Genomic DNA, 56,840 nt, shown 5'->3' with positions numbered 1-56,840 from the left:
GGACCACAGCCACCGCACTGTGGGGGCCTAGCGCAGGCGCTCGGCGAAGAAGTCGAGCACCGCGTCCACGGCCACCTGCGAGCGCTGCTCGGTGACGGTGGAGTGGCCCGAGCCCTCGAGCTCGACGCGGATGAAGGCGTCGCCGATCAGCGAGGTGAGGGAGTCGAAGCGGGTGCCGACGAGCGGGTCGGGGGCGTAGCGGATGCCGAGGACGGAGCAGCCAGCGGCCGCGCGACGGCGTACGACGTCAGCGTCGGCGGGGGAGAGGTTGAGGTCGGCGGCCCGGCCGGGGAGGCCGATGAACGGTGCGCTCGGCTGGCACAGCACGGGGGCGACGGTGCTGTCGTCGACCATCATGGCGAGCGCGAAGCCGCCGGTGAAGCACATGCCGAGCGCTCCGACGCCCGGCCCGCCGAGCTCGGCGTGCAGCTCGCGCGCCAGCGATCGCAGCCAGCCGGCCACGGGGGTCGTCACGCCCCGGGCGAGCTTGGTGAACTCGCGGCTGATGCACACCCGGGGGAGGACGCGTAGCACGTCGACGTTGCTGAACTCGCGTCCCGCCGGACCGAAGAGGTGCGGCAGCAGCACCGTGTGGCCGGCGGCCACCAGCTCCTCGCCGAACCTGATCACCCCGGCCGTGAGCCCCGGCAGCTCGTGGACGACCACCACCCCGGGACCGGTGCCCTTGCGCCACACGGGATGGGTGGTCGGCTCGCCGGCCACGTCGGCGGTGTGCTCGCTGCGGGTCCAGCCGTCGAGTGCGTCCACGGGAGGAAATGTCGCAGCCCGGAGGCCGTGGCGGAAGGGGTCCGCTGGCCAGCGCCTCAGAACGTGTAGCCGAAGGCGTCGAGGTCTGCTGCGTAGACCTCGGCGACCTTCGCTCGCGTCGCGTCGGAGTAGTAGTCGCGGTAGCTGCCGTGCGGCGACTTGTTGCGGTGGGGCACGTGGACCGGCTCGCCGCCCAGGCGCCGCTCGACCTCGGCGAGGTCGTCGGCGAAGCTCTCGGTGCGCCCGACGAAGTCGACCTCGCGGTCCGGCGCGCGCAGGTAGTCCACCTGGGGCCGGCCGACCCGCGGCAGCTCCTCGGTGCCACGCAGCACGAACTCCTCGAAACCTGAGTACGCCGCTGCGGCGCGCCACATGTCGTTGCCGCGCATCCGCGTCGCCTCGGCACCCTGCGGGCGTCCGCTCGACGGACCCCACTCACGGTCCCAGTCCTGGATCATCGACCACCACGACACCATCCGTGCCCACGGGTTGCGCACGAACGCGAAGGACCAGTAGTCGGCCGTCTGCGGCTCCGCGCGCAGGATCCGGGCGTACGGCGCGTGCCGGCCGAGCGGGGGCTTCACCCCGGGTGCCTTGCTCCGCGCGTCGGGGCAGCAGCGCTCGAACGCGACCCCGACCGAGACCCCGCCGGTCTTGGGCACGTGCACGAAGAGTGCGCGCTTGGCGTCGGAGATCAGCACGGGCGCGAGGCTAGCCCAGCCGGGGGCATGCGGGATGATCGGGCGGTGATGACCTTCCTCGAGCTCGGGCCCGGGCGGGACTTCGTGCTCCTCGCCCTGCCGAAGACGGCGAGCACCGCGCTCGAGCGGACGCTGGCGCCGTACGCCACCGAGTCGGTCAGCGCACCACCCGGGCGCAAGCACCTGCCGGCGCGCGGCTTCGTGCACACCAAGGCGCGCGAGCTCGCCGAGCAGGGGCACCCGCGCGAGTCCTACGAGCTGGTCACCATGTTCCGCGAGCCCATCGCCTGGCTCGAGTCGTGGTGGCGCTACCGCGCACGCGAGGACAGCCGGCAGTCGACCGCCGAGATGACCTTCGAGGAGTTCGCCCTGCACTACCTCGCCGGCCACGACGACGCACCGGTCCCCAAGGGCCGTCCGGCGAAGTTCATCCAGGCCCAGGGCGGTGTCGCCGTGGACCGGGTCCTCGCCGTCGAGCGCCCCGAGGTGTGGTCGGCGTGGTTCTCCGAGCGGCTCGGCCGTCCGCTCGTCTTCGAGCGCCGCAACGCCTCCACCGCGGAGCACGGCGAGCTGGCCTTCGCCACGCGTGAGGCGCTGGTGGCGCACTTCGCCCCGGAGTACGCCGTGTGGGACCGACTCGAGGCCACCGGCGAGTGGGCGGGCGCGCGGGGGACCCGGCTGCCGGACCTGGTGGGCCCGGCTCGGTCGTAGCGGTCAGTCGTAGGTGTAGCCGAAGAGCTCGATGTCCTCGGCGTAGACCTTAGCGACGCGCTGGCGGGTCTCGTCGGTGTAGTAGTCGTGGTAGGTGCCGTGCTTGGACTTGTTCTTGTGCACCGGCGTGGACGGCTCGAGGCCGAGCTGCGCCTGCACCCGCTGGAGGTCCTCGACGAAGTTCTCCGTGCGGCCGATGAAGTCGACCTCACGCTGGTGCTTGGGAGCGCGCAGGTACTTGATCTGCGGCGTGCCGACGCGCGGCAGCTCCTCGGTGCCGCGCATCACGAACTCGTCGAAGCCGGAGTAGGCCGCCGCGGCGCGCCACATCTCGTTGCCGTCGCGCATCGAGTTGTGCTTGACGTCCTGCGGCTTGCCGCTGCTCGGGCCGTGGCGGCGGTCCCAGGCCGAGATCATCGAGTACCACGAGACCATCCGGGCCCACGGGTTCCGCACGAAGCCGAAGGTCCAGTAGTCGATGACCTGCGGCTCGTGCTTGATGATCTTGCCGAGCGTCGCGTGGCGGCCGATGGGGACGCGCGCCTTGCGAGCGTCGGGGCACGCCTCCTTGACGGTCTCCTCGACCGACACGCCGCCCGTCTTGGGCACGTGGACGAAGAGCACCTTGCGCGAGTCGCTGATCAGCACGCGGCGAGGTTATCCCACGCTCCACCTGACTACTGTGGGCCCGTGACCGGCACCCTCGTCGCGAAGGACCTGGCCGGTGGCCACGGCCCGCGCACCCTCTTCGAGTCCCTGGACCTCACCGTCTCACCGGGCGACGTCGTCGGGGTCGTCGGAGCCAACGGGGCCGGGAAGTCCACGCTGCTGCGACTGCTGGCGGGGGAGTCCGCGCCGATCTCGGGGCGGGTGTCCACCGCACCGTCCGACGCGTTCGTGGGCTGGCTCCCGCAGGAGCACGAGCGCATCCCCGGCGAGACGATCGCGGGCTACCTCGGCCGCCGTACGGGCGCGACCCCCGCGACCCTGGTGATGGAGGACGCCGCCGCGGCTCTGGAGTCGGAGGCCCCCGACGCCGCCGACACGTACGCCGTCGCGCTGGACCACTGGCTGGCGACCGGCGCGCCCGACCTCGAGGACCGTGCTCCCGCGGTCCTGGCCGAGCTCGGTCTCGACCTCGGCCTCGACGCGCTGATGACCAGCCTGTCGGGAGGCCAGGCCGCGCGGGTCGCCCTCGCCGCGCTGCTGCTGAGCCGCTTCGACGTCGTCCTGCTCGACGAGCCGACCAACGACCTCGACCTCGCCGGGCTGGAACGGCTGGAGTCGTTCGTGCGCGGCCTGCGCGCGGGCATCGTGCTCGTGTCGCACGACCGCGAGTTCCTGGCGCGGTGCGTCACCCGGGTTGTCGAGCTCGACCTGGCCCAGCGGCAGGTCTCGGTGTACGACGGCGGCTACGACGCCTACCTCGAGGAGCGGGCGGTCGCCCGGCGGCACGCCCGCGAGGCCTACGAGGAGTTCGCGGACAAGAAGGCCGACCTCGTCTCCCGGGCCCGCACCCAGCGGGAGTGGAGCTCGCAGGGCGTCCGCAACGCGATGCGGAAGGCGCCCGACAACGACAAGATCCGCCGGCGCGCGCAGAGCGAGTCGTCGGAGAAGCAGGCCCAGAAGGTGCGGCAGATGGAGTCGCGCATCGCGCGCCTCGAGGAGGTCGAGGAGCCCCGCAAGGAGTGGGTGCTGCAGTTCGACATCGCCTCAGCACCCCGCTCGTCCAGCGTCGTCGCCGTCCTCGACGAGGCGGTCGTCCGGCTCGGCGGCTTCCAGCTCGGGCCGGTCTCGCTCCAGGTCTCGGCCGGGGACCGGATCGCCATCACCGGCCCCAACGGCGCCGGCAAGACGACCCTGCTGCGGCTGCTGCTCGGTCACGTGGCACCGGACGAGGGCCGTGCGTCCCTCGGCGCGAGCGTCGCGGTCGGCGAGATCGACCAGGCGCGTACGTCGCTGGCGGAGACGCTGCCGCTCGGCGACGCCTTCGAGGCGGCCGTGCCGGCCATGACCTCCGCGGAGGTGCGCACCCTGCTGGCCAAGTTCGGGCTCAAGGCCGACCAGGTCGCCAGCCTCGTCCACCGGCTCTCGCCCGGCGAGCGCACCCGGGCCGCGATGGCGCTCCTGCAGGCCCGCGGCGTCAACCTGCTCGTGCTCGACGAGCCCACCAACCACCTCGACCTGCCCGCGATCGAGCAGCTCGAGCAGGCCCTGGCGACGTACGACGGCACGCTGCTTCTCGTCTCCCACGACCGCCGGATGCTCGCCAACGTCACGCTCGACCAGCGCTGGGACCTCGACGGCGGCCGGGTCACCGCTCGCTAGCATCCCCGGGCGTGACGACCGGGGAGGTGCCGGGTGGGTCAGGCCTCGAGGGGCCAGCCCCGCTGGGCCCAGCCGCCGGTGCCGCCCGCGACGTTGATGGCCGCGATGCCCTGCTGGCGCAGGTGGTCCACGACGTGGCGGCTGCGGCCGCCCGCCTGGCAGATCACGAAGACCGGCTGGTCCTGCGGCAGCTCGGCGACCCGGCCGGGGACGTCGTTCATCGGGATGTGCACGGCGCCGGGAACCCGACCGCCGGCCACCTCGTCGGCCTCGCGCACGTCGACGACGTAGGCGCCCTGGCTGTGGGCGGCCGCGAACTCGTCGAGGCCGACCTCGTCCTGCGGACCGTTGGCGGCGGCCTCCTGTGCGGCGGCCACCTCCTGGCGTACGGCGTCCATGTCGAGGCCGCGGGCCTGCTCGATCACACCGGAGAGGGCCTGCGGCGGCAGCGCGCCGGCCTGGTTGAAGAGCAGGATCCCGTCGCGGAAGAGCATCAGCGTCGGGATCGAGGTGATCGCCGCCATCTGGGCCAGCTGCTGCTCGGCCTCGGTGTCCACCTTGCCGAAGACGATGTCGGGGTTGTCCTCCGACGCCTTCTCGTAGACGGGGGCGAACTGGCGGCAGGGGCCGCACCAGGCAGCCCAGAAGTCGACGAGGACGATGCCCTCGCCACTGACGGTCTGCTCGAAGTCGGCCAGGGTCAGCTCACGCGTGCTCATGCCTCCAGACTGCCACGGCGACCCCGCCGACCCACATCACCGGGGGACTCACCAGCCGCGCTCGCGCCACTCCGCGAGGTGGGGGCGCTCGTCACCGAGCCGGCCGTCGACGCCGTGCCCGGGGTAGAACCAGGTCTCGTCGGGGAGCCGGTCGAAGATCTTGGTCTCCACCTCGCTGACGAGCTGGGCGAACGCGTCGGCGTCGCCGAAGGTCGCCCCCACGCCGCCGGGGAAGAGCGAGTCGCCGGTGAAGAGGTGCGGGGTCGGGGCGACGGCGGGGTCGTCGAGGAGGAGGCAGATCGAGCCGGGCGTGTGTCCCGCGACGGGGACGACGACCAGGTCGCAGGGGCCGACGGCCACCTTGTCGCCCGCGCCGACCCGGCGCTCGACCCGCACCCCGGTCTGCTCCTCGATGGCGTCGGCGTCGGGGGCGCCGGCGACGACGAGCGCGGACGGGTGGGCGGCCTTGACCGCGGCCAGCGCCCGGTGGTGGTCCCAGTGCTGGTGGGTCGTGACGATCGACGTCAGCGAGCGGTCGCCGATCAGCTCGAGCAGCCGCTCCGGCTCCGCGGCGGCGTCGATGAGCACGACCTCGTCGGTGACGGAGCAGAGCAGCAGGTAGCAGTTGTTGGACATCTCCGGGTCCACGGCGACCTTGGTCACGGTGAAGTCGCCCAACGTGCGGACGTCGGGGTCGCCGCCGGGCGTCACGTCACCGGTGTAGTCGCCCACCCTGTCGTCGTTCACCATGTCTCCACCTCCGGGAGGTCGTTCGAGTCGGACGTGAGGCCCTCGCCGGCGCCGCGGCCGGTGAGCCACCAGCCCAGCGCCGCCGACGTACCGGTGACGACGGGGCCGCTGCCGTCCTCGTGAGCGGGGCCGTAGTGCCAGGTGTGGTCGAGGTCGGTGGGTCGTACGTCGAAGGGCGCCGGGTAGGGACGCTTGGTCATCGACTCCAGCAGGATCGCGCGGAAGTCGGCGGGCCAGTCGTCAGCGGTGTAGCCGGTGCCGAGGTCCGCGTGGTGGATCTCCACCTCGCGCAGCCGCATCAGCACGACGTTGCGCAGGGAGAAGTCCGGTCCGCCGGGGGTGCGCTCGAAGCGGCCCTCCCAGTCGGCCTCGTGCATCGCGGCGAGCGCCTCGCCGAAGTGGGCGGTGCCGGCCAGGAAGCGCTCGCGCAGGTCGGCCGGCGCGGCGGCGGCGAGCTCCTCGATGTCGGCGTCGCGCGCCTCGGGCGAGGCGTACATCGGCGCCGGCCGGCCGACGTGCGCCCCGTGCAGGACGCCGGCGAGGCCATCGCCGTTGAGCGCGAGGTGGGCCACCACGTGCGCCCGCGTCCAGCCGGGGAGTTGGGACGGCTCGGCATACTGGGACTCGGAGAGCGCGTCGACCGTGCGGACGAGCGCTCGATCGGCTCGGGCGATGGTGTCCGGGTCGGGTCTCGGGACGTCGATCACCCGCCCATCGTGCCACTTCGGGCGACACCTCATCCTCCACCCTGCCGGGTGGACGATGGGCCCGCTGTCGGTGCTGCGTGAGAGGGTGGATCGGTGCGTCGGCTTGCGCGCGACGCCGCTCCGGGACGAACATGTGTTCGACTCCGTCCCCATCAGATCGTCACCGCCAAGACGAGGACCCAGAACGAGGACCACTGTGGCCGACCAGCTCATCATCCGGGGCGCCCGGGAGCACAACCTCAAGGACGTCTCCCTCGACCTCCCGCGTGACTCGCTCATCGTCTTCACGGGCCTGTCGGGGTCCGGCAAGTCGAGCCTGGCCTTCGACACGATCTTCGCCGAGGGCCAGCGTCGCTACGTCGAGTCGCTCTCGGCCTACGCCCGCCAGTTCCTCGGCCAGATGGACAAGCCCGACGTCGACTTCATCGAGGGCCTGAGCCCGGCGGTCAGCATCGACCAGAAGTCCACGTCGAAGAACCCGCGCTCGACGGTCGGCACGATCACCGAGGTCTACGACTACCTGCGCCTGCTCTATGCGCGTGCGGGCCGCGCCCACTGCCCGACCTGCGGTGCGCCGATCGAGCGCCAGACGCCGCAGCAGATCGTCGACCGCATCCTCGCGCTCGAGGAGGGCCGCCGCTTCCAGGTGCTGGCGCCGGTGATCCGGGGCCGCAAGGGCGAGTACGTCGAGCTCTTCCGCCAGCTCCAGCAGCAGGGCTTCAGCCGCGCGCGCGTCGACGGCCAGACCCACACCCTCGACGACCCGCCGACGCTCGACAAGAAGCTCAAGCACACCATCGAGGTCGTCATCGACCGGCTCGCGGTGAAGGAGTCGTCCAAGCGCCGCCTGACCGACTCGGTCGAGACCGCGCTCGGCCTCGCCGGCGGACTCGTGGTCTTCGACTTCGTCGACCTGGACGCCAAGGACCCCGGGCGCGAGATGAAGTTCTCGGAGAAGATGGCGTGCCCCAACGACCACACCATCGACACCGACGACCTCGAGCCGCGCTCGTTCTCCTTCAACTCGCCCTTCGGCGCGTGCACGGTCTGCTCGGGCCTCGGCACCAAGATGGAGGTCGACCCCGAGCTCGTGGTCCCCGACACCGGTGCCACGCTCGGCGAGGGCGCCATCGCCCCGTGGAGCGGCGCCCACGTCGCCGACTACTTCCTCCGCCTCGTCAACGCGCTCGGCGAGGAGCTCGGCTTCGACCTCAACACCCCCTGGGACCAGCTGACCCCCAAGCAGCGCACGTCGCTGCTGGAGGGTCACTCGACCAAGGTCCACGTCGTCACCAAGAACCGCTACGGCCGCCAGCGGGCCTACTACGCCGCCTTCGAAGGCGTGCGCCCCTACGTCGAGCGCCGGCACCGCGAGGCCGAGTCCGACACCAGCCGTGAGCGCTTCGAGGGCTTCATGCGCGAGGTGCCGTGCCCGGCCTGCCAGGGCTCGCGCCTCAAGCCGGTCTCGGTCTCGGTCACCCTGGGTGCCCGCGACGATGGTGGCAAGAACATCGCCGAGGTGTGTGCGCTGCCGATCAACGAGGCCGCCCACTACCTCCGCACCGTCGACCTCTCCGTGCGCGAGCGGCAGATCGGTGAGCGGGTGCTGAAGGAGATCCAGGAGCGGCTGCAGTTCCTGCTCGACGTCGGCCTCGACTACCTCTCCCTCGACCGGCCCAGCGGCTCGCTGTCGGGCGGTGAGGCCCAGCGCATCCGCCTCGCCACCCAGATCGGTGCCGGCCTCGTCGGCGTGCTCTACGTCCTCGACGAGCCCTCGATCGGCCTCCACCAGCGCGACAACAAGCGACTCATCGAGACGCTGCTGCGGCTCAAGGAGCTCGGCAACACCCTGATCGTGGTCGAGCACGACGAGGACACGGTCCGCGTCGCCGACTGGGTCGTCGACATCGGTCCGGGTGCGGGCGAGCACGGCGGCCAGGTCGTCCACTCCGGCACGGTCGAGGACCTGCTCACCCACCCCGACTCGATGACCGGCCAGTACCTCAGCGGCCGCCGCGAGATCCCCGTCCCGCCCGTGCGCCGTCCGCGCACCAAGGGCCGTGAGCTCACCGTCCACGGCGCCCGCGAGCACAACCTGCAGGACGTCGACGTCAGCTTCCCGCTCGGTGTCTTCACCGCCGTCACCGGCGTCTCGGGGTCCGGCAAGTCGACGCTGGTCAACGACATCCTCTACACCTCGCTGGCCAAGCAGATCTACAACGCCCGCACCGTCCCCGGGCGCCACACCAAGATCACCGGGCTCGAGCACGTCGACAAGGTCATCCACGTCGACCAGTCGCCGATCGGCCGCACCCCGCGGTCCAACCCGGCGACCTACACCGGGGTCTTCGACCACGTCCGCAAGCTCTTCGCCTCCACCCCGGAGGCGAAGATGCGCGGCTACCTCCAGGGCCGCTTCTCCTTCAACGTCAAGGGCGGGCGCTGCGAGGCCTGCTCCGGCGACGGCACGATCAAGATCGAGATGAACTTCCTCCCGGACGTCTACGTCCCGTGCGAGGTCTGCCACGGCGCCCGCTACAACCGCGAGACGCTCGAGGTCCACTACAAGGGCAAGACCATCGCCGAGGTCCTCGACATGCCGATCGAGGAGGCCGCGGAGTTCTTCGCCGCGGTGCCCGCGATCGCGCGCCACATGAAGACGCTGGAGGAGGTCGGCCTCGGCTACGTCCGCCTCGGGCAGCCGGCGACGACGCTCTCCGGCGGCGAGGCGCAGCGCGTCAAGCTCGCCAGCGAGCTGCAGAAGCGCTCCACCGGCCGCACCGTCTACGTCCTCGACGAGCCGACGACCGGCCTCCACTTCGAGGACATCCGCAAGCTGCTGGGTGTCCTGTCGAGCCTGGTCGACAAGGGCAACTCGGTGTTGGTGATCGAGCACAACCTCGACGTCATCAAGACCGCCGACTGGATCATCGACATGGGTCCCGAGGGCGGGTCGCGGGGCGGCATGGTCGTCGCCGAGGGCACGCCCGAGGAGGTCGCGGCGGTGGCCGAGAGCCACACCGGCTCGTTCCTGGCACCCATCCTCGAGGGTCGTGGCGCCCAGCAGCCGGGTGCGCCCCGGCGGCAGGCGGCGGTAGCCGCGAAGTCGGCCCCGGCGAGGAAGACCGCGACCAAGAAGGCGCCCGCCAAGAAGACCGCCGCGAAGAAGGCGCCCGCCAGGAAGGCTGCCGCGAAGAAGTCCTCCTGAACAGCCACCAGGTTCTTCACAGGTCGGCTGGCTAGGGTCTCCACATGACCGCCATCAACAGACGCCGCGCCCTCACCGGATCGGCGGCGATCGCCGTCGGCGTGCCCGTCCTCGCCGCGTGCAGCTCCGACGACGCGTCGACGGCCGCGGACCCCACCGACTCGAGCTCCCCGTCGCCGAGCGACGCCTCGCCGTCGCAGCCCAGCGCCGACGGGACGCAGACGCCCAGCGAGAGCGGCGCCGCCGCCCTGGCGAGCACGGGCGACGTACCGGTCGGCGGGTGCTTCGTCGCGACCGGCGCGAAGGTCGTGGTGACGCAGCCGACCGAGGGCGACTTCAAGGCGTTCTCCGCCGTGTGCACCCACCAGGGCTGCCTCGTCGAGTCCAGCAGCGAGGGCGAGATCCCGTGCCCGTGCCACCTCAGCCGCTTCTCGCTCGAGGACGGCTCGCCGGTCTCCGGCCCGGCGACCGCCGCCCTGGCGCCGGTCGAGATCAGCGTCGACGGCGACTCGATCACCCAGGCCTGAGGTCTCCCGCGGCCCTGTCGGGGGCCGCCCGTAGGGTTGCCGGGTGGCCAGCCCGAGCTCCTATCGACCTGCTGCGGGGTCGATCCCGACCAAGCCGGGTGTCTACCGTTTCCGCGACGCCAAGGGCCGCGTCATCTACGTCGGCAAGGCCAAGAGCCTGCGCCCGCGGCTCTCGTCCTACTTCCAGGACATCGGCAACCTGCACCCGCGCACGGCCACCATGGTCACCACCGGCGCGAGCGTGGAGTGGACGGTCGTCGACACCGAGGTCGAGGCCCTCCAGCTGGAGTACAGCTGGATCAAGGAGTTCGACCCGCGCTTCAACGTGAAGTACCGCGACGACAAGTCCTACCCCTGGCTCGCGGTCACGGTCGGCGACGAGTTCCCGCGCGTGATGGTCGGTCGCGGCGCCAAGCGCAAGGGCACCCGCTACTTCGGTCCCTACAGCCATGCCTGGGCGATCCGGGAGACCGTCGACCAGCTGTTGCGGGTCTTCCCGATGCGCTCGTGCAGCAACGGCGTCTTCAAGCGCTCGGCCCAGATCGGGCGTCCCTGCCTGCTGGGCTACATCGACAAGTGCGCGGCCCCGTGCGTCGGCAACGTCTCGCCCGAGGAGCACCGCGAGATCGTCGACGACTTCTGCGACTTCATGGCCGGCAACACCAGTGCCTTCACCCGGCGCATCGAGCGGGAGATGTACGCCGCCTCCGAGGCGCTCGACTTCGAGAAGGCCGCCCGGCTGCGGGACGACCTCGGCGCGCTGACCAAGGCGCTGGAGAAGCAGGCCGTGGTGCTCGGCGACGGCACCGACGCCGACGTCATCGCTCTCGCCGAGGACCCGCTCGAGGTCGCCGTCCAGATCTTCTACGTCCGCGGCGGGCGAATCCGCGGCCAGCGGGGCTGGGTGGCCGACCGCTCGGACGACAGCGACACCGCCGGGCTGGTCCAGGAGTTCCTGCTCCAGCTCTACGGCGGCGAGGACGACTCGATCCCGCGCGAGGTGCTGGTGCCGGCCCTGCCGCCGGACAGCGACGTGATGGAGCAGCTGCTCACCGAGCGCCGCGGGAGCAAGGTCGCGATCCGGGTGCCGCAGCGCGGCGACAAGCGCGACCTGCAGCAGACCGTCGCCACCAACGCCGCCCAGGCGCTGGCGCTCCACAAGACCAAGCGGGCCAGCGACCTCACCACCCGCAACCGCGCCCTCGAGGAGATCCAGAAGTCGCTCGGGCTCGACGAGGTGCCGCTGCGCATCGAGTGCTACGACGTCTCCAACCTCCAGGGCACCGAGGTCGTCGCCTCGATGGTCGTCTTCGAGGACGGCCTGGCCCGCAAGTCGGAGTACCGCCGCTTCGTCATCCGCGGCGTCGACGGCCAGAACGACGTCGCGTCGATGCACGAGGTGATCACCCGCCGCTTCAAGCGCCTGCTCGACGAGCAGGCCAGGAGCGAGACGGTGAGCACCGACTCCGGTCCGATGCTCGTGGATCCGGAAACAGGTCGCCCCCGCAAGTTCGCCTACGCCCCGTCGCTGGTCGTCGTCGACGGTGGGCCGCCCCAGGTGGCAGCGGCCCAGCAGGCGCTCGCCGAGCTCGGCGTCAACGACGTACCGGTGTGCGGACTGGCCAAGCGGCTCGAGGAGGTGTGGCTGCCGGGGGAGGAGGACCCGGTGATCATGGCCCGCACCAGCGAGGGCCTCTACCTCCTCCAGCGCATCCGCGACGAGGCGCACCGCTTCGCCATCACCCACCACCGCGGTCGGCGGTCCAAGTCGATGGTCGAGAGCGCCCTCGACGACGTCCCCGGCCTCGGCGAGGTGCGCCGCAAGACGCTGCTCAAGCACTTCGGGTCGCTCAAGAAGCTCCGCGAGGCCGACGTCGACCAGATCGCGCTCGTCCCCGGCATCGGGCCGCGCACCGCCTCGGCCATCAAGGACGCCGTCGCGCAGGCCGACGCGACCCGCAAGACTGCTCCCAAGGAGCCGACGATCAACACCGCCACCGGCGAGATCATCTCTGATGATGAGTAGACACAGCATGGAGGACTAGGACATGTCCAGCAACGAGCCGACCCGCGGAGAGCTCGTCATCGTCACCGGCATGACGGGTGCGGGGCGCAGCACGGCGGCCAAGGAGCTCGAGGACCTCGGCTACTTCGTCGTCGACAACCTCCCCCCGACGCTGGTGCGCGACGTCGTACGCCTCGTCGACGACAGCCGCGGCATCCACCAGCCGATCGCCGTGGTCGTGGACGTCCGGTCCGGCTCGTTCTTCGACTCCCTGCAGGCCAACCGGCACCAGCCGGTGACCGGGCGTCCGACGACGCTGCTGTTCCTCGAGGCCACCGACGACGTGCTGGTGCGCCGCCAGGAGGCCGCGCGGCGGCCGCACCCGCTCCAGGGCAGCGGCCGGCTCCTCCACGGGCTGCAGCGCGAGCGCGGCGTGATGGCCGACATCCGCGGCGACGCCGACGTGCTGCTCGACACCTCCAACTTCAACGTCCACCAGCTGCAGGACCGCATCGCCGAGCTCTTCGGCACAGCCGCCTCCACCCGGCTAAAGGTCACGGTCATCAGCTTCGGCTTCAAGTACGGCATCCCGGTCGACGCCGACTGGGTCGCCGACATGCGCTTCCTGCCCAACCCGCACTGGGTCCCCGAGCTGCGCCCGCAGAACGGCCGCGACCCCGACGTGTCGGCCTACGTCCTCTCCCAGCCGGGGGCCGGGCGGTTCCTCGAGCAGTACCTCCCGGTGCTGAGGACGGTCGCCGAGGGCTACCTCACCGAGGGCAAGCGGTTCATGCAGGTCGCCGTCGGCTGCACCGGCGGCAAGCACCGCAGCGTCGCGATGACCGAGGCGATCGCCGGGCTGCTCCGCGAGTCGGGCTACGACGTCAGCACCGCCCACCGCGACCTCGGCAGGGAGTGACGTGGCCCGCGACACCGCACAGGCTGCGGTGGCCCTCGGCGGCGGCCACGGCCTGTTCGCGACCCTGTCGGCGCTGCGCCGGCTCCACGACGACCTCACCATCGACGACCTGACGGCTGTCGTGACCGTCGCCGACAACGGCGGCTCCTCCGGACGCCTGCGCGGGGAGTTCGGCGTCCTGCCGCCCGGCGACCTGCGGATGGCGCTCGCCGCCCTGTGCGGCGACGACGAGTGGGGCCGCACCTGGGCCGAGGTCCTGCAGCACCGGTTCGCCGGCCAGGGGGAGATGAACGGCCACGTGGTCGGCAACCTGCTGATCGTCGGGCTCTGGGAGCTCATGGGTGAGCCGGTGCGGGCGCTCGACTGGGTCGGGCGGCTGCTGGGCGCCCATGGACGCGTGCTGCCGATGGCGACCACGCCGATGGACATCACGGCGCGGGTGCGGGGCGCCGAGGAGACCGAGCCGGAGGCCGTGACCGTCGTACGCGGTCAGGTCGAGGTCGCCACGACCGCCGGACGCATCGAGTCCGTCGCCCTCGTGCCGGAGGACCCGCAGGCCTGCGCCGAGGCGGTCGACGCCGTCCTGGCCGCCGAGTGGGTCGTGCTCGGGCCGGGGTCGTGGTTCAGCTCGGTGATCCCGCACCTCATGGTGCCCGGCCTCCGCCGAGCGCTCGCCGACACCGCCGGCCGGCTGGTCGTCGTGCTCAACCTGGAGGCGCAGGCGGGGGAGACCACCGGCTTCGGTCCCGCCGACCACCTCGCCGCGCTGTTCGAGCACGCACCCGACCTCACCGTCCACGCGGTGCTCGTGGACACCTCTGCCCTGGCCGACGACCACGAGCGCCTGGCGAAGGACGTGGCGGGTCGGGGCGCTCGCCTGGTGGTGGCCGACATCGCCGTCCCGGGGGAGCCGCGCCACGACCCCGACCGGCTGGCGGAGGCCTTCCGGCAGATCGTGGACGAGGCCTGAGTCACGCCCACGGGTGAGGCCTGCCCGTTCGCGTCGAGGGTCGTTGACCCACGTGGCAGGATGCGCCCCATGGCTATGACAGCACAGGTGAAGGCAGAGCTCGCCTCCACCCAGATCACCAAGACCTGCTGTCGCAAGGCCGAGGTGGCCTCGATGCTCCGCTTCGCCGGCGGCCTGCACATCGTCAGCGGCCGCATCGTCGTGGAGGCCGAGCTCGACACCGGCGCCGCAGCGCGCCGGCTGCGCACGGACATCGCCGAGGTCTACGGGCACCCGTCCGACGTCGTGATGGTCCAGGGCAACGGCATCCGCAAGGGGAGCCGCTACATCGTCCGCGTGACCAAGGACGGCGAGGCCCTGGCCCGCCAGACCGGCCTGCTCGACCAGCGTGGCCGCCCGGTGCGCGGCCTGCCGCCCGCCGTGGTCAGTGGCGGTGGGTGCGACGCCGTGGCGGCGTGGCGCGGCGCCTTCCTCGCCCACGGCTCGCTCACCGAGCCCGGCCGCTCGTCCTCGCTGGAGATCACCTGCCCCGGCCCCGAGGCCGCCCTGGCGATCGTCGGCGTCGCCCGCCGCCTCGGCATCTCGGCCAAGGCGCGCGAGGTGCGCGGCGTGGACCGTGTGGTGATCCGCGACGGCGACGCCATCGGCGCCCTGCTCACCCGGCTCGGCGCCCACGAGTCGCTGATGGCCTGGGAGGAGCGTCGGATGCGCCGCGAGGTGCGCGCCACCGCCAACCGGCTCGCCAACTTCGACGACGCCAACCTGCGCCGCTCGGCCCGCGCAGCCGTGGCTGCCGGTGCGCGCGTGGAGCGTGCCCTGGAGATCCTCGGCGAGGAGATCCCCGACCACCTGCGCCAGGCCGGCCACCTGCGCCTGGAGCACAAGCAGGCTTCGCTCGAGGAGCTCGGCCAGCTGCACGAGCCGGTGCTCACCAAGGACGCCATCGCCGGCCGGATCCGCCGGCTGCTGGCGATGGCCGACAAGCGCGCCGAGGAGCTGGGCATCCCCGACACCGAGTCGTCCCTGACCCCGGAGATGCTGGCCGAGGACGCCTGACGCGCCCGCCTCGTCCTAGCGGGCCTTCTCCCGCAGCGACGCGCCGCGGGCACGTCGTACGGTCACCCAGGCGCTGAGCAGCGCCACCGTGCCGAGCAGGACGGCCACGACGAGCGCGGTCACGCTCAGCAGTGCGGGATCGACCCGGGCCACGACCCGTGGCCACGAGGCCTCCTCGACCTGGCCCAGGGTGATCCGACCCAGCACGATCAGCTGGGCGGCCGCACCGGCGAGCAGGCCCGCGACGGCGGCGGCGCCGAGCACCACGACCTGCTCCACGCCCACCGCCAGCAGCACCGAGCGACGTCGTACGCCGACGACGCTCAGCGCCGCGGCGTCCATCCGGCGCCCCGGCAGCTGGATCGCCGTGGTGACCACGAGCCCGGCCACCGCCATCAGCAGCACGAGGACCGCGGCGACGAGGTAGAGGCGCAGGGCGAGGGCGTACGCCGTCGAGTCGAGGCGCTCGCGCTCCTGGGCGAAGAGTCGCTCGACCGTCAGCCCCTGGCGCGCGAGCTCCGTCGAGACCCGCTCGGGGGTGTCCGCGGCGGCCAGCACCCGGACCTCGAACTCCTCCTCGTAGACCGTGCGGTTGGTCGTCAGGACGGCGTAGTCGATCAGCACCCCCTCGGGACCGAGGAAGGGGACGCTCTCGGCGACCAGCGCCGCCTCGGACGGCGGCGGACCGCCGACCGTCGAGGTCGCGGCACCGGCGGCGACCCGACCGAGCCGGTCGACGGCCTCGCGCCCGGCCACCACGGGACGCAGCCCTCCGGCGCCGGACGTGAGGCCGGCCTTGCCGGTCCCCGCTGCGGTGACGACGAGTCCCGGCCCCTCGACCCGGACGTCCTGCGCAGCCTGGGTGATGCCCTCGCCGACGAGGTGCCAGTCGCCTCCGGTGAGCACCTCGGAGGCGTCCCGGCCGTCGACCTCGAGGGGGCCGACGACGTAGTCCCCGGTGAGCGCGGTCGGCAGGCCGGCCGGCCCGGCGAGGGCCAGGCCCTCGATCGTGCAGCCGTCCTCGCACGGGACGCGCTCGGTCGAGGTGGTCTCGCCGGGCGGGAAGGGGCCGACGTAGGCGTTGAAGGTGTCCCCGCCGGCGGTGCGCATCCGCATCTCGACGGTGACCTCCTCCGCGGCCCGCGGCACGGTGAGTCCCAGCCGGAGGCGGGTGCCCGTCAGCGCGGGCGGGGACGGGCGGGTGATGAGGCCGACGACGTCGTCGACGCCGTGGCCGGGCGTCCAGGACGGGTCCCAGACCGAGGCAGCGGACAGCCGGGGCGCGTCGGCGACGACGTAGACGCCGTCCTGGGCGTTCCACGTGCCGGTGGCCATCAGCCACCGACCGTCGGGGTCGAGGCGGTGGGTGAGCGCCACGGCCTCGCGCATCGGCAGCTCGCTCGACCAGACCGTGCTGGCGGGCGCCTGGGTCGCGGCCACGCTGGCCCGCCATGCCCCGGCCGCGTCGAAGGTGCCGGCACCGAAGGTGACGACGGCGATGGCGATGGTCAGCGGGAGCACGACGAGGGTGCCGACGGACCGCCGCGCGACGGCCCGGACCGCCAGGAAGCCGGCGACCCCGCGCGCAGGCCGACGGGCGAGCGCCCGTGCCGCGGCTCGGGCGCCACCGGCCGCGCCGAGGCCCAGCACGGCGGCGATCAGCAGCGGCAGCGCGAGGTCGGCCGCGTCGGTGGCACCGCCGGCGGGACGGGTGAGGGCGGCGCCGACGAGGACCGCGGTCAGCGCCACGAGCGCCAGGGCACCGAGCACGGCGAGACGCCCCGCCGGCCGGGGTCGCGACTGCCCGCTCAGCTGGTCGGCGAGGCTGCGGGCCAGGACGGCGCGCGTCGAGACGACGCACACCGCGACGGCACAGGCGACGACCGCGACGCACGCCAGCACGACGTACGACGGCAGCGGGACCGGCACGCCCGCCGGCAGCCAGGCGCGCACGAGCGCCCAGGTGAGCGCGGCGCCGCCCGCCACGCCGAAGGGCACGGCCACGGCGACGAGGAGCAGCGGCTCGCTCAGCGCGAGCAGCCACGTCCGGCGTCGGTCGGCGCCACGCAGCGACGCCAGGGCGAGGTCGGGGACTCGCAGCTCCCCGGCTGCCGAGGTGAGGCGGCTGAGCAGGGCGAGGGCGACCAGCACGAGCGACACCACGGCCGGGGCCACGGCGAGCAGTGCGGCGCGACGCTCGCGGTCGACGTCGGCGACGATGCCGTCGAGGTCGTTGTTGGAGATCTCGGCGGCGGTGCCGACCTCGAGCTGCTGCGGGGCCGGGTCCGCGGCGGCGCGCTCGGCCAGTGCCGGCAGGTCGGCGGCGTCGAGGTCGGCCGGCACCTCGATGCGGCTGTCGACCCGGACGAGGATCAGCTGCGGGGGCAGCCCGGCCAGCTGGTCCGGCGCGACGAGGTAGGGGGCCGGCTGCCGGGGGATCTCGGTGCCCTGCTGTCCATCGGGACGCACGGTGGCGGGCACCGACGCCAGCCGGCCGGGCTCGAACCAGAAGTCCTCGAGCGCCTCGCGCCGCTCGGCCGGGACCGTGGGGCCGGACGGGTAGGCATAGGTGCCGACGAGGGTGAGCGTGCCGAACGGCCTACCCAGGTCGATGCGGTCGCCGAGCTCGTGGCCGTCCTCCTCGGCGTCACCGGCGAGCACCGCCACCTCGCCCGGCGCGGTCGGGCAGCGGCCCTCGAGGTCGAGATGGGTGCACGCGTCCGGCTTCGCCATCAGCATCACCTCGCCCAGCGCGCCCGGGGCGAGCACCCGAGCGGTCTCGAGCTGTGCCGACGGGGCGTGCTGGTCCTCGGGCAGGACGAGCTGCGCGAGGGTGTCGTCGAGCAGGGCACCGGGGTCCTCGGTGGTGGTGCTGGGCCGGACCTCCCACGTGCGCCCCGTCAGCACGTTGCGCTCCTCGGAGAGGCGGGTGACGGCGTACGCGTTGCCCACGGCCGCGGCGAAGGCCGGGCCCAGGACGGCGGAGCCCAGCGCCACGACCAGCAGGAGCAGCGTGCCGACCGAGAGCAGGGTGCGTGACCTCAGACCGTCGAGCGCGACGCGGATCACGGCGTGACCTCCTCGCGCAGCCGGGCCGGGAGGCTGGCCCGGTCGGTGACGCGGTCGGTCCACCACGTGGTGGCAGCGGCCAGGACCGTCGCGACGGCGCCCGCAAGGATGATCGCCGGCACACGGGCGCCGGTGTCGAGGGGGAGCTGCCCGGGACCGGCTGCCAGCACGGGCAGCGCGTCGGAGAGGGCCGTGACGACCAGCAACGTCGCGACGACGGTCGCCAGTCCTGCCGCGAGGGCCACCACGACGATCCCCAGGCGGCCCGCGGCGCGCTGGTCGGACCGTCGTACGCCGACGAGGCGGAGGACCGCGCGCTCGTGGGTGCGCTCGCGGCGCAGCCGCGCGGCCGGCAGGGCGAGGGCGAGGAGGCCGAGCAGTGCGCCCCCTGCCGCCAGCAGGGCGTACCGGGTGGCCACGCCGTCGTCGGCGGCCTCGACGAGGTCGTCCGAGAGCTCGGTCCCCGCGCGGGCGGTGCCGACCCGGGCCAGCACGTCCGTCGGGGTGTCGCCGCGAGCCAGGACCAGGGGCTCGGCCCGGGCGACGGCGCCCGTGCCGGGCACCGTGGAGCTGGTCAGGTCGAGGACGGTGCCGGCGGCGCCCACCAGGGGCAGCGCGTCCGCGGTCCCGAGGACCCGGGCGGGGCGGGCCATGCCGCCGGTGGTGGGCGCCTCCGGCCCGTCGCTCCAGGCGACCGTGTCGGTGGCGAGGACCGGTGCCGCCCAGGGGGACCGGTCGGTGGCGAGGTAGCTGGTGCCGGCGCTGCTCGGGCGGACGCGGAGGCGGTCCGGAGTGGCGACGACCTCCCCGGGAGGTCGGTCGTCGGGCTCGGCCAGCGTCCACGGTCGGGCGAGCAGGTCGAGCCCGCCGAGGTCGAGGGTGGTGAGGTCGAGGAAGGGCCGCTGGCACCGGGGCTGGGCCCAGGTGTCGTCGTTGCACGGGACGCCGACGGCGACCTCGAGGCCGGTCACCCGGCAGCCGGTCTCGCAGCGGACCAGGTCGGCCGACACCGTCGTCGGCTCGCCCGGCTCCGGACGGGCGAAGACGGTCTGGCGGCCCACCCCGGTCGGGCTCACCGTCAGGAGGTCGAGGCGCAGGGGCCGGGCGCGGGGGCCGTCCAGCGCGAGGCGGACGGTCAGGCGGCCACCGGTGGTGGTGGGCTCGGCCTCGGTCGCCGCGGCCGCGGCGCCGAGGTCGGTCACCAGGGCCGAGCCGCCAGCTGCGACGGTCCCGTCGAGGCTGTCGCCGACCACGCGCTCGTAGCGCGTCGTGTCGAGGTAGACGCGACGCGAGACCGGGCGCTCGTCCTCGAAGACCCGGATCGCCGCCATCAGCCACTGGCCGTCCGGATCGGCCTCGCGGGTCGCCTCGACGAGCGCCTCCGCTGACCCGTCGTACGGCACCACGAGCGGCGTCGGGGCCGTGACGACGGCGGTGTCGTCCGACCACTCGGCGACCGCCAGCGCGATGTTGGCAGCGCAGCCGAGCAGCACCGCCGAGCCGACCAGGACCGGCAGGCCGGCCGAGGCTCGCGGCAGCGCGAGGCGGTGGCCGGCGAGCGAGGGTCCGATCCCGGGACGCCGAGCGAGCCGGCGCGCGAGGAGCCGCACCGCCGCGGTCGCCAGCAGACCCGCGGCGAGCCCGACGACCGCGGGGGCGGTGAAGGCCCACACGTCGGGCGCGGACGAGGAGCGGCGCAGGAGGGCGACGACGGCCGCGACCCCGACGACCACGGGAACCAGGGCCGCCGCGGTGCCGGCGCTGCGCGCCCGGTCCCCGGCGGCCGGGCGGAGCAGGTCGGTGAGCGGTCCGCGCACGGCGACGACCATCGCCGTGACCATCGTGGCGGTGGCGACGAGCCACACCACGGCCGTCAGGCCTGCGGACGCGGTCCCGGCGCCGAGGGCCAGCGGCACCGCGACTCCCACCAGGCCGCCGAGGACCGCGGTCAGCAGCGGCTCGGCGACGAGCGACGACACCCACCCGACGCCTCGGCGGCCGTGCAGCCGCAGCAGGGCCGCCTCCTGGCGCCGGGCGTCGCCGAGGGCCAGGCCCGCGCCCGGGAGGACCCCGGCTGCCAGCAGGACCAGCGGGGCGAGGAGGGCGGGCCTGCCGCTGCCGTCGGCCAGCACGGTCGCGGCGGTGACCAGGGCGATCGCAGCAGCGATGGGCAGGTGCGTGCCCCGCCGGGCCCACCACCCGGCCATGAGCCGCAGGGTCATACGAGTCGGCCCTCGTCGATCGCCACGTGGTGGTCGGCCAGGTCCACGATGGCCGGGTCGTGGGTGGCGATGACGACCACGCACCCGCGCTCGGCCTCGGCGCGCAGCGCGTCGAGGACGACCGAGACGTTGCCCTGGTCGAGCTCGCTGGTCGGCTCGTCGGCGAGCAGCACCGGCGCGCCCACGACCAGGCCGCGGGCGCAGGCCACGCGCTGCAGCTGTCCGCCGGACAGCTCCTCCACCTGGCGATCGCCGAGGTCGGCGATGTCGAAGCGGGCCAGCGCCGCCTCGGCGCGGTCGGACGCGTCGCTCCACGACGTCCCGCGGGCGCGGAGCGCGATGGCGACGTTCTCGCGTGCGGACAGGATGGGGACGAGGCCGTAGACCTGGAGCACGAAGGCGATCTCGGGCGGCGGGTCGCCGTCTCCCTGCCACGTCGGCCGGCCGTCGTACGTCGCCGAGCCGGTGCTCGGGGCGACGAGCCCGCCGGCGATCGAGAGGAGCGTCGTCTTGCCCGACCCGCTCGGCCCGGACAGGGCCGTGACGCGCCCGGCGGCGAACGTCACCGAGACGTCGTCGAGCAGCAGGGGTCCGGGCTGGTAGCCGACGTGGTCGAGGACCAGGTCACCGGTCCCGTACGTCTCGGTCCTCATCGCAGACCGTCCCGCGGGATGCCGGTCTCGTCGGCCGGGTGCGTGATGACGATCCGGCGCGGCTCCGCCTCGACCCGCACGAGCGTCCCGGCCGGCCACTGCGTGGTGACGTGGGAGGGCAGGTGGAGGACGCCCTCATTGCCGATGACGGCGTACTCGGCGCCGTGGTGGCCCTCGGACCCGACCCGGCCGCCCTTCATCGTCACGGTGCGGGGGAACGTCGCCGCGACCTCGGGCTGGTGGGTGACGACCACGACGGTGGTGCCGAAGTCGCGGTTGAGGTCGTGGAGCAGCCCGACGACGGCGTCACGGTCGGCGTGGGAGAGCTGGCTGGTGGGCTCGTCGGCGAGCAGCAGGCCCGGCGTGGTCGCGACCGCGCACGCGAGGGCGAGGCGCTGGCGCTGGCCGCCCGACATCGTGCTCACCACCTGGTCGGCCTGGTCGGTCAGCCCCATCCGGTCGAGCAGGTCGGCCACGCCCGGTGCCCGGTCGGCCTCCTCGGCGGTCATGCCGACGCGGGCGAACTCGATGTTGCGCCGCGCCGTCGTGTAGGGGAGGAGGTTGCGGGTGGCTCCCTGCAGCATCGTCGCCACCCGGCGTGCCCGCAGCCGGGCGAGGTGTCGCTCGCCCATGCGGGAGATGTCGTCGTCGCCGAGGAGGATCCGCCCGGCGCTCGGCCGCTGGATGCCCCCCAGGAGCGCGAGGAGGGTGGACTTGCCCGACCCGCTCGGGCCCAGGAACGCGACGCGCTCGCCCGGGGCGATCTCGAGGTCGACGCCCTGCAACGCGACGACGTCGTGGCCCTCGAAGGTGCGGTAGAGGTGCACCACGCCCGAGCACCGGACGCCGATGCCGCCCCCGTCCTGCACCTGAAGTCCTCCTGGAGCCGTGTCGTCCGATCGTCACCCGGTCGACCCGGAGTGCGGGGACATCATGCACATGCCGTGTCGGTCCCGACGGGGTGACGCTCTTTGATCGATCCAAAGTTACTGGTCCGTACCGCGGGCGACCTCGGTTCGCACCGTGTCCGGCACCCGATAGGGTCGGAGACGGTCACCAAAGGCCGCAGCTGTCGACGGGGTCACCGAAGGCCCCCACCAAGGAGGCAATGGATCATGACTGTCCGCGTAGGTATCAACGGCTTCGGCCGCATCGGCCGCAACTTCTTCCGCGCTGTGCGCGCCTCGGGCGCCGACATCGAGATCGTCGGCGTCAACGACCTGACCGACAACGCCTCGCTGGCGAACCTGCTCAAGTTCGACTCGATCCTGGGCCGGCTCGACGCCGACGTGTCAAGCGACGACACGTCGATCAAGGTGGGCGACCAGACCATCGCGGCGTTCGCCGAGCGCGACCCGGCCGCCCTCAAGTGGGGCGAGCTGGGCGTCGACGTGGTCGTCGAGTCGACCGGCTTCTTCACCGACGCGACCAAGGCCAAGGCCCACGTCGACGCCGGGGCCAAGAAGGTCATCATCTCCGCGCCCGCGTCCAACGAGGACATCACCATCGTGATGGGCGTCAACCACGAGCTCTACGACCCGAGCGCCCACACCGTGATCTCCAACGCGTCGTGCACGACCAACTGCCTCGCGCCGATGGCGAAGGCGCTCCACGACGGCCTCGGCATCAACAAGGGCCTGATGACGACCATCCACGCCTACACCGCCGACCAGAACCTCCAGGACAACATCCACAAGGACCCGCGTCGCGCCCGCGCCGCCGCCCTCAACATGGTGCCCACCTCGACCGGTGCCGCGAAGGCGATCGGCCTGGTCCTGCCCGAGCTCAAGGGCAAGCTCGACGGCTACGCCATGCGCGTCCCGGTGCCGACGGGCTCCGCCACCGACCTCACCTTCGAGGCCAGCCGCGAGACGTCCGTCGACGAGGTCAACGAGATCGTCAAGGCCGCCGCGGACGGGCGCTACCTGCGCTACTCCACCGACCCGCTGGTCTCCACCGACATCGTCACCGACCCGGCGTCGTGCATCTTCGACGCGCCGCTCACCAAGGTCCTCGGCAACCAGGTCAAGGTGCTCGGCTGGTACGACAACGAGTGGGGCTACTCCAACCGCCTCGCCGACCTGATCACCCACGTCGGCACCTCGCTCTGACCCCGATGGCCGACCCCACCGCTGGCATCGAGTCCCTCGGTGACCTGACGGGCAAGCGCGTCCTGGTCCGCTCGGACCTCAACGTGCCCCTCGACGGCACCACCATCGCCGACGACGGCCGGATCCGCGCGAGCGTGCCGACCATCAGGCAGCTGTCCGAGGCGGGTGCCCGCGTGGTCGTCACCGCCCACCTCGGGCGGCCGAAGGGCGAGCCCGACCCGGCGTACTCCCTCGAGCCGGTCGCCGCTCGGCTGTCCGAGCTGCTCGGTCGGCCGGTCGCCTTCGCGACCGACACCGTCGGGGCGAGCGCGTCGGAGACGGTCGCGGGCCTGCAGGACGGCGACGTCGCCCTCCTGGAGAACGTCCGCTTCAACGACGGCGAGACCAGCAAGGACGACGAGGTCCGCGGAGCGTTCGCCGACCAGCTCGCCCAGCTGGCCGACGCCTTCGTCTCCGACGGGTTCGGCGTCGTGCACCGCAAGCAGGCCAGCGTGTACGACGTCGCGCTGCGGCTGCCGTCCGCGATGGGCGGGCTGGTGGCGGCGGAGGTCGACGTGCTGCGCAGGCTCACCGAGGAGCCCGAGCGGCCCTACGTGGTCGTGCTGGGCGGGTCGAAGGTCTCCGACAAGCTCGGGGTGATCGACAACCTCATCGACAAGGCCGACAAGCTGCTCATCGGCGGCGGCATGGTCTTCACCTTCCTCAAGGCCCAGGGCCACGAGGTCGGCAAGAGCCTGCTCGAGGCCGACCAGCTCGACACCTGCACCCGCTACCTCCGCGAGGCCGCGGACCGCGGCGTCGAGATCGTGCTGCCGACCGACGTCGTCGTGGACACGGCGTTCCCGTCGGGCGACCGCGAGCCGCAGCCCTCCGTCGTACCCGCCTCGGAGATCCCGGCCGACGCCCTCGGGCTCGACATCGGTCCCGAGTCGGCGGCCGCCTTCGCGGCTGCGCTGGCCGACGCGCGGACCGTCTTCTGGAACGGCCCGATGGGCGTGTTCGAGACCGACGCCTTCGCCGGCGGCACCCGCGCGGTCGCCGAGGCGCTGACCAAGGTCGACGGGCTGTCGGTCGTCGGCGGTGGCGACTCCGCCGCTGCCGTGCGCCAGCTCGGCTTCGACGAGGCCGCCTTCGGCCACATCTCCACCGGCGGTGGCGCGTCGCTGGAGTTCCTGGAGGGCAAGGAGCTCCCGGGCATCGCCGTACTTGAGAGGGGCTGACCGTGGCCAAGAACGACCGCACCCCGCTGATGGCGGGCAACTGGAAGATGAACCTCAACCACCAGGAAGCGGTGGTGCTGGTCCAGAAGCTCGCCTGGACGCTCGCGGACAAGCGCCACGACTTCGGCAAGGTCGAGGTCGTCGTCGTGCCCCCGTTCACCGACCTCCGCTCGGTGCAGACGCTGGTCGACGGCGACCGCCTGTCGATCCGCTACGGCGCACAGGACGTCTCCGTCCACGACAGCGGCGCCTACACCGGCGAGATCTCGGCGTCGATGCTGTCCAAGCTGGGCTGCTCCTACGTCGTGGTCGGCCACAGCGAGCGCCGGATGCTCCACAACGAGTCCGACGAGCTCGTCAACGGCAAGGCCCACCAGGCGCTGCACGCCCACATGACGCCCATCGTGTGCGTCGGGGAGGGCCTCGACGTACGCCAGGCCGGTGAGCACGTGCCCTTCACGCTCACCCAGCTCGACGGCTCGCTCGACGGGTTCACCGCCGAGCAGGTCGCCGGTCTCGTCGTCGCCTACGAGCCCGTCTGGGCCATCGGGACGGGCGAGGTCGCGACCCCCGACGACGCGCAGGAGGTCTGCGCGGCGATCCGTGAGCGGATCCGCGAGGTGCACGGTGACGGGGCCGCCGACGGCGTCCGCGTGCTCTACGGCGGGTCGGTCAAGGCCGCCAACGTCGGCGGGATCATGGAGAAGGCCGACGTCGACGGGTGCCTGGTCGGGGGAGCCAGCCTGCAGGTCGACGAGTTCGGCGGCATCTGCCGTTTCTACGACATGCCCGTGCTGTGAGGCGCTCACCGGTTCACGACGATCGTGACGTAGGCTTCCGCTCGTGATTCCTGCCTTCACCGTCCTGCTCATGATTACGAGCGCGATCATGATTCTGCTGGTGCTGCTCCACAAGGGACGCGGCGGCGGCCTGTCCGACATGTTCGGCGGCGGCGTCAGCAGCAGTCTGGGGGGATCGTCGGTGGCTGAGCGCAACCTCGACCGGTTCACGGTCGGCGTCGGCGTCATCTGGTTTGCCTGTGTCGTTGCCCTGGGCCTCCTGATGGCCTACACGGGCAACTGAGTCCCCCGAGCGTTTCTGAGAAGGAGTCGTCATGGCTGGTGCTGGGAACGCGATCCGCGGTAGTCGGGTCGGTGCCGGTCCGATGGGCGAGGCCGAGCGCGGCGAGGCCGCGCCCCGGCAGGCGGTCACCTACTTCTGCAGCCACGACCACCGGTCGGTGGTGACCTTCGCGATCGAGGCCGCCGTGCCCGACTCGTGGGACTGCCCCAAGTGCGGGCTGCCGGCGAGCCTCGACTCGGAGAACCCGCCCCCGGCCCCCAAGATCGAGCCCTACAAGACGCACCTCGCCTACGTGAAGGAGCGTCGCAGCGAGACCGAGGCGGCCGACATCCTCGACGAGGCCGTGGCTCTCCTGCGCAGCCGCCGCAAGGCCGGCGAGATCATCTTCTGACGCGCTGACCGGGCGCTTCCTGCCCGTCCTGGACGCTGACCGGGCACTTCCTGCCCGTCCTGGACGCTGACCGGGCACTTCCTGCCCGTCGTGCTGGTCACGCCTGTGGATGACGTACGACGTTGCCCGCCGGCCCGGGGCAGGGTGGTCGCATGCAGGTCATGCCGCCGTGGTGCCGCGACGTCGTCGCGCTGGGCTCGGACGCGCCGATCCCGTGTGATCGTCCGTTCTCGGCCGCCGAGGCGTCCCGTCTCGGTGTCGACGAGAGCCTGCGGCGTCGACTGGTCGAGCGTGGCTTGCTGCGACCCGTGCTCCGTGGTGTGTTCGTCGTCGCCGGCGTCCCCGACTCGCTGCGTCTTCGGGTGGCAGCGCTGGAGCTCATCGTCCCGGAGCATGTCGTCGTCGTGGACCGGACGGCGGCATGGCTCCACGGCGTCGACGCCCTCCCTCGCTCCGCCATCCACCGGATGCCGTCCCTGGACGTCTTCAGCACGCGGGGCAGCAGGATGCGCCGCCCGGGTCTCGCGAGCGGCATCCGCGACCTGACGATGCATGACACGCAGAACCTGGGCGGGCTGACGGTGACGACGCCGCTTCGGACAGCCTGCGACCTGGGTCGGCTGCTCTGGCGCTTCGACGCCCTCAGCGCGATCGACGGCTTCCTGCGGCTCGGGCTCGACCACGGTCTGTTGCTCAGCGAGATGGGCCGGTTCGCGGGCCATCGCGGCGTACGACAGCTCCGCACGCTGGCGCCGATCGGCGACCCCGGAGCAGAGTCCCCGCCCGAGAGCGCCTTGCGCCTGCACTGGTACGACGCCGACCTGCCGCCGCCGGAGACGCAGATCTGGGTGGATGACGACGACGGGCTGCCGAAGTTCCGCATCGACGTCGGCGATCGGTCGGCGCGCTACGGCGCCGAGTACTTCGGCGAGGAGTTCCACGACGAGGAGAAGCAGGACGACGACGAGGCGCGCCTGACGTGGCTCGAGGAGCGCCGCGACTGGCACATGGACGTCTTCACGAAGGACGACGTCTACGGCCGCGAGCTCGAGGCCAGCGGACGCCTCCGACGCGGACACCTCGCGGCGGTCGCCAGCCGTCCGGTGGTCATCGACCTCTCCCGCTGATCACGACGGGCAGGAAGTGCCCGGTCGGCGGTTGGGACGGGCAGGAAGTGCCCGGTCGGCGATCAGGACGGGCAGGAAGTGCCCGGTCAGAGGGCGGAGGCGGCGGCTTCGTCGAGCCACCAGACGGTCTCGTCACCGCGTACGCCGCGGGCGGGGGTCTCGGTGACGGACCCGTCGTCGGCCAGGGCGCGCGCGACGGCCTCGGCCTTGCCCTCGCCGCTGGCGATGAACCAGACGGCGCGGCACCGCTCCATCGCCTCGAAGGTGAGGCTGACCCGGTCGGGCGGCGGCTTGGGGGAGTCGTGGACGGCGACGGCGATCGCGTCGCGGGCCTCGAGCGCCGGGTGGCCGGGGAACAGCGACGCGCAGTGCCCGTCGGGCCCGATCCCGAGCATCAGCACCTCGAAGAAGCCCGCGCCGTGCTCACGCATCGACTCGCTGTACGCCGCAGCCGCGTCCTCGGCGGTCGCCACCTCGTCGCTGGCCGGCACCTCGTGCACGTTGGCCGGGTCGACCGGGACGTGGTCGAGGAGCGACTCGCGCGCCTGGCGGGCGTTGCGGTCGGGGGAGTCGGCGGGGACGAAGCGCTCGTCACCCCACCAGAAGACCACCCGGGACCAGTCGACCGCGGAGTCCGTGGCCCGGCGGGCGAGCTCGCGGTGCAGCTCCTCGGCGATGCTGCCGCCGGTCAGCCCGACCTGGGGGACCTCGCCCCGCCCCTGAGCGGCCTCGAGCCGGTCGAGGAGGGCGGAGGCGACGTCGCCGACGAGGACGTCGGCGTCGTCGTGGCGGCGGACGTGGACGTCGTTCACTTCTTGCTCCTCAGCTTGACCAGGTGGGTGGCGACCTCGGCGTAGACGTCGTCCTCGTCGAGGCGGCGCAGCTCCTCGGCCAGCAGCGCCGGCACCTCGCGGCGCTTGAGCGCGACCGGCCGGTCGGGCCGGTTGGGCGAGGAGAACGTCGCCAGGCGGCCGTCGGCGCGCGAGATGCGGATCGGGCCCTCCCTGGTCTCCATGCTGACCTCGGTGATGCCCGGGCCGTCGGAGTTGCGACGCGAGACCTCGACCTTGAGGCGGTCGCTGAGCCACGCCACCAGCAGGTCGGCGCTCGGGCTGATCCGCTCGGCGGTGACGGTGGCCCGGGTGACCTTGAGTGGGTGCTGGTCCAGGGCGGCGGCGAGCAGCGCCCGCCACGGCGTCAGGCGCGTCCAGCTGAGGTCGGTGTTGCCGGGCGCGTAGGTGCGGCACTGGGTGAGCATCGCGGTGGACTTGCCACGCGGGACCGCGGCCGAGTCGGTGATGCGGCGCTGCGCCAGGGCACCCAGCGGGTCGGCGGCGGTGTCGGCCGGCGCGGACGTCGGCCACCAGATCGCGACGGGGGAGTCCGGCAGGAGCAGGGGCAGCACGACGGACTCGGCGTGCTTGACCACCTCGCCCTTGAGCCGGATCAGGGCGGTCTCGCCACCCCACCCGTCGCCGCTGCCGACCTGCGCGTTGACCTGGCCGGCTCCGCGGGCGTCGCCGAGGATCACGCCGAGCACCCGGGAGGGGTGCTCGCGCGAGGCCCGCTTGGCAGCGGCCATCGCCTCCGCGGCGTCCTCCTCCGGGGCGACGATGACCAGGGTCATCACCATGCCCATCGCGGGGCTGCCGGCCCGGGTGCGTGCCCGGACGAACTCAGCGGCGATCTTGGACGAGCTGGTGTCGGTGAGCTCGATCATTTAGGGCCTCCTCCACGTGCGACCGTCGCGCGCGAGCATCTTGTCGGCGGACTCGGGACCCCAGGTGCCGGAGTCGTACGGCTCGGGCTTGCCCTTGCGCGCCCAGTGCTCGATGACCGGGTCCAGGATCTTCCACGAGAGCTCGACCTCCTCGTGCCGCGGGAACAGCGGCGGGTCGCCGAGAAGGACGTCGAGGATGAGGCGTTCGTACGCCTCGGCGCTGGCCTCGGTGAAGGAGCCGCCGTAGGCGAAGTCCATGTTGACGTCGCGGATCTCCATCGCCGTTCCCGGCACCTTCGACCCGAAGCGCATCGTCATGCCCTCGTCGGGCTGCACGCGGATGACGAGCGCGTTCTGCGACAGGTCCTCGGTGGCGGTCTGCGCGAACGGCAGGTGCGGCGCACGCTTGAAGACGATGGCGACCTCGGTGACGCGCCTCCCGAGCCGCTTGCCGGCGCGGAGGTAGAACGGCACTCCGGCCCAGCGGCGCGTCTCCACGTTGACGGTGATCGCCGCGTAGGTCTCGGTGGTGGAGGTCTTCTTGATGCCCTCCTCGTCGAGGAAGCCCTGGACCTTCTCGCCGCCGGCCCACCCGGCGGTGTACTGCCCGCGGGCGGTGGTGAGGTCGAGGCGCGGCGGCAACGTGGCCGACTTCAGCACCTTCTGCTTCTCGATGCGCAGGCTCCTCGCGTCGAACGCGATCGGCTCCTCCATCGCGACCAGCGCCATCAGCTGCAGGAGGTGGTTCTGGATGACGTCGCGCGCGGCGCCGATGCCGTCGTAGTAGCCGGCGCGACCGCCGATGCCGATGTCCTCGGCCATGGTGATCTGCACGTGGTCGACGTAGTTGGCGTTCCAGATCGGCTCGAACATGTTGTTCGCGAACCGCATCGCCAGGATGTTCTGGACCGTCTCCTTGCCGAGGTAGTGGTCGATCCGGAAGACCGAGCCCGACGGGAAGACGCCGTCGAGGATGTGGTTGAGCTCGCGCGCCGACTCGAGGTCGTGGCCGAACGGCTTCTCGACGACCACACGGCGCCACTGGTCGGGCCCGGGATCGGCGAGACCGTGCTCCTTGAGCTGGCCCACGACGGTGCCGAAGAAGGCCGGCGGGATCGCGAGGTAGAAGGCCATGTTGCCGCCGGTGCCACGCAGCTGGTCGAGCTCCTCGACGGTGCGGCGCAGCTGCTCGAAGGCGGCGTCGTCGTCGAAGTCGCCCGAGACGAAGCGGAAGCCCTCGGAGAGCTGGTTCCAGACCTCCTCGCGGAACGGCGTACGCGCGTTCTCCTTGACCGCGTCGTGGACGATCTGCGCGAAGTCCTGGTCGGCCCAGTCGCGCCGCGCGAAGCCCACCAGGCTGAAGCCGGGCGGCAGCAGGCCGCGGTTGGCCAGGTCGTAGATGGCGGGCATGACCTTCTTGCGCGACAGGTCACCGGTCACGCCGAAGAGGACCATGCCGCACGGGCCGGCGATCCGCGGGAGCCGGCGGTCCTGCGGGTCGCGCAGTGGGTTGGGGTGGCTCATCGGCCTCGGTTCTCCTGGTAGTAGCGGATCAGCGACTGCGTCGAGGGATCCTGCTCGGCGGCCACCGACGCGTCGCCGGAGATCGCCGGCCGCAGCTCCTGGGCCAGCTGCTTGCCGAGCTCGACGCCCCACTGGTCGAAGCTGTCGATGCCCCACACCGCGCCCTGCACGAACGTGATGTGCTCGTAGAGGGCGATCAGCTGGCCGAGCACCGACGGCGTGAGCGCCGGAGCCATGATCGAGGTGGTCGGTCGGTTGCCCGGGAACGTCCGCGCCGAGACCAGCTCCTCGGCCACGCCCTCGGCGCGCACCTCGTCGGCCGTCCGGCCGAGGGCGAGCGCCTTGGTCTGGGCGAGGAAGTTGGCCAGCAGCAGCTCGTGGACGTCGGTCTCGCCGTCGTCGGTGCGGTCGGTGAGGTCGTACGCCGGTCGCGCGAAGGCGATGAAGTCGGCCGGCACGAGGCGGGTGCCCTGGTGGATGAGCTGGTAGAAGGCGTGCTGGCCGTTGGTGCCGGGCTCGCCCCAGAAGACCTCGCCCGTGTCGTAGTCGACCGTCGTGCCGTCCCACCGCACGCCCTTGCCGTTGGACTCCATCGTCAGCTGCTGCAGGTAGGCCGGGAAGCGGTGCAGCAGCTGTGCGTAGGGCAGCACCGCGTGCGTGTGGGCGCCGAGGAAGCTGGTGTACCAGACGTTGAGCAGCCCCATCCGGAGCGGGACGTTGGACTCCGGCGGCGCGGTGCGGAAGTGCTCGTCCATCGCGTGGAACCCGGCGAGCATCTCGGCGAAGCGCTCGGGACCGACGGCCACGACCAGCGAGAGCCCGATCGCGGAGTCCATCGAGTAGCGGCCGCCGACCCAGTCCCAGAAGCCGAAGGCGTTGTCGGGGTCGATGCCGAAGTCGGCGACCTTGTCGAGCGCCGTGGACACGGCGACGAAGTGCTGGGCGACCGCGTCCGTGGCGTCGGTGCCCGACGGCAGGTTCTCGAGCAGCCAGGCCCGGCAGAGCCGGGCGTTGGTGAGCGTCTCGAGGGTGCCGAAGGTCTTGCTGGAGACGATGAAGAGGGTGGTCTCCGGGTCGAGACCGGCCAGCGTCTGCCCGGCGTCGGTCGGGTCGATGTTGCTGATGAAGCGGCACGACAGCCCGTCCTGGCGGTAGGGCTCGAGCGCCTCGTAGGCCATCACCGGCCCGAGGTCGGAGCCCCCGATGCCGATGTTGACGACGGTCTCGATCCGTCGGCCCGTCACGCCGGTCCACTCGCCCGACCGGACGCGCTCGGCGAAGGCGTACACCCGCTCCAGCACCTCGTGGACGTCGGCCACGACGTCCTGCCCGTCGACGACGAGCGACGCGTCGGCAGGGAGCCGCAGCGCGGTGTGGAGCACCGCGCGGTCCTCCGTGACGTTGATGTGCTCGCCCGCCAGCATGGCGTCGCGACGCCCCGTCACGTCGACCTGGTCGGCGAGCGCGAGCAGCGCCGCCTCCACGTCACCGTCGTGGAGGTTCTTCGACAGGTCGACGTGGAGGTCGGCGGCGACGAGCGTCTGCCGGTCGACCCACTCCGGCGTCAGCGTGGCGCGCAGGTCGGGCTCGTACGACGCCGCGAGCCCGGCGAGCCGCGCCCACGCCTCGGTCGTCATGGGGTCGACCGGCGAGCCCATCAGCGAGCGGCCTCGAGCGACTTCGCGAGGGTCGTCTGCAGCTCGTCCCAGGCGACGACGAACTTGTCGACGCCCTCCTTGATGAGCACCTCGATGACGTCGTCGTAGTCGATGCCCGCGGCGGCGAGGGCCTTCATGTGGGCGGCGGCGTCGTCGTAGAACGGCCGGATGCGGTCGCCGCGGACCTCACCGTGGTCGGCCACGGCCTCGAGGGTCTTCTCGGGCATCGTGTTGACGGTGTCCTCGACGACCAGGTCGACGACGTACATCGTGTCGTCGTAGTCCGGGTTCTTCACGCCGGTCGAGGCCCACAGGGGGCGCTGCTTGCGCGCGCCCTTGGCCTCGAGCGCCTCCCAGCGCTCACCGCTGAAGAAGTCCTCGTACATCTGGAAGGCGAGCCGCGCGTTGGCCACGCCGGCCTTGCCGCGCAGGTCGGGGTCGGTGCCCGGCCCCTCGGTCATCGCCTCGAGCCGCTTGTCGATCTCGGAGTCGACGCGCGAGACGAAGAAGGACGCGACGGAGTGGATGTCGGCGAGCTCGTGGCCGTTGTCGGCCGCCTTCTCCAGCCCGGAGACGTAGGCCTCCATGACGTTGCGGTACTGCTCGAGGCCGAAGATCAGCGTCACGTTGACCGAGATGCCGGCAGCGATGGTCTCGGTGATCGCCGGCCACCCCTCCTTCGTGCCGGGGATCTTGATGAGCAGGTTGGGCTGGTCGACGATCCGCCAGAGCTCGGCGGCCTCCTTGACGGTCTCCTCGGTGTCGTGGGCGAAGCCGGGGGACACCTCGATCGACACGCGGCCGTCGACACCGTCGGTGGCGTCGAAGGTCGGTCGCATGACCGTACAGGCGTCGCGCACGTCGTCGGTGGTGATCACCTGCGTGGCCTTGTCGACGTCGGCACCCGCGGCGGCGAGCTCACGCACCTGGGGGTCGTAGCGCTCACCGTCGGCGAGCGCGGTCTGGAAGATGGCCGGGTTGGACGTGACGCCGACGACGTGGCTGTTCTTCACCAGGTCGGCCAGGTTGCCGGTCTCCAGCCGCTCGCGGGAGAGGTCGTCGAGCCAGATGGACACCCCGGCGTCGGCCAGGGCCTTCAGACGATCGTTCATTGGTGCCTCCTGTTGGGGGGACGGGTACGTCAGTCGGTCAGGGTGCGCAGGCTGTCGCGGGCGGCGTTGGCCACCGCCTCGCCCGTGATGTCGAACTCCTCGTAGATGCGCGCGAAGTCGGCCGAGGCGCCGTAGTGCTCGATGGAGACGATGCGGCCGTGGTCGCCGACGTAGTCGCGCCAGCCCTGCTTGACGCCGGCCTCGACCGAGACGCGCGCCTTGACGGTGGGCGGCAGCACGGTCTCGCGGTAGGCCTCCTCCTGCTCCTCGAACCACTCGAGGCAGGGGAGGGACACCACGCGGGCGCGGATGCCGTCGGCGGCGAGGAGCTCGCGGGCGGCGACCGCCACCTGCACCTCCGAGCCGGTGCCCATGAGGATCACGTCGGGGTCGCCGTCACGTCCGTCGATGGCAGGCGCGTCGATCAGGACGTAGCCGCCTCGGTGCACGTCGGACGTGTCGCTGAAGCCCTCCTCGCCGCGGGGGAAGACGGGGACGTTCTGCCGCGTCAGCGCGATGCCGGCCGGGTGGTCGGTGCGCTGCAGGACGGCGTGCCACGCGGCGGCCGTCTCGTTGGCGTCGGCAGGTCGTACGACGTCGAGGCCGGGGATGGCGCGCAGGGCGGCGAGGTGCTCGATCGGCTGGTGCGTCGGGCCGTCCTCACCGAGGCCGATGGAGTCGTGGGTCCACACGTAGGTGACGGGCAGGCCCATCAGCGCGGCCAGGCGGACCGAGCCGCGCATGTAGTCGCTGAAGGTGAGGAAGGTGCCGCCGAAGACGCGCGTGCCGCCGTGGAGCGCGATGCCGTTGAGGATGCCGCCCATGCCGTGCTCGCGGATGCCGAAGTGCAGCACCCGGCCGGCGAGCGGGTCGCCGGTCCACTGGTCGGTCGAGCGGCTCTCCGGGATGAAGGAGGGCGCGTCCTCGATGGTGGTGTTGTTGGACTCGGCGAGGTCGGCCGAGCCGCCCCACAGCTCGGGCATCACACCGGCGACGGCGTTGATCACCGCGCCGGACGCCTTGCGGGTCGCCACGCCCTTGGGGTCGGCGTCGAAGCTGGGCAGCGCGTCGGCGAGGCCGGCGGGCAGCGCGCGGGTCTGCATGCGCTCGAAGGTCTGGACGACGTCCTCGGACGCTGAGCCCTTCCACGCGTCGAAGCGCTCCTGCCAGGCGGCCTGCTGCTCCTTGCCGCGCGCGACGAGGGAGCGGGTGCGCTCGATCACGTCGGTCGGCACCTCGAAGTGCTGCTCGGGGTCGAAGCCGAGGATCTCCTTGGTGGCGGCCACCTCCTCCTCGCCGAGGGCGGAGCCGTGCGACTTCCCGGTGCCCTGGGCGTTGGGAGCGGGCCAGGCGATGACGGTGTGCAGGACGATCAGGCTGGGCCGGTCGGTGACCTCGTCGGCGGCGCGGACGGCGGCGTAGAGCTCCGGCACGTCCTCGACGTAGTCCGTGCCGTCGTTGGTCCAGTCGACGTGCTGGACGTGCCAGCCGTAGGCCTCGTAGCGCGCACCCACGTCCTCGGTGAACGCGACGTCGGTGTCGCCCTCGATCGAGATCTGGTTGGCGTCGTAGATGAGGGTGAGGTTGCCGAGCTGCTGGGTGCCGGCGATCGAGGAGGCCTCGGCGCTGACGCCCTCCTGCAGGTCGCCGTCGGAGCAGAGCGCGTAGACGTGGTGGTCGAAGGGCGACTCGTCCTCGGCCGTGCCGGGGTCGAGCAGACCGCGCTCGCGGCGTGCTGCCATCGCCATGCCGACCGCGTTGGCGACGCCCTGGCCCAGCGGGCCGGTCGTGGTCTCCACGCCCGCCGTGTGGCCGAACTCCGGGTGGCCCGGCGTCTTGCTGCCCCACGTGCGCAGGGTCCGCAGGTCCTCGATCTCGAGGCCCCACCCGCCGAGGAACAGCTGGGTGTAGAGGGTGATCGAGCTGTGGCCGCAGGAGAGGACGAAACGGTCGCGACCGGTCCAGTGCGGGTCGGCGGGGTTGTGCCGCATCACCTTGTGGAACAGCAGGTACGCCGCCGGCGCCAGGCTCATCGCCGTACCGGGGTGGCCGTTGCCGACCTTCTGGACCGCGTCCATCGCCAGGACCCGGGCGGTGTCGACGGCTCGACGGTCGGTGTCGTCCCACTCGAGGGTGGCGGGCAGGGCGGACTTCTTGGTCAACGCAGTTCCTCTCGGTGGAGTGCAACCGGGTGCAGTCAGGATCACAGCCCAGCAGGGGTGGCCTCGACTGCGACCCTATCGTCGTGGCCGAGTAGACTCGACCGTGCCCGAGGGTCGTCCCGGACGCCGGAACATCCGGCCGTTCATCCCCTCGGTTCCCCGCTGTACGCGTCCCATCCGTCCCCGACGTCCCGAGGTTCTCCACCGTGTCCCACGCCGGCCCGAACGCTGCCGCGTCCGCCCGGCCGTCGACCGGTGACCAGGGTGCCGCGCCCGAGGGGTCGAAGACGTGGCGCGACGTGGTCGCTGCGTATGTCGGACTGACCAAGCCGCGCGTGATCGAGCTGCTCCTCCTGACGACGGTCCCGGTGATGTTCTTCGCCGCGCGTGGCATCCCGCCGCTCGGCCTGGTCGCCGCCACCGTGGTCGGCGGGGCGCTGTCGGCGGGCTCCGCCTCGGCCTACAACTGCGTCTACGACCGCGACATCGACGAGCAGATGCGACGTACGCGGCGCCGGGCGCTGCCACGCCACATCGTCTCGCCGGTCTCCGCCCTCGTCTTCGCCACCGTGCTGGCCGTGCTGTCGACGGTGGTGCTGGCGCTGTGGGTCAACTGGCTCTCGGCCGCGCTGTCGGTGCTGGCCAACGCGTTCTACGTCATCGTCTACACGATCCTGCTCAAGCGCCGGACCACCCAGAACATCGTCTGGGGCGGGCTGGCCGGTTGCTTCCCGGCCCTCATCGGCTGGACCGCGGTGACCGGGGAGCTGGCCTGGACGCCCGTCGTGCTCTTCCTGGTGGTCTTCTTCTGGACCCCGCCGCACACGTGGGCGCTCGCGCTGCGCTACCGCGAGGACTACCGCAACGTCGACGTGCCGATGCTCCCGGTGGTGAAGCCGGCAGCCGAGGTGGGACGCCAGGTCGTGGTCTACAGCTGGGTCATGGTCGCGACCTCCCTCCTGCTGTGGCCGGTCGCCGGGACGAGCCTGGTCTACCCGGTCGCCGCCGGAGTACTGGGCGCCGTCTTCCTCGTCGAGGCCCACCGGATGTGGACGCGCGCCAAGAGCTCGGAGGCGCTGACCGACATCAACCCGATGCGGCTCTTCCACGCCTCCAACCTCTACCTCTCCCTCCTCTTCGTCGCCGTAGCACTGGACCCCCTCCTCGGCCGGTAGCGCAGCTCGCAGGTCCTGTCAGGAGACTTCGGCAACTCTGGGGTCCTTCTTGAGACAACGTTCCGTGTCCGCTGATGCGATCTCACGTTGACTTCTCCGCAGGGGGAGGCATCGGGTCACCCCCGCGGGAGCAGGGGGTAGTTCTGCATGTCTTCATCACGTGAGCGACGACACCGGACCGCTGGGGGCGCGTCCGGACTGGGGGTTCGTCGCCGTCCGATCCACCGCGGTGTCTCGAGGGTCGTCACCCTCGTCCTGGCCGTGGGCTTCGCCGTCGTCGGTGTTGCAGGCGCGGCCAGCGCGCACCACAACACGATCACCGGTTCCGTCGTCTGCAGGACCGGTGGCGGCTGGGCCGTCACCTGGACCGTGACGAACAGCGAGAGCCGCAAGGAGTGGATCACCTGGTCCAACCGAGCCGTGGTCCCGGTCGGCGCCGAGTTCACCTCGCGCCAGACCCGGTACTTCAACGAGACCATCACCGCACGGCCGACGTCCGACGTCGTCCTCACGCTGAAGGCGAAGTGGGACAACAACACGACCCAGACCAACTCCGGCAAGATCCGCGTCAGTGAGTTCTCCGAGGACTGCCACGTCACGACCGTCCAGCCGCCGACGATCCCCGTGACCGACGACTGCGGTCCGGGCAACGCGTCCTACGGCCAGGTCCCGTCCGGGCCCTGGACCTCGACCACCCACCCCGACGGCAGCGTCACGGTGACGGCCGACCCGGGCAACCAGTTCCCCGGCGGTCAGACGTCGATCACCTACCCGGCGCCGAGCGACAGCAACGTGCCCTGCCCGACGCCGCCGGTCGAGCCGCCGGTCGAGCCGCCGGTGGTCGCCCCGCCGGTGGTCCAGCCGCCCGTCGTCACCCCGCCGGAGGTGCTGCCCGCCGAGGCGCGCGCCGTGTCGGCCCGGGCCCGGAAGATCGACAAGTGCGGCACCCGCGGCGACGTCTACAAGGTCGTCAAGCGCTCGGGCGTCGTCTACACGTCGAAGGGCAAGACCCTCCGCCAGGGCGTGTGGCTGAAGGCTCGCGGCAAGCGGGTCACCGTCCGGGCCCACGCGGTGGACACGTCCTACCGCCTGCAGGGCAAGCACGTGTGGAAGATGTCGTTCCGCACCCGTCCGTGCGCCAGCGCTCCGGAGGTCGCACCCAGCACCGGGTCGCGATGACCCGCTCCCGCGCTGCGGGGATCGTCGCGGCGGTGGTGCTCGGCACCACCGCCGCGGCAGGTCAGGGTGCGGCCCATGCCGCTCCTGACCGGCTCACGATCGCGCGCACCTCCACCGACGCGGCCATCATCAAGGTGCCGGCTCGCAACGACACCCTGGCCGTCGGCAACCGGCTCCGCGGTGCCGTCTACACCTGGTCGCAGGGCGACCCGCCCTGCGACCCCACCGGCAGCACTGTCTACGCCGGTCACGCGTGGCGGGCAGGCAACGGCGTGGCCGACCGGTGGGGGTCGCTGCGCCGCGGCGACGTCATCAAGGTGGCGGGCTGCCGCTTCGAGGTCACCCGACGCGAGTTCTGGCCTGCCTCACGGCGGATGGGCTCGCTCTACTCCGTCGCCGGGCCGGCCCGGATCGTGCTCGTCGGGTGCAAGGCCGACGACTACTCCAAGCGCACGGTCGTCTTCGCCCGCAAGATCGGGCGGTCCTGACCTCCCAGCTTCACGACGGGGCGATGCGCGTGGCGGCGTGCGTCTGGCGTACGCCGTCCGCGCGGGCCTCGTCGGCGCCGCGGTGCGGCAGCACCGCGAGCGCGATGCGGGCCAGGCCGGCGGCCAGGAGCCCGGCGCCGAGCATGTGCAGGGCGACGAGGCCGACCGGCAGGTCGAGCCAGTACTGCACCCAGCCGAGCACGCCCTGGAGCACCTCGATGAGCAGCACCAGCGCGGTGACCCGGGCGAGCCACTGGTGCCCACCGCGCCGCGCGACCACCAGCAGGGCCACGGTCAGCGCGACGAGGACGTAGACGGAGATCGCGTGGGCCTGCGACACCGTCGCCGGGTCCAGGCCGTTGCGCGGCGAGTCGGTGTCACCGGCGTGCGGGCCGGCGCCGGTCACCACCGTGCCGAGGTAGAGGACGACCCAGCCGGCTGCGAAGGTCGCCCAGGCGAGTGCGCGCGGCAGCGACGGAGCGAGCCCGCGCGTGGGACTGCGGAGCTCGTCGAGCAGGGCGACGCAGACCATGATGATCGCCATCGACAGCAGGAAGTGGCCGGCGACGACCCAGGGGTTGAGGTCGGTCAGCACCGTGATGCCGCCGAGCACCGCCTGCAGGGGGATGCCCAGGCCGATCACGAGGGCGAGCCGGGTCGCGCGGCGGTGCCGCGCCCCGAGGGCAGCGAGGAAGCAGAGCACCGCGACGGCGGCCAGGACGAAGGTCAGCAGCCGGTTGCCGAACTCGATCGCACCGTGCATCCCGAGCTCGCCGTGGGCGACGTACGACGCGTCGGTGCAGCGTGGCCACGTCGGGCACCCGAGGCCCGACCCGGTCAACCGGACAGCAGCGCCGGTGACGACGATGCCGATGTTGGCGAGGAGGTTGGCCACCGCGAGCGGCCAGAGGAACCGCGCGAGGGAGTCGAGCAGGGTGCGTCCCATCATTCCCACCTGAAGGTCCGGGCCGTGAGCACCGCGCCGAGCAGCGCCCAGGCCGCCAGCACGAGCAGCGATCGGCTGTCGATGTCGGAGTGCACGAGCGCAGCGCGCATCGCCTCGCCCAGGGCGCCTGACGGCAGCCACTGGATCAGCCCGCCGGCGGCGCCGTAGGCGCTGGTCGGGAGCACCACGCCGCCGCCTGCCATCAGGAGCAGGTAGACGAGGTTGGCGAGCGCGAGCGTCGCCTCGGCACGCAGCGCGCCGGCGACGAGGAGGCCCAGGGAGCCGAACGCGGCGGTTCCCAGGGCGACCGTGAGCACCAGTCCGACCACGGCGGTCGGCGGATGCGCGAGCGAAGGCTCCCACCCGAGGGCCAGGGCGACGGCGACCAGCACGACGAGCTGCAGGGCGACGACGTTGAGCAGGGCCAGCACCTTGCCGAGCAGGAGGCCGTGGCGGGGCAGGGGAGAGGATCCCAGCAGCTTGATCACGCCGTAGCGGCGCTCGAAGCCGGTGGCGATGGCCACGGAGGTGAATGCCGTCGACATGATGGCGAGGGCGAGCACCCCCGGGGTGAGGAGGTCGACGGGCGCGTGGCCCTCGAAGGTGCTCCCGAGGCGGCCGGCCGCGGCGACACCGCCCACGAGCACGATCACCGGGATCACGATCGCGAGCAGGAGCTGCTCTCCGTTGCGCAGCATCAGCCGCGCCTCCATGCGCGCCTGCGCGCGCACCATCCGCCCGAGCCCGGCGCTGCCGGGCGCCGGGGTGAAGGTGCCGGTCGGGTGGACGGTCACGTCGCCAGCTCCCGTCCGGTGAGCTCGAGGAAGACGTCCTCGAGCGTGCGCTGGCCCAGGGTCAGCGTCTGGGGCAGCACGCCGTGCTCCTCGCACCACCTCGAGACCCGGCCGAGGGTGGAGGCGTCGGCCGGGCCGTGGATGAGCATGCTGACCTCGTCGAGCTGCCGCACCTCGGTGAGCGGACCCAGCTCGGCGCGCAGCGACTCGGGCGCACCGTCGGGGAACGGTCGGTTCACGACCAGCCGGATGGTCGCCGAGCGGCCCCCGCGGGTCAGCTCGGCAGGCGTCCCGGAGGCGATGAGCGTGCCGCGGTCGATGATGTGGATCAGGTCGGCCAGGTGCTCGGCCTCGTCCATGTGGTGGGTCGTCAGCACGACGGTCACGCCGTCGCGGCGGACCTCCTCGAGCATCTCCCAGGTCGTGCGACGCGCCTGCGGGTCCATGCCGGCGGTCGGCTCGTCGACGAAGACCAGCTCGGGGCGCCCCACGAGGGCGATCGCGAGCCCGAGGCGCTGCTTCTGGCCGCCGGACAGCCGGCGGTAGGGGGTGCGGCCGCACTCGGCCAGGCCCAGCCGGTCGACGAGCATCTCAGTGTCGAGCGGGTGGGCGTGGAGCGACGCCATGTGCTCCAGCATCTCCACGGCGCGTACGCCGCTCCAGGCGCCGCCGCTCTGCAGCATGACGCCGATCCGGGGGAGCAGCTCGGCCCGGTCGCGCTGGGGGTCGAGGTCCAGCACCCGCACGGTGCCCCGCTGCGGCACCCGGTAGCCCTCGCAGGTCTCGAGCGTCGTGGTCTTGCCGGCGCCGTTGGGGCCGAGCACGGCGGTGATCGATCCCCGCGCGACCTCCAGCGACAACCCGTCGACGGCCACCTTGTCGCCGTACGCCATCACCAGGCCGTCGACGACGACGGCGGGGGAGGCAGGTGGCACGTCCTGATTCTAGGTGCGGCTTAATGAGGAGCGGCTGTCGGTCCCCGCAGCTAGCGTGGTCGCCATGACGCGCTCCTTCGCGATCGAGGCCGAGGGCCTCGTCAAGCACTTCGGTGACACCGTGGCCGTCGACGGGGTCTCCTTCGTCGTGCCCGAGGGCTCGGTGCTCGGACTCCTCGGCCCCAACGGCGCCGGCAAGACGACCACCGTGCGGATGATGACCACGCTGACCCGTCCCACGGCGGGCACCGGGCGGGTGGCCGGCCACGACATCCTGGGCGACCCGGCGGCCGTGCGGCGCAGCATGGGCCTCACCGGGCAGGCCGCGACCGTCGACGAGCTCCTGACCGGCCGGGAGAACCTGCGCCTCATCGGCAGCCTCTACGGCCTCGACCCCGCCTACATCCGGCGTGCGAGCGACGAGCTGCTCGAGCGCTTCTCGCTCGCCGACGCGGGCGACCGCACGGCCAAGACCTACTCCGGCGGCATGCGGCGCCGCCTCGACCTGGCGGTCAGCCTCATCGCCACCCCGCCGGTCCTCTTCCTCGACGAGCCGACCACGGGCCTCGACCCGCGCTCGCGCGTGGAGCTGTGGGAGGTGCTGCGCGAGCTCGTCGCCGACGGGACCACCCTGCTGCTGACGACGCAGTACCTCGAGGAGGCAGACCAGCTCGCCGACAACATCGTGGTGATCGACCGGGGCACGGTCATCGCCGAGGGCACCCCCTTGCAGCTCAAGGACCAGTCCGGCGCGGCCGCGCTCGTCGTGACCGTCTCCCGTCCCGAAGACCTCGAGATCGCCGAGCAGATGCTCAGGGACCACGTCGCCGAGGTGCACGCCGACCGTGGCGCCCGCCAGCTCACCGCCCCGGCCGAGGGGCTCGGCCACATGACCCGGATCGCCGGCCTCTTCGCCGAGAGCCGGATCGAGCTCGACGACATCGGGCTCAAGCGCCCGAGCCTCGACGACGTGTTCCTGCACCTGACCGGTCATCGCGCCGAGGACGACCTCGCCGACGACCAGACCGAGGAGGCATCGTGAACGACCAGACAGGCACCACCACCCGGTCCGGGCAGATCAGCAGGCCCGACATCCGGCAGACCGGGCTGCTGAGGCAGTCCTTCGCCATCGCCCGGCGCAACTTCATCCACATCAAGCGGATGCCCGAGATGCTGATGGACGTCACCATCCAGCCGGTGATGTTCGTGCTGCTGTTCGCCTTCGTCTTCGGCAGCTCGATCGCCATCCCGATCGAGGGCGGCTACAAGGCGTTCCTGCTCGCGGGGATCATGGCGCAGACCGTCGCCTTCTCGTCCTTCATCGTGGCCGTCGGGCTGACCGCCGACCTCGAGAAGGGGATCGTCGACCGGATGCGCTCGCTGCCGATCAATCCTGCAGCAGTCCTCGTGGGGCGCTCGTTCTCGAGCGTGGCGCACTCGTCGATCGGGCTGGTGGTGATGTCGCTGACGGGTCTCACCATCGGCTGGGCCATCCACACCGACGTCTTCCGGGCGGCCCTCGGCTACCTGCTCCTCGTGGGCTGGGCCTTCGCGATGATCTGGGTCGGCATCTGGGTCGGCTCGGCCATGCGCTCGGTCGAGGCCGTGAACGGCGTCATGTTCGCCACGATCTTCCCGATCACCTTCCTGGCCAACACCTTCGCGCCGACCGACTCGATGCCCGACTGGCTGCGCACGATCGCGGAGTGGAACCCCATCTCGGCGCTCACCCAGGCCGTGCGCGAGCTCTGGGGCAACGACATGCCCCTCCACGCCGACGCCGAGCTCCCACTGCAGTACCCGATCGTCTTCACGATCGGCTGGATCGTCGTGATCACGGCCGTCGTCGCTCCGCTCGCGATCCGCACCTTCCGGGCGCGCACCGCCGACTGACCGGAAACGGTAGTTAGGTGAGCCTTGCTTGAAGGGCGGGAAGCAATAACGACACACTGGCGTTGTGGAATTCGTGAGGACGTCGACGGCACAGCGTGAGGGCGATGCGCCCACGCGCGACCGCGTGGCCCGCACGATCCTCGAGAACGGCCCCTCGACGGCCGCCGACCTGGCCCTGAGGCTCGACCTCACCCCCGCCGCCGTACGCCGCCACCTCGACCACCTGGTCGACGAGGGCGTCGTGGAGTCGCGCGACCAGAAGGTCTACGGCACCCGCGGTCGCGGTCGGCCCGCAAAGGTCTTCGCGCTCACCGAGGCCGGGCGTGACAGCTTCGACCAGCAGTACGACGACCTCGCCGTGCAGGCCATGCGTTTCCTGGCCGAGACGCAGGGTGAGGACGCCGTGGTCGAGTTCGCGCGGCGCCGGGTGGCCTTCGTCGAGCGCGACTACGCGGCCGTCATGGCCACCGACCCCGACCTGACGCCCGCCGAGGCGCTGGCCCGGGTGTTCACGCAGAACGGCTACGCCGCGTCCGTGCGTGACCTCCCTGCAGCCAACGGGCAGAGCGTGGGGGAGCAGCTGTGCCAGCAGCACTGTCCGGTCTCCCACGTCGCCCACGAGTTCCCGCAGCTCTGCGAGGCCGAGACCGAGGCGATCGCCTCGGTGCTCGGCACCCACGTCCAGCGGTTGGCGACCATCGCCCACGGCGACGGCGTGTGCACCACGTGCATCCCCCAGACCCCGAAGATCAGCGAGAAGGAGAAGGCATGACCTCCATCGAAGAACTCAACCCGGAGCTCAAGGGCATCGGCAAGTACGAGTTCGGCTGGTCCGACTCCGACACCGCGGGTGCTACTGCCACGCGTGGGCTCAACGAGGACGTCGTGCGCGACATCTCCTCGAAGAAGTCCGAGCCGCAGTGGATGCTCGACCTGCGCCTGAAGGGCCTCAAGCTCTTCCACCGCAAGCCGATGCCGACGTGGGGCTCCGACCTCTCGACGATCGACTTCGACAACATCAAGTACTTCGTGCGCTCCTCGGAGAAGCAGGCCACCTCGTGGGAGGACCTGCCCGAGGACATCAAGAACACCTACGACAAGCTCGGCATCCCCGAGGCGGAGAAGCAGCGCCTCGTGGCCGGCGTCGCCGCGCAGTACGAGTCCGAGGTCGTCTACCACTCGATCCGCGAGGACCTCGAGGAGAAGGGCGTCATCTTCGTCGACACCGACACGGCGCTGAAGGAGCACGAGGACCTCTTCAAGGAGTACTTCGGCACCGTCATCCCCGTCGGTGACAACAAGTTCTCCGCGCTCAACACCTCGGTGTGGTCGGGTGGCTCGTTCATCTACGTCCCGAAGGGCGTCCACGTCGACATCCCGCTCCAGGCCTACTTCCGGATCAACACCGAGAACATGGGCCAGTTCGAGCGGACGCTGATCATCGCCGACGAGGACTCCTACGTGCACTACGTCGAGGGCTGCACCGCTCCGATCTACTCCTCGGACTCCCTGCACTCGGCCGTCGTCGAGATCGTCGTCAAGAAGGGCGCCCGCGTCCGCTACACGACCATCCAGAACTGGTCCAACAACGTCTACAACCTCGTCACCAAGCGCGCGACCTGCGAGGCCGGCGCGACGATGGAGTGGGTCGACGGCAACATCGGCTCCAAGGTCACCATGAAGTACCCCGCCGTCTACCTGATGGGCGAGCACGCCAAGGGCGAGACCCTCTCCATCGCGTTCGCCGGCGAGGGCCAGCACCAGGACGCCGGCGCCAAGATGGTGCACGCGGCGCCGCACACCTCGAGCTCGATCCTGAGCAAGTCGGTGGCGCGCGGCGGCGGTCGTACGTCGTACCGCGGCCTGATCCAGGTCAACGAGGGCGCGCACGGCTCGAAGTCCAACGTGCTGTGCGACGCGCTGCTGGTCGACCAGATCAGCCGCAGCGACACCTACCCCTACGTCGACATCCGCGAGGACGACGTGTCCATGGGCCACGAGGCGAGCGTCTCGAAGGTCTCCGACGACCAGCTCTTCTACCTCATGTCGCGAGGCATGGAGGAGGACGAGGCGATGGCGATGATCGTGCGCGGCTTCGTCGAGCCGATCGCCAAGGAGCTGCCGATGGAGTACGCCCTCGAGCTCAACCGACTCATCGAGCTGCAGATGGAGGGCGCGGTCGGCTGACCGCCCCACCCGACGCCGTACGCCCGAGGAACGAAGAAAGTAGAGCTTTGACCGTCACCACTGATTCCGTCCGCTCCGCGCTGGAGCAGGGACCCGAGCACGGCAAGGTGGAGAGCCACCTCCACCCGGCCGGCTCGTTCGACGTCGCCGACCACGAGGTCCCGACCGGCCGCGAGGAGATCTGGCGCTTCACGCCGCTCAAGCGGCTCAAGGGCCTGCACGCCGACGCCGAGTTCATGCCCTCGGCGACCTCCTGCACCTGGAACACCCCCGAGGGCGTCCGCATCGAGGGCGTGTCGGGCGACGAGGCGCGCGCGCTGCGCGGCATCTCCGGCCTCGTGCCCAACACGCGCTGGGCCGCACGGGTGCTGGCCGAGGTGCCCTCGAGCCTGCTGATCGACGTGCCGGCCGACACCGAGGTCGCCGAACCGATCGTCGTCGACCTCGACGGCGAGGACGTGACGGTGACCGAGGCGGGGCACGTCGCCCTGCGCTTCGGCGCGCACAGCAAGGCCATCGTCGTCCTCAACCACACCGGCTCCTCCACGATCGCCGCGGTCGTCGAGGTCGCCGTGGGTGCCGGCGCCGACGTCACGGTCGTCTCGATCCAGGACTGGGCCGACGACGCCGTCCACCTGTCCCACCACCAGGCCCTCGTGGGTCGCGACGCGAGCTACAAGCACGCCGCGATCTCCTTCGGCGGCGACGTGGTCCGGATGGACGCCAACGTCACCTACGACGGTCCCGGCGGCTCCGCCGAGCTGCTCGGCCTCTACTTCGCCGACGCCGGCCAGCACATCGAGCACCGGATCTTCGCCGACCACACCGCTCCCCGCACCAAGTCCCACGCGGTCTACAAGGGCGCGCTGCAGGGCGAGAAGGCGCACACCGTGTGGGTCGGCAACGTGCTGATCCGCAAGGTGGCGGAGGGCATCGAGACCTACGAGGAGAACCGCAACCTCGTCCTCACCGACGGCTGCCAGGCCGACTCGATCCCCAACCTCGAGATCGAGACCGGCGAGATCGAGGGTGCCGGTCACGCCTCGACCACCGCGCGGTTCGACGACGAGCAGCTGTTCTACCTCCAGTCGCGCGGCGTCTCCGAGCAGGAGGCCCAGCGCCTGGTCGTGCACGGCTTCTTCAACGACCTCATCCGCAAGGTCGGCGTGCCCTCCATCGAGGACCGGTTGCTGACCACCGTGGAGGCCGAGCTCGCCAAGAACGTCCTCAAGGACGTCGGCTCGCTCGCCGCCTTCGGGTCGGAGAGCTGATGGCGTTCGAGCGCGCCTGCGCACTCGACGAGGTCCGGGCCGACCAGGGCCTCGCGGTGACGCTGGGTCGCCACGAGATCGTCGTCGCCCGCGACGGCGACGAGGTCTTCGCGCTGCAGAACGAGTGCAGCCACGCCGCGGTCGCCCTCAGCGAGGGCGAGGTCGCCGACTGCCAGATCGAGTGCTGGCTGCACGGGTCGATGTTCGACCTGCGCACCGGCAAGCCCACCAACCTCCCGGCGACCGAGCCGGTCGCCACCTTCCCGATCGACGTACGCGCCAACCCCGACGGCACCAGCGACGTGTACGTCGACACCGAGACCACCCTGAACGGAGTCACCCCCGCATGAGCAAGCTCGTCATCACCGACCTGCACGTCACCGTCGACACCGAGGACGGCCCCAAGGAGATCCTCAAGGGCGTCACCCTCACCATCAAGGAGGGCGAGACCCACGCGATCATGGGGCCCAACGGCTCCGGCAAGTCGACGCTGGCCTACTCCATCGCCGGCCACCCGAAGTACACGATCACCGGCGGCTCGGTGACCCTCGACGGCCAGGACGTGCTGTCCCTCTCGGTCGACGAGCGCGCCCGCGCCGGGATGTTCCTCGCGATGCAGTACCCCGTCGAGGTCCCCGGCGTCTCGGTGTCCAACTTCCTCCGCACCGCCAAGACCGCGGTCGACGGCGAGGCCCCCAAGCTGCGCACGTGGGTGAAGGACGTCAACGGCGCGCTGGAGCGGCTCAACCTCGACCCGTCCTTCGGCACCCGGAGCGTCAACGAGGGCTTCTCCGGTGGCGAGAAGAAGCGCCACGAGATCGCGCAGCTCGAGCTGCTCGACCCCAAGGTCGCGGTGCTCGACGAGACCGACTCCGGTCTCGACATCGACGCGCTGAAGATCGTGGCCGAGGGCGTCAACCGTTTCCGCGAGCGCGAGGGCAAGGGTGTCCTGCTCATCACCCACTACACCCGCATCCTGCGCTACATCGAGCCCGACTACGTCCACGTCTTCGTCGACGGCAAGGTCGCCGAGTCCGGCGGCAAGGAGCTCGCCGACGCGCTTGAGGCCGAGGGCTACGACAAGTACCTGTCGGCGGCGCGATAAGCGGCACTGGCCTGCGTTGTCGTCGCTCGACGACCCGCTCCGCTCAAAGGTCGCCTTCGCTCCTCCGCCTTGACCAGCACCACTTCTCACACCGCCGAAACGAGGTAACGCAATGGAAGGACTGCTTCCGGATCTCGACGTGATCCGCAAGGACTTCCCGATCCTCGAGCGCACGCTCGCGGGCGGAGTGCCGCTGGTCTACCTCGACAGCGCCAACACCTCGCAGAAGCCGCAGGTCGTCATCGACACGATGGTCGACCACCTCGAGCGGCACAACGCCAACATCGCCCGCGCCATGCACCAGCTCGGCGCGGAGTCGACGGAGGCCTACGAGGGGGCGCGGGACCAGGTCGCGACGTTCCTCAATGCCCCGTCGCGCAACGAGGTGATCTTCACCAAGAACGCGACCGAGGCGCTCAACCTGCTGGCTCGCACGATCGAGCTCGGTCCCGGCGACAACGTCGTCATCACCGAGATGGAGCACCACTCCAACATCGTGTCGTGGCAGCTCGCCTGCGAGCGCTCGGGCGCCGAGCTGCGGTGGTTCGGGCTGACCGACGACGGCCGGCTCGACCTGAGCAACGCCGACCAGCTGGTCGACGAGCACACCAAGGTCGTCGCCTTCACCTGGGTGTCCAACATGCTCGGCACGATCAACCCGGTCACGGACCTCGTGGCCCGGGCGAAGTCGGTCGGCGCCGTCTCGGTCGTCGACGCGTCGCAGGCCGCGCCGCAGCTCCCGGTCGACGTACAGGCGACGGGGTGCGACTTCCTCGTCTTCACCGGCCACAAGGTGACCGGGCCGACGGGGATCGGCGTGCTGTGGGGGCGTGAGGAGCTCCTCAACGAGCTGCCGCCCTTCCACGGTGGCGGCGAGATGATCGAGACCGTCACCATGGCGCGCTCGACCTACGCCCGGGCGCCGCACCGCTTCGAGGCCGGCACCCCGCCGATCGTCGAGGCCGTCGGGCTCGGTGCCGCGGTCGACTACCTCCGCCACATCGGGCTCGACGCGATCCACCGCCACGAGCAGGCGATCACGGCGTACGCCCTCGAGGGCCTGCAGTCGGTGCCTGGCCTCACCGTCCTCGGCCCCCTCGACGCGGCCGACCGCGGAGGGGCGATCTCCTTCGAGCTCGCCGGCGTCCACCCGCACGACATCGCGCAGGTCCTCGACTCGCGCGGCGTCGCCGTGCGGGCCGGACACCACTGCGCGAAGCCGGCTCACGCGCGCTTCGGCGTGCAGAGCTCGACCCGGATGTCGTCCTACCTCTACACGACGCCGGCCGAGATCGACGCGCTGGTCGAGGCGCTCCACCACACCCGCAGCTACTTCAAGGTGGGATGAACATGAGTGCCGAGCTCGACAGCCTCTACCAGGAGATCATCCTGGACCACTACAAGAACCCGCACCACAAGGGCCTCCGCGACCCCTTCGAGTCCGAGGTCCACCACGTCAACCCGACCTGCGGCGACGAGGTCACCCTGCGGGTGCACCTCGCCGACGGTGTCGTGCAGGACGTGTCGTACGACAGCGTCGGCTGCTCGATCTCGCAGGCGTCGGCGTCGGTGCTGACCGACCTCGTCATCGGCAAGCCGGTCGACGAGGCGATGTCGATCCACGGGACCTTCCTCGAGCTCATGCAGGGCAAGGGGCAGGTCGAGCCCGACGAGAACGTCCTCGAGGACGGCATCGCGTTCGCCGGTGTCGCCAAGTTCCCCGCGCGCGTGAAGTGCGCGCTGCTCTCCTGGATGGCGTGGAAGGACGCGACCACCCAGGCCCAATCAGAAGGAGTCACCTCATGACCGACCCCCAGGGCATCGACCACGGCGACCTCCCCGACGTGCCCGAGGCCGGACAGGGCGGCGGCACCTCGACGGTGACCGCCGACGACGTGACCGAGGCGATGAAGGACGTCGTCGACCCCGAGCTCGGGATCAACGTCGTCGACCTCGGCCTCGTCTACGGCGTGCACCTCGACGAGCACAGCAACGCCGTCCTCGACATGACCCTCACCTCGGCGGCCTGCCCGCTCACCGACGTGATCACCGACCAGACCGAGTCGGCCCTCGAGGGCCTCGTCGGCGACGTCGCGATCAACTGGGTCTGGATGCCGCCGTGGGGTCCGGACAAGATCACCGACGACGGTCGCGAGCAGCTGCGGGCACTCGGCTTCAACGTCTGAGGTCGTCCTGCTCGTCCGGTAACTGGTCCGAAACAGCACTCCCGCCCCCATCAGTGGGGGCGGGAGTGCTTTCGTCGACCCGTTACCCGAGGCGGCGCGCCTCGGGCGACCGGCGGGCTCAGTCGCCGGCCCTCGCCCGCACCTTGGTCACCCAGTAGTCGGTGGTCGGGGTCGCCGGGGTCGTGAACCGCGCGTTGGGCAGGTAGAGGTGCGCGCCGAACCTCGCCACCGTCGTCGGCACGTCGAACGACGCCCCGGGGGGCAGGTCCTCCTGGACGATGGTCCGCACGAGCCGGCCGCTCAGCCCGGTGCGGGAGAGGCGCAGGACGGCGATCTCGTTGAGGGAATTGCGTACGACGTAGAGCGTGCGCCCGTGCCGCAGCATCCCGTCGCCCCGGGTGAGGGAAGCGCCGCCGAGGTCGACCTCGGTCGCCTCGCCGGTGGCCGGGTCGACGCGGTAGAGCAGCCCGCTGGTCGTGTTGACGACGAGCAGGGCGTCACCGGTCGGGGTGGTGCTGATGCCGTTGGCGCTGAGCCCGGCGGACTGCACCCACTCGCCGGTCAGCGGCACGGCGGTCGCGGTCGCGCCCGGTTCCCCGTCCGGACCGCGGTCCACGCGGTAGAGCTGGGGCCGGTTCGAGTCGGTGAACCACGCGGCGCCCTTGGTCAGCACGACGTCGTTGACGAAGCTCGGCGCAGCGGCGAGCTGGTAGGTCCGCTCCACCGTGCCGGTCCCCGTGTCGACGATCCGAGCCGTCCCTGAGGTGCCGCCGGCAATATAGAGACGCACGTCGCGGTCGGACTTCATCCCCAGCGACGGCGTGCCGGGCCCCTCGCTGATGACGCTGCCCTCGCCCGTGCGCAGCGACACCTCGTAGATGTCGCCGTCGGCGCGCGAGCCAAACCACGCCGTGGGGCCCGGGCCGAGGGCGATGCCCTCGGGCTGGAAGCCGTCGGGGAGCTCGATGCGGGCCGGGAACGGGCGGTCCGGGGGACCGACAGCAGCGGTGGTGGGTGACGCGCCAGGCAACAGCGTCACGGCGAGGGCGGCGACGGCGAGCGAGACGGTGGTGCGGCGCATGAGACCTCCGAGTGGGTGGGACCTTCGACCGTAGCCCGGGGTCTGCCCGCGGACCAGTGGGTCGACTCGGGCCACGCGCCGATAATCCGTGGCGGCGGTGCGCCGACAGGCGCACACTCCATCCGTGCTCAACCCCCACCCGACGCGTTACGCCGAGCTCAACGGCGTGCTCCACGACCTCGTCACCGGCGCCCAGGAGGCGCTCGGGCCGTCGTTCGTCGGCGCCTACCTGCAGGGGTCGTTCGCGTTGGGTGCGGGCGACCTGCACAGCGACTGCGACTTCCTCTTGGTGGTGCGTGAGCGGCCGGACGCCGGGCAGGAGGCCGCTCTCCGTCGTCTCCACGCCGACCTGCCCCATCGCGACGGCTTCTGGTTCGGCCACCTCGAGGGCTCGTACGCGGTCTCCGAGGACCTGAGGTCGGTGGCGGGGCTGGGCAGGGAGTGGCTCCACGTCGACCACGGCTCGGACGTCATGTCGTGGTCGGAGCACTGCAACCAGCCCTGGACGCGCTGGATCCTGCGCGAGCACGGCATCACCCTGGTCGGCCCGTGCCCGGTGCGGCTGATGGACCCGGTCCCCGCCGACGTGCTGCGCGACAGCGCGCGGGCGGGCCTGGCTACGCTGACCGACGACGTGCTGGGCTGGTGCCCGCCGACCGTCGCGTGGTGCCAGCGCTACCTCGTCGTGCAGGCCAGCCGCAGCCTCTACACCATCCGCACAGGGGAGGTCGCCAGCAAGCGCGACGCGCTGCGCTGGGCGATGGTGCACGGCGACCCCGCGTGGCGCCCGTTGCTCCAGCAGGTGCTCGCCGACCGCGACCTCGGTCTCGATCCGCAGGCGCCGCCGCGTCCCGGTGCGATGGAGGCCGCGCGGGACTACGCGGCGTACGTCGCCGCCGTGGCCTGACTGGCTACCCTTCGGACATGGATCCCGAGGTCGAGCCCAGCAATGTCGAGCTGTCCGAGATCGACTTCGACCACGAGGAGCTGCGGGTCTTCTGGGACCTCGCCCGCTTCCACGCCAAGCTCAACGCGGCGCCGACCTACTTCGGGCCGACGACGCTGGAGTCGGTGCCGCCTCCGGCCTGGGCGTACGGCGACTCGGCGGAGGAGTCCGACGCCTACGTCGAGACCGTGCTGGCCGAGGAGCGGGGGAGCACGACCGCAGCGGTGGCCGACTACGCCGGCGACCTGCCCCAAGCCGGCGTGCTGTCCATCCTGTGCGACGGCGCGGGCCGACCGCGTGCGCTGATCGAGGTCAGCGACGTGACCGTCACCGGTGACGACGTGACCGAGTCGTTCGAGGTCGTCTACCAGCCCTGAGGCGCACGGCTGCGTGTGGGAGAGTCCTCGCATGGCTGAGCGGATGACCTACCTCCTCGTCGACGGGGAGAACATCGACGCCACCCTGGGCACCTCGATCCTGGGTCGGCGTCCGCGTCCGGAGGAACGTCCGCGCTGGGACCGGCTCCTGGAGTGGGCCGAGCGGTCCTTCGACCAGGACGTCACCGGCCTCTTCTTCCTCGCCGCCACCACCGAGCTGCCGATCAGCTTCGTGCAGGCGCTCCTGGCGATCGGCTTCAAGCCGATCCCGCTGAGCGGTGAGGGCAAGGTCGTCGACATCGCCATCCAGCGCACCGCCGAGGCGCTCGTCCACCGTGAGGCCGACGTCGTGCTGGTCAGCCACGACGGCGACTTCGTCGACCAGGTGTCCGCGCTCTGCGACGGCAGCCGACAGGTCGGTGTCATCGGCTTCACGGAGTTCGTCAACTCCCAGTTCCGCAATCTCCCCGGCCTGCGGATCTTCGACCTCGAGTACGACCTCGGCGCCTTCAACACCCCGTTGCCGCGCACCCGGGTCATCCCGATCGACGAGTTCGACCCGCTCGACTTCCTCTGAGGACGGTCGTGCCCTCCGTCCTGGTCCCGCCCACGCGCTGGGAGCGGTGGGTCGCGAACTTCGCGACCGGCCACGGTGGCGCGGTGCTGTCAGCCTCCGGTGGTGCGCTGTGCGGGGAGGCCGCAGACGGGTCCCACTTCACCGCGCGGCTGCCGTTCGCGACGACGTACGACGGTCCTGCCGAGGCCGGCGACTTCGCCTCAGCCGCCCGGGCGCCGGGGGAGTGGGGCGTGCTGCTCGTGCGCAAGGGCGGCTTCGCCGTCGCCCGGTTGAGCGGCGCCACGCTCGTCGAGCACAAGATCGGCCAGCGCCACGTGCAGGGCCGCACCAAGGCCGGCGGCCAGAGCCAGCAGCGCTTCGCCCGCCGGCGCGACAACCAGGCACGGCAGGCCTACGAGGCGGCCGCCGACCACGCCGCCCGGATCCTCGGCGGAGCCCGGCTCGTGGTGGCCGGCGGGGACCACCCCGCGGTCGATGCCGTTCTCGACGACCCCCGCCTGTCGTCGCTCACGGTGGTCGGTCCCTGGCTGCCGGTGCCTGATCCGAAGCGGGCGGTCCTCGACCAGGCCGTCGCAGACGCGCAGGCGGTCGCCGTGGACGTCGTCAACGCCTGAGCTCGGTACTGCCCTCGCCTGCTCCCGGTGGTCGTGTGCCGGAACGATGGGCGCCAATTGCGGACTCGCGGGCGTTGACGGTGACGCCAGAAACTGCGATAATCGAACAAGAGTTCGATACGAACAAGGGGGCAACCATGGTGACGCAGGCGGCTGACACGCCCTGTCATCCGGGAGAAGTCCATGCCCTCGCAGACCTGCTCGCGGACCTGGTCCCGGGCGCGCTTCCGGTCGATCACCTCGACCAGCTCGAAGCGCTCGAGCGGATCAAGTCCGCAGCGGCAGCCGCCCAGGTCGTCGTGGCCGCCACCTTCGCCGATGCTGCCGACAGCGAGGACGTCCCCGCGTCCGGTCGGCGTACGCCCCCGCGGGCGATGTCGGTCGGCGCCGAGGTGGCGCTCGCGACCCTGGCCAGTCCCTACGGCGGTGAGCAGCGGGTGCTGCTGTCCCGCCGCCTGCGTGACCACCTGCCGCTGACTCTGGCCGCGCTGGCTCGCGGAGAGCTGACCGAGGACCGGGCGTTCGCTGTCGCGCGCGAGGTCGCCCACCTCACGCCCGAACAACGGAGCCGGGTCGATGAAGACCTGGCGCCTCGGCTGGCCGGTCTCGGCGACGTCCGTCTCCGCGACGCCGTGCGGCGCTCGTGCCTCACCCACGCCGCAGAGTCCGAGACCCGCCGTTGTCGGCGGGCACGCGCCGACCGCGGCGTCACCAGTCGCGCCCTCGACGACGGCACCGGTCGACTCACGGCCATCCTGCCGCTCGAGGACCTGGCTGCAGTCCGTGGCGCGCTCGACGCCGAGGTGGCCGCCGCCCGCGCCGCCGGTGACTCGCGCACCGCGGGACAGGTTCGCGCCGACACCCTGGCCGCGCGGATCACCGGACTCGACCCCGCCGCCGACACCCCGCCCGTCAAGGTCAACCTCGTCATCGGCGTTGAGTCATTGTTCGGCGACGGCACCGAGCCCGGCCAGATCCTGGGCGCCGGACACCTCCCCGCCGCCCTGTGCACCGACCTCGTCCGCCGCGCCAGCCACGCCGCGAAGGCCACCCTCCGGCGGCTCTTCGTCACCCCGGCCGACCGGGCGCTCGTCGCGATGGAGTCCACGAGCCGACGCTTCGACGGGCTCCTCGCCGAGTTCCTCGACCTCCGCGACGGCGGCACCTGCCGCACCACCGGTTGCAACGCCGCCATCCGCCACCACGACCACGTCACCCCCGCCGCAGACGACGGCCGCACCGAGGCCAGCAACGGCCAAGGCCTCTGCGAACGCTGCAACTACGTCAAGGAGTCACCCGGGTGGGCCTCCTGGGTCGCCGATCCGGGAGACACCAGCCCCCACGAGGTCCACGGCGTCACCGAGCACCTCCGCCTCTTCAGGTCGACAGCACCACCGGCGCCAGGAGGACCGGCGGGCACCATCGAGTACTCGCCCCTCGAGCTGCGTGTCGCAAGCAGCTTCACCCTGATTTCCTAGCTGGCGCACTTCAAGCGATGTTGGCACCCGAACGTACGGATCTGGCACCCCTCTGTGTCAAGACGCAGCAGGGAGTGGAGTTCTAGGCTGGGTTCTGGCGGGTCCGGGAAGTGGCTTGTCCGAAGAGTTGGTGTGGGGCTGTGAGCCGGCCGCGCTGGAGTCAGAGTCGTCGCCCCGTTGCCCTCCCGGGCCCGTCCTCTTCGTCGCCGCGGTGGTGCGGACAGCGTCGTTGAGCATGGTCTGGAAGACGATGTCGGACAGTCGACGCTTCACGCACCGCATGGCTTCCATGGGCGCTTTCCCGTCAGCCTTCTTGCGGTCGTAGTAGGCCCGCCCTCGGTGGGATTGCGCAGCTGCACGCGGGCCATCGTGTGCAGGACCCGGTTGATCTGCCGGTTGCCCTTGCGCGACAGCCGGTGCCGGGTCTGGTCACCGGAAGAGGCATCGATGGGTGCGGTGCCGTTCCAGGACGCGAAGTGGGCCTTGTTCGGGAACCGGGTGATGTCGCCGACCTCGACCAGCAACCGAGCGGCACCGGTGGGCCCGATGCCGTGCAGGTCCAACAGCGTGGTTCCGGTGTCCTTCACGAGCTCGGTGAGCTCCCTGTTCGCTTCCTTCTTCCGGGCGTAGATCCGCTCGAGGTCCGCGACGAGCTCAGCGGCCACCCGGCGGCGGGTCTTGCCGACCACATCTCGCGGCCGGATCTTGGCCAGCAGCGCCTTGGCCTGAGCCGCGGACAGGTCGCGCTTCGCGCCACCGGGGATCAGCTCGAGCAGCAGCTGGTGCAGCTGGGAGGTCTTGCGGGTGTGCTCCTCACCGAGCGAGCGACGCCGATCGACCAGTAGTCGCAGCACGGCGAGCTGCTCGTCGTTGACGACCGGACGCAGGCCGGCCATCCGGGTCCCGACGAGTGCGACGGAGTGGGCGTCAGTGGCGTCGGTCTTGCGTCCCTGACCGGTCGAGAACACCCGGGCTCGCGCCGACAGCTTCGGTGGCACGTCGACGACCTCTTCGCCGGCGGCGAGCAGCCGGACCGCGACGTGATGGCCGATCCCCGAGCATCCCTCGATCGCCCAGACCCGGTGCGGGAACTGGCTGACATAGCGCCTCATCGCGGCGAACCCGGCCTCGTCGGTGGCATAGCGACCGCCACCGCGGACGGTCTCGTCGGCTGTCATCACCTCGATGGTCACCGACCGCTTGTGTGGGTCCATCCCGATCACCACACGACTGCTCTCGTCGTTCATCTGCTCCTCCGATACTCGGTCCAGTCACTGGTTGTCGAGCCGGGAGGGCAACGCTGCTTCGAGCTGGGCAATCCCCTCTTGAGCCTCTCCATGGCCCTCGCGACGCCCGGGTCACGCAGGCCAAATGAGAGCCACACGACCAGCGTGGGCAGCCGAAATGAGAGCGACGACCCGGGCGCCTGGACCGAGCCTCGCCAGACCCGGTCCTGGGGTCAATGGAACAAGCAGCCGATGTGCGTGCATCCGCCGTCGAGACCGGCCTTAGCCTCTGGGCATGGGGAGTCAGTTCGAAGATGAAGTGCTGGAGGGTGACGGCTTCCGCCTCAGCCCTCTGGACTCCGGTGACATTGAGGACGTCACCCACGCATGTCGCGACGAGACCACTCAGTGGTGGCTACCACTGCCAAAGCCTTACACCGCCGACGCAGCGCGCGCATTCATCGAGGACATCGCACCCGAGATGCACACGAGCGGCGCAGGTCTTGTGCGACGGATCGAGATTGCTGGGAGGCTCTGCGGAGTCATCGACTTGAAGAAGACCGACTGGCTTGCGCGCCAGACCGAGATTGGCTACTGGGTCGCGCCTTGGGCGCGAGGACACGGCCTGGCGGGTAAGGCGTCGAGGGTTCTGGCCGACTGGGCGCTGTCTGATCAGAACATGGCGCGCGTCGTGATCCACTGTGCGACCGGCAACAAGGCTTCGCAGAAGGCAGCACTGTCGGCCGGGTTCATTCACGAAGGAGTCGCGCGGTCAGGCGGATTCGTCCACTCCGGAAGAGTCGACCTCGCCGTCTTCAGCAAGATCTCGTCGGACCTGGACCCTGCGTAAGCCGCGTAGAGCCGCGCGAGCGATCATCCGCCCATGCTTGTTATGCACGTGATCCTTCAGGACATTTCGACCAGCCGTTGTGGCTGCCCGTCGACGGAGCTGGAGGCCCCG

54 protein-coding genes are annotated in these 56,840 nt (G+C 71.6%); 33 read left to right on the top strand and 21 right to left on the bottom strand.

The window, feature by feature from the left end:
* Window positions 1-27: 27 nt before the first annotated feature.
* A complete protein-coding gene (locus Q1B24_RS03610; protein WP_299923310.1) occupies window positions 28-768 on the bottom strand; it encodes a dienelactone hydrolase family protein in 741 nt (246 codons plus the stop codon).
* Window positions 769-824: 56 nt separating this feature from the next.
* A complete protein-coding gene (locus Q1B24_RS03605) occupies window positions 825-1,469 on the bottom strand; it encodes a sulfotransferase family 2 domain-containing protein (protein ID WP_299923307.1) in 645 nt (214 codons plus the stop codon).
* A gap of 45 nt (window positions 1,470-1,514) precedes the next feature.
* Between Q1B24_RS03605 and Q1B24_RS03600 the strand changes: the two genes are divergently transcribed.
* Window positions 1,515-2,180 (top strand): hypothetical protein, encoded by a 666-nt coding sequence (locus Q1B24_RS03600; protein WP_299923304.1) that lies wholly within the window; start codon window positions 1,515-1,517, stop codon window positions 2,178-2,180.
* Window positions 2,181-2,183: 3 nt separating this feature from the next.
* Here Q1B24_RS03600 and Q1B24_RS03595 read toward each other — a convergent pair whose 3' ends face one another.
* Window positions 2,184-2,828 carry a sulfotransferase family 2 domain-containing protein gene (locus tag Q1B24_RS03595; protein ID WP_299923301.1) on the bottom strand — a complete coding sequence of 215 codons (645 nt, stop codon included), beginning with the start codon at window positions 2,826-2,828 and terminating at the stop codon, window positions 2,184-2,186.
* A gap of 42 nt (window positions 2,829-2,870) precedes the next feature.
* Between Q1B24_RS03595 and Q1B24_RS03590 the strand changes: the two genes are divergently transcribed.
* Window positions 2,871-4,508, top strand: a complete 1,638-nt coding sequence (locus tag Q1B24_RS03590; protein WP_299923298.1) for an ABC-F family ATP-binding cassette domain-containing protein — start codon at window positions 2,871-2,873, stop codon at window positions 4,506-4,508.
* 38 nt (window positions 4,509-4,546) lie between these two features.
* Here the strand turns inward: Q1B24_RS03590 and Q1B24_RS21825 are convergent, their stop codons facing one another.
* The 3 genes from Q1B24_RS21825 to Q1B24_RS03570 are packed head-to-tail and all read right to left on the bottom strand — an operon-like array spanning window position 4,547 to window position 6,684.
* Window positions 4,547-5,227, bottom strand: a complete 681-nt coding sequence (locus tag Q1B24_RS21825) for a thioredoxin domain-containing protein (RefSeq protein WP_366916418.1) — start codon at window positions 5,225-5,227, stop codon at window positions 4,547-4,549.
* Window positions 5,228-5,275: 48 nt separating this feature from the next.
* Window positions 5,276-5,977 (bottom strand): MBL fold metallo-hydrolase, encoded by a 702-nt coding sequence (locus Q1B24_RS03575; protein WP_299923295.1) that lies wholly within the window; start codon window positions 5,975-5,977, stop codon window positions 5,276-5,278.
* Window positions 5,971-6,684 carry a maleylpyruvate isomerase family mycothiol-dependent enzyme gene (locus Q1B24_RS03570; protein WP_299923292.1) on the bottom strand — a complete coding sequence of 238 codons (714 nt, stop codon included), beginning with the start codon at window positions 6,682-6,684 and terminating at the stop codon, window positions 5,971-5,973. The genes Q1B24_RS03575 and Q1B24_RS03570 overlap by 7 nt, the downstream gene beginning before the upstream one ends.
* Window positions 6,685-6,880: 196 nt before the next feature.
* Between Q1B24_RS03570 and uvrA the strand changes: the two genes are divergently transcribed.
* The 6 genes from uvrA (at window position 6,881) to whiA (ending at window position 15,369) form a co-directional block, all read left to right on the top strand.
* A complete protein-coding gene (gene uvrA / locus Q1B24_RS03565; protein ID WP_299923289.1) occupies window positions 6,881-9,892 on the top strand; it encodes an excinuclease ABC subunit UvrA in 3,012 nt (1,003 codons plus the stop codon).
* 44 nt (window positions 9,893-9,936) lie between these two features.
* On the top strand, window positions 9,937-10,419 hold the full coding sequence (locus Q1B24_RS03560; protein WP_299923287.1) for a Rieske (2Fe-2S) protein: 483 nt from the start codon (window positions 9,937-9,939) through the stop codon (window positions 10,417-10,419).
* Window positions 10,420-10,462: 43 nt separating this feature from the next.
* A complete protein-coding gene (uvrC, locus tag Q1B24_RS03555) occupies window positions 10,463-12,445 on the top strand; it encodes an excinuclease ABC subunit UvrC (protein WP_299923285.1) in 1,983 nt (660 codons plus the stop codon).
* 22 nt (window positions 12,446-12,467) lie between these two features.
* Window positions 12,468-13,343 carry an RNase adapter RapZ gene (rapZ, locus tag Q1B24_RS03550; protein ID WP_299923282.1) on the top strand — a complete coding sequence of 292 codons (876 nt, stop codon included), beginning with the start codon at window positions 12,468-12,470 and terminating at the stop codon, window positions 13,341-13,343.
* 1 nt (window position 13,344) lies between these two features.
* The gene (gene yvcK, locus Q1B24_RS03545; RefSeq protein WP_299923280.1) at window positions 13,345-14,313 is read left to right on the top strand and encodes a uridine diphosphate-N-acetylglucosamine-binding protein YvcK; all 969 of its coding nucleotides are present in this window, start codon (window positions 13,345-13,347) and stop codon (window positions 14,311-14,313) included.
* A 69-nt stretch (window positions 14,314-14,382) separates the two neighbouring features.
* Window positions 14,383-15,369 carry a DNA-binding protein WhiA gene (gene whiA, locus Q1B24_RS03540; protein WP_254180632.1) on the top strand — a complete coding sequence of 329 codons (987 nt, stop codon included), beginning with the start codon at window positions 14,383-14,385 and terminating at the stop codon, window positions 15,367-15,369.
* Between the two features lie 15 nt (window positions 15,370-15,384).
* Here whiA and Q1B24_RS03535 read toward each other — a convergent pair whose 3' ends face one another.
* The 4 genes from Q1B24_RS03535 to Q1B24_RS03520 are packed head-to-tail and all read right to left on the bottom strand — an operon-like array spanning window position 15,385 to window position 22,182.
* Window positions 15,385-18,438, bottom strand: coding sequence for an FtsX-like permease family protein (locus Q1B24_RS03535; RefSeq protein WP_299923277.1), 3,054 nt, complete (start codon window positions 18,436-18,438; stop codon window positions 15,385-15,387).
* Window positions 18,435-20,660, bottom strand: coding sequence for a hypothetical protein (locus tag Q1B24_RS03530; protein WP_299923275.1), 2,226 nt, complete (start codon window positions 20,658-20,660; stop codon window positions 18,435-18,437). The genes Q1B24_RS03535 and Q1B24_RS03530 overlap by 4 nt, the downstream gene beginning before the upstream one ends.
* Complete coding sequence (locus Q1B24_RS03525; RefSeq protein ID WP_299923273.1) at window positions 20,657-21,313, bottom strand: ATP-binding cassette domain-containing protein; 657 nt, start codon at window positions 21,311-21,313, stop codon at window positions 20,657-20,659. Before Q1B24_RS03525 ends, Q1B24_RS03530 begins: the two co-directional genes overlap by 4 nt.
* Window positions 21,310-22,182 (bottom strand): ATP-binding cassette domain-containing protein, encoded by an 873-nt coding sequence (locus Q1B24_RS03520; RefSeq protein WP_299923271.1) that lies wholly within the window; start codon window positions 22,180-22,182, stop codon window positions 21,310-21,312. The genes Q1B24_RS03525 and Q1B24_RS03520 overlap by 4 nt, the downstream gene beginning before the upstream one ends.
* Before the next feature lie 246 nt (window positions 22,183-22,428).
* On the opposite strand from Q1B24_RS03520, the gene gap reads away from it, so the two are divergent.
* The 6 genes from gap to Q1B24_RS03490 all read left to right on the top strand — a co-directional run bounded on the left by gap (window position 22,429) and on the right by Q1B24_RS03490 (window position 27,245).
* Window positions 22,429-23,424, top strand: coding sequence for a type I glyceraldehyde-3-phosphate dehydrogenase (gene gap / locus Q1B24_RS03515; RefSeq protein WP_299923269.1), 996 nt, complete (start codon window positions 22,429-22,431; stop codon window positions 23,422-23,424).
* 5 nt (window positions 23,425-23,429) lie between these two features.
* Entirely contained in the window at window positions 23,430-24,644 is a 1,215-nt protein-coding gene (locus tag Q1B24_RS03510; protein WP_299923267.1) for a phosphoglycerate kinase, read from the top strand.
* A gap of 29 nt (window positions 24,645-24,673) precedes the next feature.
* Window positions 24,674-25,444, top strand: coding sequence for a triose-phosphate isomerase (gene tpiA, locus Q1B24_RS03505; RefSeq protein ID WP_299925054.1), 771 nt, complete (start codon window positions 24,674-24,676; stop codon window positions 25,442-25,444).
* A gap of 43 nt (window positions 25,445-25,487) precedes the next feature.
* Entirely contained in the window at window positions 25,488-25,727 is a 240-nt protein-coding gene (gene secG / locus Q1B24_RS03500) for a preprotein translocase subunit SecG (protein ID WP_299923265.1), read from the top strand.
* A gap of 31 nt (window positions 25,728-25,758) precedes the next feature.
* A complete protein-coding gene (locus Q1B24_RS03495; RefSeq protein WP_254180640.1) occupies window positions 25,759-26,118 on the top strand; it encodes an RNA polymerase-binding protein RbpA in 360 nt (119 codons plus the stop codon).
* A gap of 152 nt (window positions 26,119-26,270) precedes the next feature.
* Window positions 26,271-27,245: a hypothetical protein gene (locus tag Q1B24_RS03490; protein WP_299923260.1), complete on the top strand. Its 975-nt coding sequence runs from the start codon at window positions 26,271-26,273 to the stop codon at window positions 27,243-27,245.
* An 86-nt stretch (window positions 27,246-27,331) separates the two neighbouring features.
* Here the strand turns inward: Q1B24_RS03490 and pgl are convergent, their stop codons facing one another.
* Genes pgl through tkt form a run of 6 tightly spaced genes read right to left on the bottom strand, consistent with a single transcriptional unit; the run spans window position 27,332 to window position 35,403 of the window.
* On the bottom strand, window positions 27,332-28,057 hold the full coding sequence (gene pgl / locus Q1B24_RS03485; RefSeq protein WP_299923258.1) for a 6-phosphogluconolactonase: 726 nt from the start codon (window positions 28,055-28,057) through the stop codon (window positions 27,332-27,334).
* The gene (locus tag Q1B24_RS03480) at window positions 28,054-28,965 is read right to left on the bottom strand and encodes a glucose-6-phosphate dehydrogenase assembly protein OpcA (RefSeq protein ID WP_299923256.1); all 912 of its coding nucleotides are present in this window, start codon (window positions 28,963-28,965) and stop codon (window positions 28,054-28,056) included. Before Q1B24_RS03480 ends, pgl begins: the two co-directional genes overlap by 4 nt.
* A complete protein-coding gene (gene zwf / locus Q1B24_RS03475; RefSeq protein WP_299923254.1) occupies window positions 28,966-30,489 on the bottom strand; it encodes a glucose-6-phosphate dehydrogenase in 1,524 nt (507 codons plus the stop codon).
* Window positions 30,486-32,147, bottom strand: coding sequence for a glucose-6-phosphate isomerase (gene pgi / locus Q1B24_RS03470; RefSeq protein WP_299923252.1), 1,662 nt, complete (start codon window positions 32,145-32,147; stop codon window positions 30,486-30,488). Before pgi ends, zwf begins: the two co-directional genes overlap by 4 nt.
* Window positions 32,147-33,259, bottom strand: a complete 1,113-nt coding sequence (gene tal / locus Q1B24_RS03465; protein ID WP_299923250.1) for a transaldolase — start codon at window positions 33,257-33,259, stop codon at window positions 32,147-32,149. Before tal ends, pgi begins: the two co-directional genes overlap by 1 nt.
* A 29-nt stretch (window positions 33,260-33,288) precedes the next feature.
* Complete coding sequence (tkt, locus tag Q1B24_RS03460) at window positions 33,289-35,403, bottom strand: transketolase (RefSeq protein WP_299925053.1); 2,115 nt, start codon at window positions 35,401-35,403, stop codon at window positions 33,289-33,291.
* Between the two features lie 224 nt (window positions 35,404-35,627).
* Between tkt and Q1B24_RS03455 the strand changes: the two genes are divergently transcribed.
* The 3 genes from Q1B24_RS03455 to Q1B24_RS03445 all read left to right on the top strand — a co-directional run bounded on the left by Q1B24_RS03455 (window position 35,628) and on the right by Q1B24_RS03445 (window position 38,263).
* Complete coding sequence (locus tag Q1B24_RS03455) at window positions 35,628-36,596, top strand: heme o synthase (protein WP_299923248.1); 969 nt, start codon at window positions 35,628-35,630, stop codon at window positions 36,594-36,596.
* Window positions 36,597-36,857: 261 nt separating this feature from the next.
* A complete protein-coding gene (locus Q1B24_RS03450; RefSeq protein ID WP_299923246.1) occupies window positions 36,858-37,775 on the top strand; it encodes a hypothetical protein in 918 nt (305 codons plus the stop codon).
* Window positions 37,772-38,263 (top strand): class F sortase, encoded by a 492-nt coding sequence (locus Q1B24_RS03445; RefSeq protein ID WP_299923245.1) that lies wholly within the window; start codon window positions 37,772-37,774, stop codon window positions 38,261-38,263. The genes Q1B24_RS03450 and Q1B24_RS03445 overlap by 4 nt, the downstream gene beginning before the upstream one ends.
* Window positions 38,264-38,273: 10 nt before the next feature.
* Here Q1B24_RS03445 and Q1B24_RS03440 read toward each other — a convergent pair whose 3' ends face one another.
* The 3 genes from Q1B24_RS03440 to Q1B24_RS03430 are packed head-to-tail and all read right to left on the bottom strand — an operon-like array spanning window position 38,274 to window position 40,938.
* Window positions 38,274-39,209 (bottom strand): COX15/CtaA family protein, encoded by a 936-nt coding sequence (locus tag Q1B24_RS03440; RefSeq protein WP_299923243.1) that lies wholly within the window; start codon window positions 39,207-39,209, stop codon window positions 38,274-38,276.
* A complete protein-coding gene (locus Q1B24_RS03435) occupies window positions 39,209-40,003 on the bottom strand; it encodes an ABC transporter permease (RefSeq protein WP_299923241.1) in 795 nt (264 codons plus the stop codon). Before Q1B24_RS03435 ends, Q1B24_RS03440 begins: the two co-directional genes overlap by 1 nt.
* Window positions 40,000-40,938: an ABC transporter ATP-binding protein gene (locus Q1B24_RS03430; protein WP_366916416.1), complete on the bottom strand. Its 939-nt coding sequence runs from the start codon at window positions 40,936-40,938 to the stop codon at window positions 40,000-40,002. The genes Q1B24_RS03435 and Q1B24_RS03430 overlap by 4 nt, the downstream gene beginning before the upstream one ends.
* A gap of 64 nt (window positions 40,939-41,002) precedes the next feature.
* On the opposite strand from Q1B24_RS03430, the gene Q1B24_RS03425 reads away from it, so the two are divergent.
* The 10 genes from Q1B24_RS03425 (at window position 41,003) to Q1B24_RS03380 (ending at window position 49,580) form a co-directional block, all read left to right on the top strand.
* Window positions 41,003-41,980 (top strand): ATP-binding cassette domain-containing protein, encoded by a 978-nt coding sequence (locus Q1B24_RS03425; RefSeq protein ID WP_299923239.1) that lies wholly within the window; start codon window positions 41,003-41,005, stop codon window positions 41,978-41,980.
* Window positions 41,977-42,831 carry an ABC transporter permease gene (locus Q1B24_RS03420; protein ID WP_299923237.1) on the top strand — a complete coding sequence of 285 codons (855 nt, stop codon included), beginning with the start codon at window positions 41,977-41,979 and terminating at the stop codon, window positions 42,829-42,831. Before Q1B24_RS03425 ends, Q1B24_RS03420 begins: the two co-directional genes overlap by 4 nt.
* A 64-nt stretch (window positions 42,832-42,895) precedes the next feature.
* On the top strand, window positions 42,896-43,603 hold the full coding sequence (locus Q1B24_RS03415) for a metalloregulator ArsR/SmtB family transcription factor (RefSeq protein ID WP_299923235.1): 708 nt from the start codon (window positions 42,896-42,898) through the stop codon (window positions 43,601-43,603).
* Window positions 43,600-45,018, top strand: a complete 1,419-nt coding sequence (sufB, locus tag Q1B24_RS03410; RefSeq protein ID WP_299923233.1) for a Fe-S cluster assembly protein SufB — start codon at window positions 43,600-43,602, stop codon at window positions 45,016-45,018. The genes Q1B24_RS03415 and sufB overlap by 4 nt, the downstream gene beginning before the upstream one ends.
* Before the next feature lie 47 nt (window positions 45,019-45,065).
* The gene (sufD, locus tag Q1B24_RS03405; RefSeq protein ID WP_299923232.1) at window positions 45,066-46,289 is read left to right on the top strand and encodes a Fe-S cluster assembly protein SufD; all 1,224 of its coding nucleotides are present in this window, start codon (window positions 45,066-45,068) and stop codon (window positions 46,287-46,289) included.
* The gene (locus Q1B24_RS03400; protein WP_299923231.1) at window positions 46,289-46,639 is read left to right on the top strand and encodes a non-heme iron oxygenase ferredoxin subunit; all 351 of its coding nucleotides are present in this window, start codon (window positions 46,289-46,291) and stop codon (window positions 46,637-46,639) included. The genes sufD and Q1B24_RS03400 overlap by 1 nt, the downstream gene beginning before the upstream one ends.
* Complete coding sequence (gene sufC / locus Q1B24_RS03395) at window positions 46,636-47,394, top strand: Fe-S cluster assembly ATPase SufC (protein ID WP_299923230.1); 759 nt, start codon at window positions 46,636-46,638, stop codon at window positions 47,392-47,394. The genes Q1B24_RS03400 and sufC overlap by 4 nt, the downstream gene beginning before the upstream one ends.
* 121 nt (window positions 47,395-47,515) lie before the next feature.
* A complete protein-coding gene (locus Q1B24_RS03390; RefSeq protein ID WP_299925048.1) occupies window positions 47,516-48,742 on the top strand; it encodes a cysteine desulfurase in 1,227 nt (408 codons plus the stop codon).
* 2 nt (window positions 48,743-48,744) lie between these two features.
* Window positions 48,745-49,200 (top strand): Fe-S cluster assembly sulfur transfer protein SufU, encoded by a 456-nt coding sequence (sufU, locus tag Q1B24_RS03385; protein ID WP_299923228.1) that lies wholly within the window; start codon window positions 48,745-48,747, stop codon window positions 49,198-49,200.
* Window positions 49,197-49,580, top strand: coding sequence for a metal-sulfur cluster assembly factor (locus Q1B24_RS03380; RefSeq protein ID WP_299923225.1), 384 nt, complete (start codon window positions 49,197-49,199; stop codon window positions 49,578-49,580). Before sufU ends, Q1B24_RS03380 begins: the two co-directional genes overlap by 4 nt.
* 118 nt (window positions 49,581-49,698) lie before the next feature.
* On the opposite strand, the gene Q1B24_RS03375 is transcribed toward Q1B24_RS03380, so the two are convergent.
* Window positions 49,699-50,661: a superoxide dismutase gene (locus Q1B24_RS03375; protein WP_299923223.1), complete on the bottom strand. Its 963-nt coding sequence runs from the start codon at window positions 50,659-50,661 to the stop codon at window positions 49,699-49,701.
* A 124-nt stretch (window positions 50,662-50,785) separates the two neighbouring features.
* On the opposite strand from Q1B24_RS03375, the gene Q1B24_RS03370 reads away from it, so the two are divergent.
* From Q1B24_RS03370 to Q1B24_RS03350, 5 genes are all read left to right on the top strand, one after another.
* A complete protein-coding gene (locus Q1B24_RS03370) occupies window positions 50,786-51,568 on the top strand; it encodes an aminoglycoside adenylyltransferase domain-containing protein (RefSeq protein WP_299923221.1) in 783 nt (260 codons plus the stop codon).
* A 17-nt stretch (window positions 51,569-51,585) separates the two neighbouring features.
* Complete coding sequence (locus Q1B24_RS03365; RefSeq protein ID WP_299923219.1) at window positions 51,586-51,984, top strand: hypothetical protein; 399 nt, start codon at window positions 51,586-51,588, stop codon at window positions 51,982-51,984.
* 31 nt (window positions 51,985-52,015) lie between these two features.
* Window positions 52,016-52,561 carry an NYN domain-containing protein gene (locus Q1B24_RS03360; protein ID WP_299923217.1) on the top strand — a complete coding sequence of 182 codons (546 nt, stop codon included), beginning with the start codon at window positions 52,016-52,018 and terminating at the stop codon, window positions 52,559-52,561.
* 8 nt (window positions 52,562-52,569) lie between these two features.
* Window positions 52,570-53,175: an acVLRF1 family peptidyl-tRNA hydrolase gene (locus Q1B24_RS03355; protein ID WP_299923215.1), complete on the top strand. Its 606-nt coding sequence runs from the start codon at window positions 52,570-52,572 to the stop codon at window positions 53,173-53,175.
* A gap of 137 nt (window positions 53,176-53,312) precedes the next feature.
* On the top strand, window positions 53,313-54,653 hold the full coding sequence (locus Q1B24_RS03350) for a DUF222 domain-containing protein (protein ID WP_299923213.1): 1,341 nt from the start codon (window positions 53,313-53,315) through the stop codon (window positions 54,651-54,653).
* Between the two features lie 269 nt (window positions 54,654-54,922).
* Here Q1B24_RS03350 and Q1B24_RS03345 read toward each other — a convergent pair whose 3' ends face one another.
* Window positions 54,923-55,900 carry an IS110 family transposase gene (locus Q1B24_RS03345; RefSeq protein ID WP_299923211.1) on the bottom strand — a complete coding sequence of 326 codons (978 nt, stop codon included), beginning with the start codon at window positions 55,898-55,900 and terminating at the stop codon, window positions 54,923-54,925.
* A 274-nt stretch (window positions 55,901-56,174) separates the two neighbouring features.
* Between Q1B24_RS03345 and Q1B24_RS03340 the strand changes: the two genes are divergently transcribed.
* A complete protein-coding gene (locus tag Q1B24_RS03340; RefSeq protein ID WP_299923210.1) occupies window positions 56,175-56,729 on the top strand; it encodes a GNAT family N-acetyltransferase in 555 nt (184 codons plus the stop codon).
* Window positions 56,730-56,840: the final 111 nt, after the last annotated feature.

The organism is uncultured Nocardioides sp. (assembly GCF_947488025.1).
Taxonomy (GTDB): domain Bacteria; phylum Actinomycetota; class Actinomycetes; order Propionibacteriales; family Nocardioidaceae; genus Nocardioides.
This window is presented reverse-complemented; position numbering and strand designations above follow the sequence as displayed.

Excerpts from the sequence above, each read along its gene's own strand:
- Q1B24_RS03575 (WP_299923295.1), bottom strand. The coding sequence starts at position 5,977 with ATGGTGAACGACGACAGGGTGGGCGACTACACCGGTGACGTGACGCCC.
- Q1B24_RS03340 (WP_299923210.1), top strand. The coding sequence starts at position 56,175 with ATGGGGAGTCAGTTCGAAGATGAAGTGCTGGAGGGTGACGGCTTCCGC.
- tpiA (WP_299925054.1), top strand. The coding sequence starts at position 24,674 with ATGGCGGGCAACTGGAAGATGAACCTCAACCACCAGGAAGCGGTGGTG.
- tal (WP_299923250.1), bottom strand. The coding sequence starts at position 33,259 with ATGAACGATCGTCTGAAGGCCCTGGCCGACGCCGGGGTGTCCATCTGG.
- Q1B24_RS03365 (WP_299923219.1), top strand. The coding sequence starts at position 51,586 with ATGGATCCCGAGGTCGAGCCCAGCAATGTCGAGCTGTCCGAGATCGAC.
- zwf (WP_299923254.1), bottom strand. The coding sequence starts at position 30,489 with ATGAGCCACCCCAACCCACTGCGCGACCCGCAGGACCGCCGGCTCCCG.
- Q1B24_RS03560 (WP_299923287.1), top strand. The coding sequence starts at position 9,937 with ATGACCGCCATCAACAGACGCCGCGCCCTCACCGGATCGGCGGCGATC.
- Q1B24_RS03445 (WP_299923245.1), top strand. The coding sequence starts at position 37,772 with ATGACCCGCTCCCGCGCTGCGGGGATCGTCGCGGCGGTGGTGCTCGGC.
- Q1B24_RS03530 (WP_299923275.1), bottom strand. The coding sequence starts at position 20,660 with ATGACCCTGCGGCTCATGGCCGGGTGGTGGGCCCGGCGGGGCACGCAC.
- Q1B24_RS03525 (WP_299923273.1), bottom strand. The coding sequence starts at position 21,313 with ATGAGGACCGAGACGTACGGGACCGGTGACCTGGTCCTCGACCACGTC.
- sufU (WP_299923228.1), top strand. The coding sequence starts at position 48,745 with ATGAGTGCCGAGCTCGACAGCCTCTACCAGGAGATCATCCTGGACCAC.
- Q1B24_RS03425 (WP_299923239.1), top strand. The coding sequence starts at position 41,003 with ATGACGCGCTCCTTCGCGATCGAGGCCGAGGGCCTCGTCAAGCACTTC.
- Q1B24_RS03380 (WP_299923225.1), top strand. The coding sequence starts at position 49,197 with ATGACCGACCCCCAGGGCATCGACCACGGCGACCTCCCCGACGTGCCC.
- gap (WP_299923269.1), top strand. The coding sequence starts at position 22,429 with ATGACTGTCCGCGTAGGTATCAACGGCTTCGGCCGCATCGGCCGCAAC.
- sufB (WP_299923233.1), top strand. The coding sequence starts at position 43,600 with ATGACCTCCATCGAAGAACTCAACCCGGAGCTCAAGGGCATCGGCAAG.
- Q1B24_RS03490 (WP_299923260.1), top strand. The coding sequence starts at position 26,271 with ATGCAGGTCATGCCGCCGTGGTGCCGCGACGTCGTCGCGCTGGGCTCG.
- Q1B24_RS03345 (WP_299923211.1), bottom strand. The coding sequence starts at position 55,900 with ATGAACGACGAGAGCAGTCGTGTGGTGATCGGGATGGACCCACACAAG.
- Q1B24_RS21825 (WP_366916418.1), bottom strand. The coding sequence starts at position 5,227 with ATGAGCACGCGTGAGCTGACCCTGGCCGACTTCGAGCAGACCGTCAGT.
- Q1B24_RS03440 (WP_299923243.1), bottom strand. The coding sequence starts at position 39,209 with ATGGGACGCACCCTGCTCGACTCCCTCGCGCGGTTCCTCTGGCCGCTC.
- Q1B24_RS03375 (WP_299923223.1), bottom strand. The coding sequence starts at position 50,661 with ATGCGCCGCACCACCGTCTCGCTCGCCGTCGCCGCCCTCGCCGTGACG.
- pgi (WP_299923252.1), bottom strand. The coding sequence starts at position 32,147 with ATGGGCTCGCCGGTCGACCCCATGACGACCGAGGCGTGGGCGCGGCTC.
- sufC (WP_299923230.1), top strand. The coding sequence starts at position 46,636 with ATGAGCAAGCTCGTCATCACCGACCTGCACGTCACCGTCGACACCGAG.
- Q1B24_RS03360 (WP_299923217.1), top strand. The coding sequence starts at position 52,016 with ATGGCTGAGCGGATGACCTACCTCCTCGTCGACGGGGAGAACATCGAC.
- Q1B24_RS03400 (WP_299923231.1), top strand. The coding sequence starts at position 46,289 with ATGGCGTTCGAGCGCGCCTGCGCACTCGACGAGGTCCGGGCCGACCAG.
- Q1B24_RS03480 (WP_299923256.1), bottom strand. The coding sequence starts at position 28,965 with ATGATCGAGCTCACCGACACCAGCTCGTCCAAGATCGCCGCTGAGTTC.
- Q1B24_RS03350 (WP_299923213.1), top strand. The coding sequence starts at position 53,313 with ATGGTGACGCAGGCGGCTGACACGCCCTGTCATCCGGGAGAAGTCCAT.
- whiA (WP_254180632.1), top strand. The coding sequence starts at position 14,383 with ATGGCTATGACAGCACAGGTGAAGGCAGAGCTCGCCTCCACCCAGATC.
- rapZ (WP_299923282.1), top strand. The coding sequence starts at position 12,468 with ATGTCCAGCAACGAGCCGACCCGCGGAGAGCTCGTCATCGTCACCGGC.
- Q1B24_RS03510 (WP_299923267.1), top strand. The coding sequence starts at position 23,430 with ATGGCCGACCCCACCGCTGGCATCGAGTCCCTCGGTGACCTGACGGGC.
- Q1B24_RS03495 (WP_254180640.1), top strand. The coding sequence starts at position 25,759 with ATGGCTGGTGCTGGGAACGCGATCCGCGGTAGTCGGGTCGGTGCCGGT.